We start from the raw sequence: 56,260 nt of genomic DNA on the forward strand, positions 1-56,260 counted from the left end.
GAAGAAAACGGTAAAATATACGGCCGCGGTTCAACGGATATGAAGGGAGGCAATACAGCCCTTCTTTTTGCTTTAGAAGCCCTGCACGCCTGCGATGTCAAACTGAAGGGAGATGTATTGTTTCAGAGTGTTGTAGATGAAGAGTGCGGCGGCGCCGGTACACTGTCCGCCATCATGAGAGGCTATCGTGCTGACGGGGCACTGATTCCTGAACCGACGAATATGAAACTATTTATTAAGCAGCAGGGTTCGATGTGGTTTCGGATCACTGTGAAGGGATTATCCGCACATGGGGGCACACGCTATGAAGGGGTAAGCGCGATTGAAAAAAGCATGCACGTTATCACAGCGTTACAAGAGCTGGAGAAAGTCCGCAATGCGAGAATTTCAGATCCGCTGTATGACAATATCCCAATACCGGTACCGGTGAATATCGGCACCATCTCAGGCGGTGCCTGGCCATCTTCAGTTGCAGACCGTGTCGTCATAGAAGGGAGATGCGGAATTGCTCCCCATGAGAAAACAGAAGCTGTAAAACTTGAATTGGAAAACTGGCTGAAGGATTTAGAATACCATGACGAATGGTTTAAACGCCATCCCGTACAAGTCGAATGGTTTGGCGCTCAATGGCTGCCGAATGATTTACCTGATGATCATCCTTTAATTTCTGTGCTGCAATCAGCCTATCAAAAAATGAAACAGACAGAGCCGATTATTGAGGCTTCCCCGTGGGGAACGGATGGAGGGCTTTTGTACCATGCAGGAGATACACCAGTAATCGTTTTCGGGCCGGGGGAAACAAAAACGGCTCATCAGGCCAATGAATACATTGAGGTTGAAGCCATGATAGAATCTGCTAAAATTATTGCACTTTTTGTCATGGATTGGTGCGGGCTTCATACAGATGGGGAGGATGCGGATGCTCAAGTCAATAAAGAGTAGCGGTGTCACAGCAGTTTTGGACCATGACGGTTTTAATAAACGAATCAGAGTGGTCCGTTATGACGGAGCCATTGAGAAGGTTCTGCCGGATATCGTGGCAGCGGCAAAAGAAGAGAATGCAGAAAAAATCATCGTCTATGCGAAGCAGCATGATGAGCCAATGCTTGCCAAACAATTATTTGCGCCGGAGGGCTATCTAAAGGGCTATTATCTCGGCCATTCGGCTTGTGTCATGGTACGTTATCTGTCAGAAAGCCGAAGACAAACAGATTCTTATACAGAGGAACAGGAGATCATCGAAGCCATATATCGCACAGCGCCCCGTCTTCGCAACGACAGTAAACCCGTTTTTACGATGAGAAAAGCAGAAACAAACGACATGTACCAGCTATCGATGCTGTATAAAAAAGTATTTCGCACGTACCCAACCCCAGTATTTGACCCCGCTTATATTGAAAAGACGATGAATGCAAATACGGTGTATTATATCATGTTTGATCATGACCGCCTGATCAGCGCAGCAAGCGCAGAAATCAATCCAGAGCTTGGGCATGCAGAAATAACCGATTGCGCTGTGCTGCCGGAATATCGCGGCCATTCGTTAACAAGCTTTTTAATCGAGGCGTTAGAAAAAGAAATGGCTGGAAAGGATATCTTTCATGTGTTTTCTCTCGCCCGTGCTTCGTCTTTTGGGATGAATGCTGTGTTGTACCATTCAGGTTATCAATATGGCGGAAGGCTGATCAATAATTGCTTTATAGCCGAAGGCCTTGAAAACATGAATATTTGGTGCAAGCAACTGTAAGTCAAAATATGCGCGAGGAGGAATTCGTTTGAAAAACAAATGGTATAAACCGAAACGGCATTGGAAGGAGATCGAGTTATGGAAGGACGTTCCGGAAGAGAAATGGAACGATTGGCTTTGGCAGCTGACACATACTGTAAGAACGTTAGATGATTTAAAGAAAGTCATCAATCTGACTGAGGATGAAGAGGAAGGCGTCAGAATTTCTACTAAAACGATCCCCTTAAATATTACACCTTACTATGCTTCTTTAATGGACCCCGACAATCCGAGATGCCCGGTACGCATGCAGTCTGTGCCGCTTTCTGAAGAAATGCACAAAACAAAATACGATCTGGAAGACCCGCTTCATGAGGATGAAGATTCACCGGTACCCGGTCTGACACACCGCTATCCCGACCGTGTGCTGTTTCTTGTCACGAATCAATGTTCTATGTACTGCCGCTACTGCACAAGAAGGCGCTTTTCCGGACAAATCGGAATGGGCGTCCCAAAAAAACAGCTTGATGCTGCAATTGCTTATATCCGGGAAACACCCGAAATCCGCGATTGTTTAATTTCAGGCGGTGATGGGCTGCTCATCAACGACCAAATTTTAGAATATATTTTAAAAGAGCTGCGCAGCATTCCGCATCTGGAAGTCATCAGAATCGGAACAAGAGCGCCCGTTGTCTTTCCGCAGCGCATTACCGATCATCTGTGCGAGATATTGAAAAAATATCATCCGGTCTGGCTGAATACCCATTTTAACACAAGCATCGAAATGACAGAAGAATCCGTTGAGGCATGTGAAAAGCTGGTGAACGCGGGAGTGCCGGTCGGAAATCAGGCTGTCGTATTAGCAGGTATTAATGATTCGGTTCCAATTATGAAAAAGCTCATGCATGACTTGGTAAAAATCAGAGTCCGTCCTTATTATATTTACCAATGTGATCTGTCAGAGGGAATCGGGCATTTCAGAGCTCCTGTTTCCAAAGGTTTGGAGATCATTGAAGGGCTGAGAGGCCATACCTCAGGCTATGCGGTTCCTACCTTTGTCGTTGACGCACCAGGCGGAGGAGGTAAAATCGCCCTGCAGCCAAACTATGTCCTGTCACAAAGTCCTGACAAAGTGACCTTAAGAAATTTTGAAGGTGTGATTACGTCATATCCGGAACCAGAGAATTATATCCCCAATCAGGCAGACGCCTATTTTGAGTCCGTTTTCCCTGAAACCGCTGACAAAAAGGAGCCGATCGGGCTGAGTGCCATTTTTGCTGACAAAGAAGTTTCGTTTACACCTGAAAATGTAGACAGAATCAAAAGGAGAGAGGCATACATCGCAAATCCGGAGCATGAAACATTAAAAGATCGGCGTGAGAAAAGGGATCAGCTCAAAGAAAAGAAATTTTTGGCGCAGCAGAAAAAACAGAAAGAGACTGAATGCGGAGGGGATTCTTCATGAAAACATGCGAATGGTGCGGCGAGCTTGAAGCGGTGCCCGGCAGGAACACGGTGTACTGGGAGCTCCCTGATGGAACGAGGGCTATAGAACTGACAGACACCCCTGCCATGGTATGTTCTTCCTGCGGTATGACCTATCAAGAGGAAAACACGGTTAAGGAGATTGAGGATCAGCTGCTTTTAATTCAAACAAAAAAACTGCCTGAAAGCCTGACATATCAGCAGCTCATGGAGACAGAAAGAATTTTGAAACGCAACTATTTTGACTTCTCCTGAGTCATGTTTCAGTATTCTTTTGTTGTAATTTTACACTTGAACTGTATAATAGAACAACAAAAGACAGACACCAGGAGGGGAAACCCATGAAATCCTTTTATCACTATTTATTGAAATACAGACACCCTAAGCCGAAGGACAGCATCAGTGAATTTGCCAATCAGGCGTATGAGGATCACAGCTTTCCAAAAACATCTACCGATTATCATGAAATCAGTTCATATTTGGAGCTGAATGCTGATTACCTTCACACGATGGCGACGTTTGATGAAGCTTGGGATCAATACGAGTCTGAAGTGCACGGCAGATAATAGCTGTTTCATCCGCAGATCACTGCGGATTTTTTTATGTCTCCCATACCATAATTGGATATTTCCTTTGGTTTTCATGCCCATGCGAATTGGCTTCACCCGGCATACGATAGCGTATGAGAAATGTTGCGGCGAGGGGGAGACACCATGAAGCAAAATAAACCGAAATTCCAAGTAGGGGATATCGTAGTCGTCATTATGTATGGAACAGTCGGCACCATCACAAAAGTACACCAAATTGATAAACACTATCTTTATGAAGTCAATCATAACGAAGTTTTATACTTTGAATCATCTATTCAGCTTTATAAAGATTATGAGGGTGTCATTGTCGACATGGAGAAGCTTGATATTGAGTATGAATTCCTTATTGGGGACGTTGTTTATGTAAAAGATTATGGAAAAGAACTCTTTCGCATTATCGGCCATAGAACAGAAATTTGGAGATATTTAGAAGATGGCTGGGAAGATATCATTTATGAGCTGACCCGTTTAAAGGATGGAGAGTGGCTTGAAACGGAGGAAGAGGATCTCACGCTGGTGCTTAGAAAATATGAAATGGACCAGTTTGTGCATCAGCTGTTGTTTGTCCATTATGTCGGAGAAACTGGCCATGAGATCGGCGAAGATATCGCATCGTCTGCTCTTCTTCAGTTTGAAGGCGATGATGAAGATCAAGATACCCTTCACATCCTTGCTGTGTCAATTGTTGATGAGCTTCTGGATATTTATAATGACTACAAAATTCTGTACGAAATGTTTCATGATGAAGAATATAAAGACATGATGATGTTTGTTTTGGAAAGTTTAAAAGAGCATTTCAGTTAGTTTGTGAACATACGGATCAAGACATATAAAAAATATGGCAGACAGCCCCAAATCATCACACGCGTCATTCCTTTGAGCGTTTTTTCCATTATGATATCAAATCTTTCTCCGTCCAGTGCTTCCATCATTTTAGCAATCATAGCGTCAGCCTCCCATGGCTCGTTTTTTATTCAATATATGACTGAAAGAATTGTTTAGAACACCGGGTATAATTCAGCCTGTTTTTTCATAAAACATAAAAAAGGAGGCGGTACGGAGATGAAAGAAATAGATCTTGTGATTGATACGGAAGAAATCGCTGAATTTTTTTACAGAGAGCTTGCAAGACGGGGCTACATACCGAGTGAGGATGAGCTGTTTGAAATCGCTGATATCACCTTTGATTATTTGATAGAAAAATGTATGATAAATGAAGAGCTGGATGAAGATGAGTGAGGCTTAAAACCGGAGTTGTCAGCTCCGGTTTTATTATTCATGTTCTATGACTTCTGTGAAAATTGAGGTGGTTAAATTGTACAAGCCCGTTAGTTTGTTTCTTTTCTTTCTCATTCTAGCTGCGGCCATTCATACAAATGCTGTTCAATCTGCAGATGAAGCAATAAGCAAGGCAGCTGTTTTGATCCGTCAGCCATGGCTTAATGAAGTCATGACGGGGATCACGCATCTTGGTGCTTCTTCTTTTCTGCTCCCTCTAATTGTCATCATTGGAGCAGGCATGTTTTTCTACAGAAAAACATGGGACGGCCTGTTGATGCTCTTAGTATTCGGCACAGATCGGCTGTTAAACAAAGTCTTAAAAGAATGGATCGAAAGAGTGAGGCCTGATTTTGCACCGCTGGTTCATGAATCATCCTTCAGTTTTCCGAGCGGCCATTCCATGAATGCTGCTTGTGTCTATCCTGTTATTGCCTACTTTTTAGTGAAACACCTCCCGTTTTTGTCCAAGCATAAAAAAATGGTATATATCATAGCCGGTGTAATTGCTGTTTTAGTCGGCATAAGCAGAGTGTATCTGGGGGTTCATTTTGTGACAGATGTGTTAGGCGGCTTTAGCCTCGGCTTGCTTCTGTTTTTCCTAGTAAAAGGTTTTGACGAAAAGATTAAGCGGTTTCGACAAAAATAGAGAGAGGAAAACACAGCAAAAACGCCAATATGTTAAAGAAATAAAAGGGAGGGGATCTTGATGATGTTATCCGTGTTTAAAAAGAAGTCTTGTTCCTATGACGTGACAATATTTCAGACACCCCGGTTTGGCGAAAAAAAGGGCTACAGAGCCGTCTATCGAACTGAACTGAACGGGAGCGATCATCAAGACGTGCTGAAAAGAGCATTCTCTTTGTTTAATGTATTCGACACTGTTCCGAGTGATTATGATGCAAGATTTATGGCCACAGGGGACGTGATCCTGATTGATGAAGGCAGAAAAGGGAAAACATATTATCAACTGCTTCCCGCCGGCTGGAGGAAAATCAATCGTCTGATTGTACAAACGACATAATGAAAAGAAAACTGCGGAAACCCGCAGTTTTCTGCAGTTTTAAGGCTTGCGTTTGGCAGCAGAATATTCTTTCCCGTGTGCTTCTTCAGCTGCAATGATATCTTTTTCAGGTATATGATTGTTCTTTTTTTGGCCGGTGATCCGGTTGCGATGTTTTTTACCCATGTCCCACCCCTCCTTCCTGCGGTTAGGTTTTCAAATTAACACCCCGATTATCCGTTTTTCTGAGGAAGTGCCAAACAGATCCTCGAACATTTCTTTTTTCGACATATTCCTTTATAATCAATGCTGAAGTTTGTTTCATCATGACATTCGTTGTAAAATGGACGGGCTGGATGATAATTTAGATTTACAGGAGGATATGAGATGAGTGTACATATAGGTGCTGAAAAAGGACAAATTGCGGATACAGTGCTTTTGCCGGGAGATCCTCTCAGAGCAAAATTTATTGCAGAAACGTATCTTGAAAATGTAGAATGCTACAATGAAGTCAGAGGCATGTATGGATTTACGGGTACATATAAAGGTAAAAAAATCTCAGTACAAGGCACGGGAATGGGTGTTCCGTCTATTTCAATTTATGTGAATGAATTAATTCAAAGCTTCGATGTGCAAAATCTAATAAGAGTCGGTTCTTGCGGCGCTATTCGTAAAGATGTCAAAGTGCGAGACGTCATTTTGGCGATGACCTCCTCAACTGATTCACAAATGAACAGAGTCGCTTTTGGAAGCATTGATTTTGCGCCTTGCGCAGATTTCGAGCTTTTAAAAAATGCCTATGATGCCGCAAAGGATAAAGGTGTGCCGGTGACTGTAGGAAGCGTATTTACAGCTGACCAGTTCTACAACGACGATTCGCAAATTGAAAAACTTGCAAAATACGGTGTGCTTGGCGTTGAAATGGAAACAACTGCATTGTATACATTAGCAGCGAAGCACGGAAGAAAAGCCCTGTCAATTCTCACCGTGAGTGATCACGTATTAACAGGAGAAGAAACGACAGCGGAAGAGCGTCAAACGACATTTCATGATATGATAGAAGTGGCTTTACATTCCGTATCACAATAAAATATATCAAGAGGCGTGCTGGGTGCCGGCAGCCTCTTCTTTATGAATGCGGAAACGATTGATAAAAGGAAGGTAATGTAATATGAAAAAGTCCGGTAAATGGTTCTCACTGGCTGCCGCTCTGAGTGTAACGGCAATAGTCGGAGCCGGCTGCAGCATGTCGAACGGAGATGCTCAAAAGGATACGAAAACCACAGCAGAAACAAAGCAAACAGAACAAAAAACAGCTGACAGCAAAAAATCAAACACTCAAAACAGTGAGTTTTCATTGGAAAGCCAGTATTTCAATGATATTAAAAAAGTCGATGGTCTGGAAACCATTCAAAATCCAGAAAATATACTCGCGCTTGTCAATAAACAATATGCACTGCCCGGAAACTATGAACCTAGCGATCTTGTCATACCTGATGTAGAGTTTTCTTTTGAAGAAAAGATTCAAAAACGTTACATCAGAAAAGAAGCGGCCGACGCATTAAAAACAATGTTCGATGCTGCCAAAAAGGAAGGCTATGAACTGGCAGCTGTCTCAGGGTACCGTTCGTATGACAGACAGAAAGTCATTTTTGACAATGAAGTAAGCCTAAAAGGGGAAAAGAAGGCAAAGGAAGCGGTCGCTTACCCCGGGGAAAGCGAGCACCAAACAGGCCTTGCGATGGACATTTCGAGCCGGAGCAATGGCTTTGAGCTAAATGAAGCGTTCGGAAGCACGGCAGACGGGAAATGGGTGCAGGACAATGCTTATAAATATGGCTTTATCATTCGCTATCCGAAAAATAAAGAAGATATCACGAAATATGAATATGAGCCATGGCATCTGCGCTATGTAGGCAAAAAAGCCGCAAAGGTCATCCAAGATAATGATTTAACGCTAGAAGAGTACTTTGAAAAAGTGAAGAAAATTTAAAATGAAAAGCCCGCTTACACTAGATAAGCGGGCTTCATTGTGTCTGGTGAATCTAGCATTTGTTCTATGCTTACCAGAAGAATAAACCAGCAAGAGCGACCCCTGTAATTAAACCGAGGGAAATCCCGTAAGCTGCTCCGTATCCCCAATAACCGCCCCAATATCCGTAACCGAAACCTCTTGGCCCTCCGCCGGTCGGAGCTATAAAAACTCTGTCTCTTGTTACACGGGTAATTCTGCCGACGTGAACTCTCCCGCCTCTCTCTGTAATTCTGACGACTTTACCTTGATGGTTTTTGCAAAGATGATAATATCTCTCCAATATTGTTCCCCTCCTATCCTGACTTTCTATCAGCATATGATAGATAGGAAAAAAAGGTTGGACGAAAACAGGGGGCGATACGCCGTTTTACTTGTACGCGATAAAAATACAATGACCCATGTACTCACTATATAACTGCATGAGCTGATAATGTGTTTGAAGCGTATCGTAATAGATGGGATCAATCGTTTGCGATAAATCCATTTCTGTGGTTGGTTCAAATTCCATGTCTTCCGGAAGAAGTGTCATCGCTTCTGTTTTTTGAAAGCCATAGGATCTTAGGAGTTTATGCCATTCGCTTTCTTCATGTAAGCAAGTAAATCCGTAAAAATCCATCATTTGCTTCTTTTCTGCAGGGGGCATCGGTTTTTTTAAAGCAGCTTCGATACCAATCAGCATCCCGCCGGGTTTTAAAACTCTTGAAATTTCTTGAAGAGAGGATGTCAGGCGTGAAAAACTGAGGACCGATTCTGACAGGACACAGGAAAAGGACTCAGAAGAAAACGGGAGATGTTCCAGCTCCGCCTGATATGCAGGGATGGCAAGCCCTTCATTCGCAAATCTTTTTTTCGCTTTCTCAAGCATAATAGGATCTTTATCAACGACTGTTACAGGATACAGCAAATGTCCTAAATAAGCCGCCGTTTGTCCTGTTCCGCATCCGGCATCAAGAATCGGCTGATTCGGAGAGGGTGCAGCCTTTTGCAAGACCGCTTTTGAAAAAGCCAGTCCGCCTGGGTGCGCCCCTGCGACACCGAATAAGGACAGCATTTCTAAATATCGGCTCAATATCGAATCCTCCTTTTTCCTTATCATATGTCGTATAAAGACATAGGTTTATGAAAAGCAAAAGAAGGGCGTTTCTCTTTCATTTCTGCTCCGAGTTGACGAATAAGAATTCGTCCATGATAATAATGTAAGAAGAAAAAGGTGGTGTTTAATTGAAACGGCAATTAAAACTGTTTTTTATTGTGCTGATCACTGCAGTTGTCGCTTCGGCGCTTACTTTATTTATTACGGGCAATTCCAGTATCCTGGGCCAAAAATCAACAAGCACAGGAGACAGCAAGTTCGACAAATTAAATAAAGCGTATGAGCAAATCAAAAGTGATTATTACCAAAAAACAGATGATGACAAATTAGTAGACGGAGCAATTAAAGGAATGATTCAATCACTGGATGATCCGTATTCTACATATATGGATCAAGAGCAAGCGAAATCATTCGACGAGACGATTTCAGCATCTTTTGAAGGAATCGGAGCCCAAGTAGAGGAGAAAGACGGAGAAATCCTTATTGTATCCCCAATTAAAGGTTCACCTGCTGAAAAAGCCGGTATCAAACCGAGGGACCAAATCATTAAGGTAAATGGAAAAAGCGTAAAAGGCATGAATGTAAATGAAGCCGTCGCTTTAATCCGAGGCAAAAAGGGCACAAAGGTGAAGCTGGAACTGAACAGAGCGGGAGTGGGGAATATCGATCTTTCCATTAAGCGCGATACCATTCCTGTAGAGACTGTCTATTCAGAGATGAAAGACAACAACATTGGAGAAATTCAAATCACTTCTTTCTCTGAAACAACAGCTAAAGAGCTGACAGATGCGATTGACGGTTTAGAGAAAAAAGGCGCCAAAGGCTATATTTTAGACTTGAGAGGCAACCCGGGCGGCTTAATGGAACAGGCGATTACGATGAGCAACCTGTTCATTGATAAAGGGAAAAACATCATGCAGGTTGAATACAAAAACGGTTCAAAAGAAGTCATGAAGGCCGAAAAAGAACGGAAAGTGACCAAGCCGACCGTCGTTTTAGTAAATGACGGTACAGCAAGCGCAGCCGAAATTATGGCCGCTGCCCTTCATGAATCGTCAAACGTACCGTTAATCGGCGAGACGACATTCGGAAAAGGTACAGTGCAAACGGCAAAAGAATATGATGATGGCTCTACTGTCAAACTGACAGTTGCCAAATGGCTGACTGCTGACGGCGAATGGATTCACAAAAAAGGCATCAAGCCTCAAGTGAAAGCTGAGCTGCCTGATTACGCGAAGCTGCCGTATTTGGACGCAGATAAAACGTACAAATCAGGTGATACAGGCACAAACGTCAAAGTGGCTCAGAAAATGCTCAAAGCACTTGGTTACAAGGTAAACGTTAACAGTACGTATGACCAGGATTTTGTATCTGTCGTCAAACAGTTCCAGAAAAAAGAGGAGCTGAAAGAAACAGGCATACTGACTGGCGATACAACAACGAAATTAATGATAGAACTTCAAAAGAAGCTGTCTGATAATGATACGCAAATGGAAAAGGCAATTGAAACACTGAAAAAAGAAATGTAAAAAAACCATACGCGGCTGCCGCGTATGGTTTTTTTATGCACCCTTTTGATTTGGATTAGCGTCTTGTTTTTTGCCAAATAAACCTTCAATGACAGGATTGGATCCCGCGTTTTTAACGAACAGCGGATTCAGGATAACCACAGCGATCATGTTGGCGGCCAATCCCCAGAATCCTTCATAAATGCCATGTGCGGATTGAGTGGTATACACAATAAACGTAACCGCAAGGCCGACTAATAATCCAATAACTGTCGCTTCTTTCGTTTGATGCTTCCAGAATAGACTGACAGCAATCGCCGGGAAGATTTGCACCATGCCGGATACACCTAATAGCTGGAGTGTCACTAAGGCAGTCGGGAACAGCATTCCAAACAGCAGCGCGAGACCGATGACAACAAAGACCATTGAACGTGTGACAAGAGTAAGCTTGCTTTGCGACACATTCGGATGAATCAAATCCCGGTATAGGTTGTTGGCGAATAAATTCGATGCGCCGATTGCCATAATGGAACAAGGTATTAATGAAGCAAGAGCGATAGTGGCATATGCAAAACCTTGTGCCACGCCGCCGTAAGATGTTTGAATCAAATGCAGCAGCGCGAGTCTTGGATTTGTATCTTCCGGCAGGATAAGAAAGGCGATAAAGCCAAGAAAAATGACCAAAATTAACACAATATTGTAAAGGGGTAAAAACATGCTGTTTTTTCTTACTGCATCGGCGCTTTTCGCTGTAAAAACTCCTGTAGCGGCGTGTGCCCACATAAAAAGTGCCAGAGCGGAAACAATAGATGCTGTGATAAACCAAGGAATGCCTTTTGGCCCTTCTGCCGGTATCGTCAGCATTTGCGGTGCTTCCTTCACTAACGTGTCAATCATTGGCGTCCAGCCGTTAAAATGAATGAGAGGGAGGGACACCACCATAAACAGCATAATGACCCATACTAAAATGTCCTTAATGATGGCTGTATATGTGGGCCCTTTAATCCCGCTGAAGAATGTGTAAAGAGCAACAAGAATAAATGAAATGATCACAACGAATTTTACGTTAATATAGCCAGTGCCGGCAACCTGAAGCGTGTCTTGAATGCCGCTCAGCTGAAGGCATATGTACGGAATAAGCATGAGTACCCCGACGATGGCAACGAGGCTTGCCAAAAGCTTACTGTTAAAACGTTCCCGGGCATAATCCGCGAGTGTTGTTAGTTTATGAATTTTCGCAACATTCCAAAGTTTTGGCAAGAAGAAGTAGGCGATAAAGTAGGCCAACACAGAATAAGGAATGGCGAAAAATGCAACACTTCCGCCTGTAAAAGCAGTACTGGTCAACCCTAAGAAAGTATAGGCCGTATAAAGGTCAGCGCCTACTAAAAACCAGACGAGAAGACCGCCGAAACGTCTGCCGCCGACAGACCATTCTTCCACAGAAGTGCGTGAGGATTTGTCTCTTCCGGCGAGAAAGCCGATACAGACAACGGTTAAAACAATAATAGCAGTAATGAGAAGTGCAGTCAGATTCCCTTGCATTATTCAAGTCCTCCATCTTTTTTTTGCATCTGATAAATGCCAAACGAGCATAACGGCGTAACAATAATCCACAGCAGCAGCCAAAAGTGGAAAAACGGCAGGCCGAACATAATCGGTTCTATTCGATTCACAAGCGGCAAAAGCGCGAGCTGAACGAATGGCAAAAGAATGAGAATAACAATAAGTGCTTTTTTAACCATTTACTTTCCTCCTGAAACATGATAATGCTCACTATAATAGCAGTTGTAAGAAAAGATCACAAGATAATTATTAGAAAAAAATGATTTTTTCAATTATTTAATCAAAACACATGGTTTGCATCCTTTTCAATAAAGGTTTAAAATAATAAATATCTTGAAATCGAGATAAATAGGAGTGAGAAAATGAAAACAGAAGGATTGCACCATGTCACAGTATTCGCCAGAGATCCGCAAGAAAACTTGCGATTTTATACAGAAGTGCTTGGGCTCAGGCTTGTTAAAAAAACAGTAAACTTTGATGATCCCGGAACGTATCATTTTTACTTTGGGAATCAAAACGGAGATCCCGGTACAATAATGACCTTTTTTCCGTTCCAAGGAAGCGGACAGGGAACGGTAGGAAAAGGCCAAGCGGGCCGGGTGTACTTTTCAGTTCCCTCAGGCTCCCTGTTTTTTGGAAGGAGCGTCTTGAGAAAAGCGGGCTGAGCCTAGAGGAAAAAACGTTGTTTGGTGAAAAAGGTCTTATTTTTGATGATACAGAAGACCTTCCGCTGGCGATCATGGAGGATGCGAAAAGCGGCAAAAGCGAGTGGACGCCTGACGGGATCACAACAAATGAAGCAATTACGGGAATGAAAGGTGTGCTGCTATATTCCTACGACCCGCAGGCGACCATACAATTGTTAACGGAAAGCTTTGGATACACCAAAGTGGCCGAAGAAGACCAGATTGTCAGACTGGCAACCTCAGCGGCCGTCGGCGGTGTCATTGATGTCCATTTACACCCTGAAAAAAGAGGAGTCGGAGGATATGGTACGGTACACCATATAGCGTTTCGGACAAAGAAAAACGAACAGGCGAAATGGCTGCCGATTATTGCTGAAAACCATCTGCCTTCGTCAGAAATTCTCGACAGGGAATACTTTACATCAGTTTATTTCAGGGAGAAAGGCGGTATCTTATTTGAAATTGCCACAGATGAACCGGGCTTTATGACAGATGAAACGTTTTCTGAGCTAGGGACTTCCTTAAAACTGCCTGAATGGCTGGAGAAACATAGACACCAAATTACAGACATTTTACCTGAACTTTAAAAGGGGGAATTTATAATGAAGCATATTTATGAAAAAGGAACATCTGACAACGTACTTTTGCTGTTGCATGGCACGGGCGGTAATGAACACGATCTGCTTTCATTGGGGCGGTTTATAGACCCTAATGCCCATTTGCTTGGTGTCAGAGGATCGGTGCTTGAAAATGGAATGCCGCGATTTTTCAAACGTCTGAGTGAAGGAGTTTTTGATGAAAAAGATCTTGTGGTGCGGACAAGAGAATTGAAAGATTTTATCGACGAGGCTGCAGAAACGCATCAGTTTGATCGCGGCAAAGTGATTGCAGTCGGTTATTCAAACGGCGCAAACATTGCGGCAAGCCTGCTTTTTCATTATAAAGATGTGTTAAAAGGGGCTATTCTGCATCATCCAATGGTTCCGATTCGGGGTATCGAGCTGCCTGATATGGCGGGGCTCCCTGTTTTTATCGGTGCCGGGAAATACGATCCTCTTTGCACGAAGGAAGAATCAGAAGAGCTTTACCGCTATTTACGTGACAGCGGGGCATCAGCCTCCGTTTTCTGGCAGGACGGGGGCCATCAGCTGACTCAGCATGAAGCTGAACAGGCTCGTGAATGGTACAAAGAGGCGATTGTATAAAAAAACCTTAGTCCGGATTTCGGGACTGACCCCCGTTTTTGAGACAGGGATCAAAACACCTTTTAAACAGCCAATTGCCGATAATTTATCGGTGATTGGTTGTTTAGTTTCGTTTGAATACGAATATTGTTATAATAATGAATGTATTCTATGACAGTGCGTTCTACGATGGCGGTCGTGGTTCGATCAATGCTGTTAAGATAGAACGTTTCAGACTTTAGTGAGGAATGAAACGATTCGATGGAGGCATTATCAGCGGGTGTCCCTTTGCGGGACATGCTCATGGTAATGCCTTTTGTTTTAACAGCTTTCTGATACTCGTAAGATGTATACACAGATCCTTGGTCACTATGTAACACGCAGTTCTCAGGCAGTGTTGGCAGTTGATCAAGTGTGTGTAAGACAAAGTCTGTGTCCTGCTTATCTCCAATCGTAAAAGCAATCACTTCTCCATTATATACATCCAATATACTGGAAAGGTACAATTGTTTCTGTCCATAAGGCAAATACGTGATGTCTGTTACTAGTTTTTCAAGAGGATGATCAGACTGAAAGTTCCTATCTAATATATTGTCGACCACGGCATATGGCTGCCCATTCTTCTTGCGCTTTTTCACCTTAACCCGGCACTGCCACTGATTTTTCTGCATAATACGCTGAACCGTTTTATGGTTAATACACATTCTCTTTTTTAATATAGCTGTGATTTTTCGATATCCATATCGATACTGGTGCTCTCGGCACAACGTGCCGATTTGTTTTTCTAAATGGCGCTTGGGATGATCTTTCTTCAGATTCTTCTTCCAACGATAATAAGACGAGCGAGAGATACCTAAATGAATACAGATATCCTGCACGGTCATTGTGCTGTGCAATTCTTCTACAAGTTCGACTGACGTTTGGCTATCAACTTCCTTTCCAATTCGTTGTACTTTTTTAACACTTCATTCTGTTGTCTCAGATATCGATTCTCTGCCTGCAGTTTCTCTAATTCGGAAGAATACTCCGGACCTTTTCCATAAGTGTATTGCTTACCAACAGGCTGTTCAAATCGATGTGTATCACCAGCCTTATACCATCTGACCCATGTCTTAATCTGCGTATTATTTTTGATATTCAACTCCTGCATGATCTCTTTCATAGGTACGCCTGCCAATCTCATTTCTACAGCCTTCTGTTTCACTTCAACCGGATAACTCACTCTTGTCCCCATAGAAAAAACACCTCCAAGTCTAATTTCGGATAACAATCATCCGTATTCAAACTTGAAGGTGTTTTTATTTGTCTCATCTTATGGGGTCAGTCCCTTTCGGACTAAGGTTTTTCATATCCTTACAGCCAAGTTGATACTTTTGAAAGCGGCAGACGGTTGCTTTGATGCGCAGGCTTCACTGCTTTGCCGATTGAAATTAGCATAACCGGAACATAGCGCTCACTGATATCAAATTGCTTTTGGAACTGCTCTTTGTTAAATCCGCCAATTGCGCAAGTGTCATAACCTTTTGCTTTTGCGGCAATCATAAGCTGCATAGCAGCTAAAGAAGCATTTAAGAAAGCGGAATCACGTGCGAATTGCTCGCTTTGGTAAGCACCGTTGATTTGGCCGAGCAATGTTTGTTTGATTTCATCCGTAATATAGCCTTGGCTTGCTAATTCGGCATAAACTTCTTCACCGTTTTCATTTGCCTTTAAATCGCCTAAAATGGCAACAACAGCAGAAGACTCAACGATTTGTTTTTGATTATACGCTACAGGAAGAAGCTCCGCTTTTGATTCATCGCTGTGGAATACTGTAAAATGCCAATGCTGAAGGTTCCAAGCAGAAGGCGCTTTAGCGGCAAAGTCTAATAGCTCAGTCAGCTCCTCCTTAGAGATCGGGGCATTTGTATCATATTCCTTTACAGATGCACGTGCTTTTAAAACATCCAGAGTATTCGTCATAGTGTTTCCTCCTTCGGATAAACGTGGTATGATAATAGAAAAGTTAGAAGCTTACTAAATGTAACTTGAAAGATTATTGTAATGGATCATTGAATACATGTCAATCAATAGATGAAGGGATGAAGACTTGTGGGAAATACGATGTGCCCTAAAATGGAATCCGCATTCTCATTGCTGGGAAAACGATGGAACGGTCTGATCATCCATGTGCTAATGGATGGGCCGAAACGGTTTAAAGAGATAACGGAAACAATACCGATGATCAGCCAAAAAATGTTGGCAGAGCGCTTGAAGGAGCTTGAACAAAACGAGATTGTCGAACGGCAGGTTCTCCCTGAAACGCCGGTCAAAGTCATCTACACGCTGACTGAAAAAGGAACAGCGCTTCAAGCTGTATTTCAAGAGATGCAGGCATGGGCCGATCAATTTTGCGAGCCTGGTGACACAGTGTGTGAAGAAGAGAAATAAGGAAAGCGGCGTCTGAAAAAGCGCTCTTGTTTCCATGGTGAGTCATGTAAGTACGGTTCACACCCGTTTACATGACTTTTTATATTTGTCAGATTGACATTTCCGGATTGGCAAAAGTGTCATGTGCATATGAAGGGGATATATAAAATAGGAAATGATCAATAAGCTATAACATCCAACCTATTGTAAATGGGGATTATGATGTATCTTATTATGCAAATCAGCAAAATTTTATATTTTCGGCCAAAACCCAGTCAGCTTCCAATTGGCATTTAAACCGGATATAAAAGGAAATCCAGGTTTTTCGTATTGCTGGATGCTTCTATACTGATGACTTCCGCATTTATGAAAAAAGAGAGAGCTTCATTGGAGCTCTCTCTTCTTTTTTTTGTGGGGAGACGAAATCTTATAGTTTTCCATTCAAAAATTGCGCCTCACCGAGACCAAAACTCCAGTCTGCGTCACCATTCTCAGTAATAGATACCATGAGGTCTTCAGGGGAAATTCCGCATTTTTCTTCTAGCCTTTCAGCAAGCAGAGCATACAATTTTTCCTTTTGGCTTTCGGTTCTTGCTTTGCTTGTCATGCTAATGATGACCATATCCTTGGTTCTCTGAAACCCTAATCCCGTATCCTGGATTATAAGCTCGTTTGCGGGATGCTGATGGACAATTTGATAACGGTCTCTTTCCGGAACACCAAACGCTTCAACCATCGCTTGGTGAGCAGTATCTAATAACAATTGCAGCGATTTTTCGTCATGGCCTTCAATTACATCAAAACGCAATAATGGCATGTGTACTCCTCCTCTTGTGAAGTTGTTATCCGTCTGTTCTCATATTGTCTCGTTTGCTTTCAGACAATGGAGAGATATAATGATTGGCAGTCAACTTTAAAAAACATAACATATAACCAAAAGTTAATCAACATATAACTAACGAATCATTAGGTTAGGCGGTAGATAATCGAGACAAGCTCATAAAAACGATTGACAGTCATTGATTAGGAGATTAGTATGAACATATTAGTTGATCAAAAGATAACAATCATATAACCAAGACGTTGTTATTTATAAATGAAAGCGTTTTCTATTCATCTAGGCATGAAAAGCGCCGAAACAATGTCGCGAGAATCATATAAAACACTTTTGGAGGGGTTTCCATGCCGATTTTAATTGTAGCTGTCGGAGTGCTGATTCTGTTATTTCTCATTATTAAAGTAAAATTAAATACCTTTGTCTCACTGATTGTCGTTTCATTTTTAGTAGCCATCGGACTTGGAATGGATATCAATAAAATTGTTCTTTCAATTGAGACTGGAATTGGCGGGCAGCTGGGGCATTTAGCTTTAGTGTTTGGACTTGGCGCGATGCTTGGGAGGCTTGTCTCTGATGCTGGGGGCGGCTACCGGATTGCCATTACGCTGATTGACAAATTCGGGAGGAAACGAATACAGGCGGCGGTTGTAGTTGCCTCTTTTATCATCGGTATTGCGCTGTTTTTTGAAGTGGGTCTTGTTCTGTTGATACCGATTGTTTACGCGATTGCTAAAGAATTAAAAATGCCTTTTCTGTATCTGGGAATCCCGATGGCCGCCGCCTTAAATGTTACTCACGGATTTTTGCCCCCGCATCCTGCTCCAACTGCTATCTCAGTTGCATACGGTGCTCATATTGGCAGGTGCTGCTTTTTGGAATCATCATCGCTGTTCCGACAACTGTGATTGCCGGGCCTTTATTTAATAAATTTGCGATGAAACGTTTTCCTGGTGCGTATCAAAAGCATGGAAACTTATCGGGGTTAGGACCAAGGAAAGAATTTCAGCTGGATGAAACACCGGGCTTTGCGATCAGTGCTGTCACGTCTTTATTCCCGGTTATCTTTATGGCAATGGCAACAGTTTTTTCTTTATTATTGAATGAACATTCAAAAGGAAAAGACATTATAGAATTTATCGGCACTCCGGGAACGGCAATGCTCATTTCGCTGTTGCTTGCACTCTATACGATGGGATATGCCCGTAAAATACCTATGCAGGAAATCAGCAGATCTATTTCAGAATCAATTTCGCAAATTGCGATGATGCTGCTCATCATAGGAGGGGGAGGAGCATTTAAACAGGTGCTGATTGACGGCGGGGTCGGCGATTATGTCGCTGATTTTTTCCGTCAAACAAACATGTCGCCGCTATTCGTTGCATGGACCATCGCCGCGGTTCTGCGTCTGTGTCTAGGCTCTGCTCCCGTGGCTGCGCTTACCACAGCGGGAATGGTAGCTCCGCTTATGGAGGCTGGCAGTGTAACCCCCGCGTTAATGGTGCTTGCAACAGGAGCCGGCAGTGTCATTGCGTGTCATGTAAATGATGCAGGATTTTGGATGGTAAAGGAATTTTTCGGCTTGAGCATGAAAGAAACATTTCAAACCTGGACGCTGCTTACAACAGTTCTTTCGGTTACAGGACTCGGCTGTGTGTTATTGGCAGAGCTTGTGATGTAACAATCATAGACAGTCCGTAGCCCAATCGTTTTTCTTCCTTGCTGAATACTTTACGTATAGGCAGACATAAAGGAGGAAAAAATCATGTACCCTCATCATTCGTATTATCGCGGAATCCCAGGTCCAGCCGGATATCCGGCGCGTAGTCCTTTTTTGTTTGGCGCTCCTCTAGTCGGCGGTTTATTAGGCGGTTTTCTCGGGAGTGCGCTGTTTAACTATTCTCGTCCCTATGCCTATCCTCCTGGCCCTTATGGATACGGAGGCGGACCGTACGGTTTTGGTGCCGGCGTGCCATACGGGGGATATCCCGGCTTCTATTAATAAAAAACGGCCTGCATCGATTGCAGGCCGTTTTTTATCGGATGATTTCTACCTCGGACATATTGTAGTCTTGCTGCTTTTGAAACATGACTTCCAGAAGGCCATCCTTATAGACGGCTTTTGTTCCTTTGCGTTTGACTAAACAAGGAAGGTTTACTTTTTTCGGATGATCTGCTCTTGGGAGGTTTTCCAACCATAATTCGTGAGATGTGTGTTTGATTCTCACTTGTTCCAGCCATTCTTCGCTGATTGGCACCTTTACAAACACATGGTCTGCTGTTTCGAATATATCAATATCAGGTTTGACATCAGGTTTTGCATCAGGTTTGGCGGGATGTTCTTTTTGGGGGAGAGGATCGCGGAAAGGAAATTGAGCCGCATAATCACTGCCGAACACACTTTCCATCACACGATTGACATACGTTTCAACTTCTTTCGGATCAGCTTTTTTTAATGCTTCTTTAGAAAATTGATTGTGGAAAGGAAAGTACTTGTTCCACTCAAACATTGTCTTCACATCCTTTCTTCACGGACAAAATAGTATATGCCCGCCAGATCTTTCACGTGATATAATATAAGATGCTCTAAAGAAAGGCAGGGATATAAATGCAATATTCAGAAACAAAAAAAGGCGTTATTTACACAGCCGTTTCCTTTATCATGTGGGGCCTGTTTCCGCTCTATTGGAAGCTTCTCGAACAGCTGCCGGCTCTTGATATTTTGGCTCATCGTATTATATGGTCTTTTGTTTTTATGTGTATCGTACTTTTTTTCTTGCGGCAATGGAAAATAGGATGGCAGGAGCTGCGCTCTCTGAAAAAGAACGGAGGGATCCTCTCTTTATTTCTTGCTTCTATCCTGATTTCGATCAACTGGTTTGTATACATATGGGCTGTAAACCATGGCTTTTTGCTTGAGGCTAGTCTTGGCTATTACATTAATCCGCTTGTATCAGTGCTCCTTGGGATTTTATTTTTAAAGGAAAAACTGAATCGCCTGCAATTAGTGGCCGTTTCGATTGCGGCAGCCGGTGTCATCATCTCGGCGTTCCAATACGGCTCCATTCCTTATGTTGCGCTTCTCCTCGCATTCAGCTTTGGGCTGTACGGGTTAAGCAAAAAAAGAACAAGCCTGCCGAGCGCCATCGGTTTAACGCTGGAAACATTCATGATTATGCCGATTGCATTAGGGTATTTGCTGTTCAGCGGACATGTTCAGCCAGCGGGTGCAGAAAGCGGAGGGACGTGGCTGCTTCTCTTTTTGGCCGGTGTGTTTACGGCTTTGCCGCTCTTATTGTTTGCGGAAGGAGCGAAACGGCTGCCACTGTATCAAGTCGGTATCTTACAATATATTGCGCCGACCATTACCCTTCTGATCGGGCTGTTTGTTTACCATGAGCCATTTTCAAGCTCGAAGGCTTTTACATTCAGCTGTATATGGGCTGCGCTGATCTTGTTTACGTTTTCACAAGTGAAGTGGAAACGGGCGTCAAAAAGCCATTGAGGCCTTTGGCTTTTCAGCTGATGCATATATTATGTATAATCATTTCATGTATGTAAGACATAAAGGAGCAAGACGATGGACAATGATAAAGAGATAGTGAAAGCCTATGCTTCACTTTGGAATAACCGATCTCTCGCACATGATGACGCAGAAGCGGTAGCAGAGGCGATTGATCTTGAGCTGTTGGATAAACGAACACATCCAAGACTCCGAAAACCGATGCTGGAAAAATATTTTGCCGCGATTCAGCGCATTGTGAATTCACAGCTCGAACCGGCTGTGAAATATCAGCTGGTCAAATTACATACAGAACGTGCAGAGTATTTAAAAGAAGAAAGAGGGGAGCAATCATGAAAGCGATCATAAAAGAAGATGTGCAAGCATCTTTAGAACGATATGCGGACCGCCCTGTATATATCCATTTAGAAACCACCACAGGTTCTTATTCAGCGCACTTAAATGAAAAGAACATGACGGTTGTTGCGTATATTCGCAATGCAAAAGTTACTTATCATCAGGCAAAAATCAAAGGCAACGGGCCTTACCGCGTTGGCTTGAAAACAGAAGAAGGCTGGATTTATGCTGAAGGCTTGACTGAATACACGGTAGATGAAGAAAACCGTTTATTAATGGCGGGACATCTGCCGGGCGGTAAACTGGCTATTTCTCTGCAAATCAGCGAAAAACCATTCACAGTTTAAAAGAAAAGGGTGAATAATAATGAAAGAACATGTACTAGTAATCCTGCCTCACCCTGATGATGAATCATATGGAGTGGCAGGCCTCATTGCCTTAAACAGAAAAAAAGACATTCCCGTTACGTATGCCTGCGCCACTTTAGGTGAAATGGGCAGAAATATGGGCGATCCATTTTTCGCGAATCGGGAAACGTTGCCGCTGCTAAGAAAACAAGAGCTCATCAATGCTTGCAAAGAAATGGATATCAATGACCTTCGTATGCTTGGACTCCGTGACAAAACGCTCGAATTTGAAGACGATGAGTATTTAGCTGATATCATGGAAGAGATCATAGATGATGTAAAACCAAGTTTAATTGTCACATTTTATCCCGGACACGGTGTGCACCCTGACCATGATGCATGCGGGGAAGCGGTTATCCGTGCATTATATCGCAAAAAGAAAGAAGACCGTCCGCGTACAATCTGCATGGCCATTACCCGCAACAGAGAAGAGGTTCTCGGCGAAGCTGATGTCGTGCTTGATATCAAAGAAGTAGCTGATATTAAAATGAATGCGTTAAGAGCTCACCGCACACAAACAGAAGGCATGCTCAGAGAGCTTGAAGAGAAATTGAAAAATAATGAACCTGTTATGGCAACATGGTTTGAAGAAGAAATATATTGGACGTATCAATGGAATGATTAATCAAAAAGGTATAAGGCCTTAAGCCTTATACCTTTTTTAATTTTAAGTCCGATGCAATTGCTGAAGCGAGAGTGGATCTCAAGGAAATACCTTCGAAAGACAAACCTAGCTGAACCGCTGTTTGCGCGATTTCCGGACGGATTCCAGACAAAGTTGAAGAAACACCGATTAAACGAAGCGCCTCAATCAGACTGAACAGCTGATGGGCAACCATCGTATCAATCACAGCTACTCCTGACAAATCAATATACAGTTGTGTCACCTTTTTTTTCGCACATTGATGCAGTGTGTTTTCCATAATCAGCTTGGCGCGGACTGTATCAATATCTCCGATTAAAGGCAGCAGTCCGACGCTGTGAAACAGCACGATGACCGGAGCGCTCAATTCAGTAATCATATCTTTTTGGGCCTGAAGCTGAAGGCTTGTGTTTTTGTACATTTCTTCTATAAAAATATGAATCACAAGATCAAACGCTTTTATAAGGGCGTGATACAGGTCTTCGGCTTCTTCGCTTTTCACAGTATCCTGATTGAGATGGACAAATTCTTTCACATAGGAAACATATAAATCTCTCACTCTGACAAACTCCCGAATAATATAGTGGATAGGAGTTTTTAAATGCTCTTGATCCTGTGTGACTTCAAAAGCCCATTCTTTCAGTATAGGCAAGTATACGTCCTCATCATCTATAAAAATACGGTTTATTTTATAGTTAAAGGCAAGATTCTGGCTCTTTAAATTGTGAATGACAACAGGGTCTGTTGAGGCATAAATGGAATTGGGATCAGTCTCCTCGATTGTTTCATACCATGTTGAACTGATGGTTTCCGCATGCTGGGAAAGATACTCGAATAATTTTTTGTTTTTTGCCATGATTGATCACCTCTTTTAAATGTGTTGTTTTTGCGAATAACGTTTTTGCAGTTTTGCCAGCCTGAAAAACAGCCCAACTGCTCCGGCGGCGAGTCCCGCTATTAATCCAATCCAATAGCCGAATGCACCGAGGCTTGTAAACGTACCGACCATATAACCGACCGGAAGGCCAATGACCCAGTAAGAGACAAAAGCGGCCGCAAGCGTATAGTTCACATCTTTGTACCCTCTGAGTGCTCCCTGGATCGGTGCGGCAACAGCATCGGAAAGCTGAAAAAATAGCGCATAAATTAAAAAGTGCTGTGTCAGCCGGAGCACATCGGGGTCAGAAGTGTACATGCCCGCAATTTGCTCTCTGAATAAAAGGATACAGGCGGCAGTGAACAAAGAAAAGCCGATCGCCATCATGATGCCGATTAAGCTATATGAGCGTGCATCCTTAAAACGGGCTGCACCCGCTTCAAATCCGACAACAATTGTTAGAGCCATGGACACGCTAAGCGGCAGCATATATAAAAGAGACGCAAAATTCATGGCTGCCTGGTGGGACGCGATGGTCACTGTATGAAAATGGCTCATTAGAAGCGTGACAGCTGCGAAAATGCTCGTTTCAAAAAACACGGCGAACCCAATAGGCAGCCCGATTTTGAGCAAATTTTTGCATGCTTTCCAAGAGAACTTATACATGGTAAGAAAAATCCCGTATTCAGAAAACGGTGCGTTTTTATGAATAATGAAAAAACTGATGATGCAGATACACCAGTAAGTTAACGCGGATGCCAGCCCCGCGCCTACACCTCCAAGTGCCGGCATTCCGAACTTCCCGAAGATAAATACATAATTCAATACAAAATTGATTGGAAGAGAACTGAGTGTAATCATCATGGTGACTCTCGTTTTTCCTAATGAGTCGATGAATGATCTCAACACGGTGTAAACAAATAAAGGGAAAATTCCCAGTGATAAAAAGCCTAAAAAGTGTTTAGCAATCTGATGCACGTGAATATCAAGGTTCAATCGGCCAAGAATAAGGTCAACTGCAGCATATCCAATCACTAAAACGGCGATGCTAAGAAGCGCGGCCACGTATACAGCTTGTAAAACAGTAAAGGGAATCTTCTGTTTTTTCTCTGCGCCTAGTAACTGAGCGACAATCGGGGTGACCGCCATTAATATACCTGCAAGTCCTGTGTAAACAGGGGTCCAAAGGCTTGAGCCAATGGCGACACCAGCTAAATCAGCGGGGCTGACTTTCCCTGACATCACAGTATCTAGAAAAGTGATCAGAGAAAGCCCCGCTTGGGTAATGAATATCGGTATTAAAATGTGCAAGAGCTGTTTGATTTTTTCCCGGGCGTTTTGAGTTTCTTTCATACATTGATCTCCGTTTCTTTTTCATAACGAGAGAAATTATAACATTTTATGTATAAAAAGCAATGAACGCCGGGCCTATTCTTTTTTTGTCGGTTTCGTTTTTCTAAACATTTGGGCATAAATAAAAGAAAGCGAAATCACGCCTAAAAAGGTGCAAATATACTGAATGATTCTTTCGATTTCCATTCTTTACATCCCTCCTTTACCAATAGAATGTGCATCAATAAGATAAGCATTCGTGAAAAGTTGGAAATTTGAACAGGAGATGAAGGCTATGCGCTATGAGCAGATATCAGAAAATGCGTTCAAGGGGAAAATACAGGTGTACCTAGAGCAAATATTAGGTGATGCATCTCTAATCTTGAAAACGCTTCACGAAAAAGACCAGTGTCTCCTTTGTGAATTAGATGATTTGGGGCACGTTTTTCAGGACATGCAGGGGATTGCATCCTCCTTTTATTTGCAATCATACATTGAGGAATTTACGCCGGCATTTATTGAGCTGGCCAAGGCGATTAAAGCCTTATCGGAACATAAGCATGGAGCTTTAATTGTGATTGAAAGAGCAGACCCGGTTGAACGTTTTATTCAAAAAGGCACCTCCCTACACGCCGAGATCAGCTCTTCATTAATTGAAAGCATCTTTTTTCCCGGAAACCCTCTTCATGACGGCGCTTTATTAGTGAGGGAAAACAAACTCGTGTCAGCAGCCAATGTGCTCCCGCTGACGACGAAGGAAGTGGATATCCATTTGGGAACCCGGCACCGGGCGGCTCTCGGTATGTCGGGCTATACGGATGCACTGGTGCTCGTGGTTTCAGAGGAAACAGGTAAGATGTCGTTTGCCAAAGACGGTGTATTATATCCGTTAATTTCACCAAGAACGTAAAAATAATAAAAAGGGCCTGATTAAGAATCCTATCATGAGACAAAATGACTGAATTCGTATCTTTATTAAAGCATTCGCTTCAAGCTGAATGCTTTTTGTCTTGAAGACAGGGAATATAAACTGGTAGAAAAGTTATATGTGATGAATATTAATAAAGTGAAATACTTTACCTGTTTATGTATTTATAGTACCGTATAAAATATTATATAAATTTTCAAAGGAAGGGTGCTGCCGCATGGCAAATGTATTAATGATCGGTTTCCCCGGTGAAGGGCATATTAATCCCTCTATCGGTGTGATGAAGGAGCTGAAATCTCGGGGAGAAAACATTACGTACTACGCAGTGAAGGAATATAAAGAAAAAATCACAGCTCTTGATATAGAGTTTCGTGAGTATCATGATTTCAGGGGAGATTACTTCGGGAAAAACGCAACCGGTGATGAAGAAAGAGACTTTACTGAAATGATCTGCGCTTTTTTGAAAAGCTGTAAAGATATTGCGACTCATATTTATGAGGAAGTCAAACATGAATCGTATGATTATGTCATATATGATCACCATCTTCTCGCGGGTAAAGTCATCGCCAACCTGCTGAAGCTGCCAAGATTTTCATTGTGTACAACCTTTGCGATGAATGAGGAATTTGCGAAGGAAATGATGGGAGCGTACATGAAAGGATCACTTGAAGATTCGCCTCATTATGAATCATACCAGCAGCTTGCAGAAACTTTAAATGCTGATTTTCAAGCAGAGATCAAGAAGCCATTTGATGTTTTTTTAGCTGATGGTGACTTGACAATTGTCTTTACATCAAGGGGATTTCAGCCACTGGCTGAGCAATTTGGCGAGCGATATGTATTTGTCGGTCCTTCCATTACAGAAAGAGCCGGAAACAATGATTTCCCATTTGATCAGATTGACAATGAAAACGTGCTGTTTATTTCAATGGGAACCATTTTTAATAATCAAAAGCAGTTTTTTAATCAATGCCTTGAAGTGTGTAAGGATTTTGACGGTAAAGTTGTGCTTTCCATCGGCAAGCATATTAAAACAAGTGAGTTAAACGACATTCCGGAGAATTTCATTGTACGCCCGTATGTCCCTCAGCTTGAGATCTTGAAAAGAGCCAGCTTATTTGTGACACACGGCGGAATGAACAGCACAAGTGAAGGTTTGTATTTTGAAACCCCGCTCGTTGTCATTCCGATGGGAGGCGACCAATTTGTTGTCGCAGATCAGGTGGAAAAAGTCGGTGCAGGAAAAGTGTTAAAAAAAGAAGAATTATCTGAAAGCCTGCTGAAAGAGACGATACAAGAAGTAATGAATAATCGTTCGTATGCTGAAAAGGCAAAAGAAATTGGACAATCACTGAAAGCGGCAGGCGGCTCTAAAAAAGCGGCCGATAGCATTCTTGAAGCTGTAAAACAAAAAACTCAATCAGCAAATGCATAGTGTAAAAGCCTGTTCTTATCGAAAGAACAGGCTTTTTGCCATTTCATAAGAGGGATTTGATACGCCGATAGAGAATTGATTAGAAAAATAGACAAGAAAGGAGGAGAAACTGCTTCGTTCATCAATAGAAAACCATCATTTTTACCCTCACTTAAATAGTTCCTTAGACTTTCGAAAAACATATCGTGCTTATGTAAAATGTTAGATGTTTATTTGAAGGTTTAAAGGTCGAACGATGCTGAAAATGCTGCGCCAAATGTTTGAAAAGGGTTTAACTTGCTGAAAAATTGACGATAAAACAGTTGTGTGCCATTTTTGGAAACAAAATACTAGCTGTTTTTACAAAAAAACAGTTTAGGAGGTTGAATGAATGAAAAAGAAGATTGTAGCCGGCTTGGCTGTTTCTGCAGTTGTTGGGTCGTCGATGGCCGCAGCACCCGCGGAAGCAAAAACGATAAAAGTAAAAAGCGGTGACTCTCTTTGGAAACTTTCCCGCCAGTATGATACGACAATATCAGCTCTGAAATCCGAAAACAAATTGAAATCAACGGTGCTTTATGTCGGACAAAGTCTTAAGGTTCCTGAAAGCAGCAAAAAAAGCACGACATCCCCATCTAATTCAAGCAAAACGTCAACATACACAGTTGCATATGGTGATTCCCTATGGATGATTGCTAAAAATCATAAAATGAGTGTTTCTGAGCTTAAAAGCTTAAACAGCCTGAGCAGTGACCTGATTCGTCCGGGGCAAAAGCTTAAGATCAAAGGGACAAGCAGTTCAAGCGGATCAAATGGATCAAAGAAAAACAGCGGTTCCAATTCTTCAGGTTCTTCAAAAAGTACATATACGGTCAAGCTTGGTGACTCACTGTGGAAAATCGCAAACAGCTTAAATATGACTGTAGCCGAATTAAAAACTTTAAATGGCTTAACATCAGATACACTTTATCCTAAACAGGTGCTCAAAATAAAAGGAAGCAGTTCGCCTAAGAACGGAAACAGCGGTTCCAAAAAGCCGTCAAACTCCAATCCCTCAAAAAGAACGACGTACAAGGTAAAAGCAGGCGATTCGCTGTGGAAAATTGCAAATCGGCTCGGAGTCACTGTCCAAAGCATCCGTGATAAAAACAATTTATCATCGGATGTGCTGCAAATCGGGCAGGTTCTGACTATTTCTGGAGCATCAAAATCTAATCCTTCAAATCCGACAAAGCCAACAAAGCCAAAAGATAACTCAGGGTCAAACATTCAAATAGGCTCGAAGATTGACAGAATGATCACGGAAGCGAAAAAATATGTCGGAGTGCCTTACCGATGGGGCGGAAACACGCCTGCCGGTTTTGATTGCAGCGGCTTCATTTATTACCTCATTAATAATGTATCATCTATATCAAGATTGAGTACGGCAGGATATTGGAATGTCATGCAGAAAGTCAGCCAGCCGTCAGTAGGAGACTTTGTCTTCTTTACCACATATAAATCCGGCCCGTCTCATATGGGGATTTATCTAGGCGGCGGTGATTTTATTCATGCAAGCTCATCGGGCGTCGACATTTCCAATCTCAGCAATTCGTATTGGAAACAGCGGTACTTGGGCGCAAGAAGTTATTTTTAAAAATGAGTATGACAAAAAGCCTTTTATAGGCTTTTTTGTTTATACCAGACAATGATTGACCACACTGTTAGAAAAAACAAGGGGGAGACAGTATGCACCGTCTCTTGCTGTTGATGATGCTGACGGCACTGGGAGTTGCCGGATGCGGACAAAAAAAACCTCCAGACCCTCCTAACCGGGTGCCGGAAAAAAAAGTGGTTGAAACGTCAGCGTTTGGTCATCATGTCCAGCTGGTCAATCGTGAAGGGAAAGCAGTCGGTTTTATAGAGATCAAAGAATCAGATGATGAAGGCCTCGATATTCATATTTCCGCAAACAGCCTGCGTCCAGGTGCTTCTCTCGGTTTTCATATTTATGAGAAAGGTTCTTGTGTCAGGCCGGATTTTGAATCAGCGGGCGGTCCCTTTAATCCACTGAACAAAGAACACGGCTTCAATAATCCGATGGGGCATCATGCCGGAGATCTGCCGAACCTTGAAGTCGGTGCTGATGGAAAGGTAGATGTCATAATGAATGCGCCTGACACTTCACTGAAAAAAGGAAGTAAACTAAATATTCTCGACGAGGACGGAAGTGCATTTATTATTCATGAACAAGCGGACGATTATCTGACAAACCCAAGCGGCAATTCCGGTGCGCGTATTGTCTGCGGAGCCCTTTTGGGAAATAACGAGAAGCAGTAATATCATCCAAGCCCTTTTGTATTGAGCATACAGGGGCTTTTTTAGTATACTCGTTAATGGAATATGAATAGGAAAGGGAATCTGTCTATGACAACTCAACTACAGCACTTAACATTGCCGGAAGATATACAACAAAAGCTTTTATCATATAAAGAGCAGCCTATTTCCCCGGAGTTTCAATCGCTTATAGGAACATCAGGCTATGAGGCGGAGGATGAAGCCATTTTATTTGACGCCATTATTGCATTAGCCATGGGGAAAAATGTCCTGCTGAAAGGGCCTACAGGTTCAGGAAAAACAAAGTTGGCAGAAACATTGTCCAGCTATTTTAATAAACCGATGCACAGCGTCAACTGTTCAGTCGACTTGGACGCTGAGGCATTGGTCGGTTATAAAACGATTGAAAATCAATCTGGCCAGGCGACAATCGAGTTTGTTTCAGGACCTGTTACAAAGGCAATGAAGGAAGGCCATTTTCTTTATATAGATGAAATCAATATGGCGAAGCCGGAAACACTGCCTATTTTAAACGGTGTATTAGATTACAGAAAAATGATGACAAATCCGTTTACAGGCGAGGTCATACGGGCTAAAAGCGGTTTCGGAGTCATTGCAGCCATCAATGAAGGTTATGTCGGAACTGTTCCTCTGAATGAAGCGTTGAAAAACCGTTTTGTCATCATTGATGTGCCTTATATTAAAGGCGAGCTGCTGAAACAAGTGCTCATGTCTCAGTCAGCCCTGAAAGACGAGAAATTGATTGACAGATTTATCACGCTTTCCTCTGACTTGATCGTTCAGGCCCATAACGGACAGGTGTCTGAAGAAGCGGCGTCCATCAGAGCTTTAATCGATACATGTGATTTAGCTGCTTATATTCCGCCGCGTCGTGCCATTGAGCGAGGAATTGTAGAAAAGCTTGATGATGATCGGGAAAAAGCGGCCGTCCGAAATATTGCAGAAACTCTGTTTGAATGAGGGGGCTGCGATGAAATTTATCAAATTTAACGACAGCACGATTGATTCATTTTTATTTATGATGCTGACTGATTTGGCCAAAACACTCACCAAGAGTGAAGCGGTAGAAGTGGAGTATGGCGTTCAGTCCTATTACAATCCATTTGAAAAGAAAATCTATATGAGCCACTTTTGGAAAGACAGGGCAGCTGAGGACATGGAAGCGGGTCTGAAAAGCGACGTCTACCTGCGTTCAGTCGGAACAAGATATAGCTCGCTGCATGAGTTTGCGAACTTTTTGAATGATATCCATCGTCATCTCACCTTTAAAAGTTTTGCCAAGCAGCTCTTTATGCTGCTTGAAGACATTAGGATCGAAGAATGCATCAAACGTGAGCGTCCGGGTACGAAACATGTATTTGCGAAGCGAAAAGACATGTACAGAAAACATTTCTCAACCCAGCTGACCTTAAATTTGGAACGAAGCATTTTTACCGATGCGCTCTTTTGCGCGATCTATGTCAAGCTCACAGCGGAATCGCCGCTCGAGACCCTTCCATCCATGCGTGAAGATATCGATCTGATGCGCCCGTTTATTGAGCAGCAGCTCTTGCGTGTGTATGAAGCAGATTCGACACGGCAGGTTCTGAAAATTGTTGAGGACCTCATGGACGGACTTGAAGAGGTACTCGATAAAGACATGTTGAACACCTACTTCTTTTTGCCTGAGCTTGATTACGCAAAAGCTGCAGAACAGCCGTTATTTGAAGAAGAGAAAAAAGCGCCGAAGCTGAGTGATGACATCACGCTTCCAAAACAATCAGACGGTGATGAGGATATCCATGAAGAAGAAATGCCGACATGGCACCGGGAAACAGAAGCACCGTCTAAAAGCTTCCTTCAATTTGATATTGAACACGGCGCAAAATCAGATTTAGGAAAAGATGCTTCAAGGGAAGGCGACGATGGAGATCAGGCCCTTGGCTCTGTTCAAGGATCAGCCAGACAAACGAAACGGAAAGACTATTCCAAGCTGGAAGCGCTGGAGTCTCAAAAAGACCAGCCGAACGGAGCGGGTATGGCTGACGGCAAAGAAAATAAATATGCATTTCCAATTTATAAAGAACCGCAGCCGGCAACCAGTGAAGAGGAGCTTTCTTATAAACAGCAGGCAAAAACGATTGAATCGTATCAAAAGCGTTTGAAACAAATGATTCAAAAAACGCTTGAACATAAAAAAACATTGCCGAGAACAGATCTTCATGCCGGGAGACTGAATAATAAGCTTCTTCGTTACTTCACTGAGCGAAATCCGCGCCTGTTCTACAAAAAGCAAGAACCGTCTACAGAAATCGACGCAGTTTTTACATTGCTGGTCGATTGTTCCGCCAGCATGTTCGACAAAATGGACGAAACAAAACGAGGAATCGTGTTGTTTCACGAAGCGCTGAAATCGGTAGCGGTTCCGCATCAGATTGTCGGTTTTTGGGAGGACACAAATGATGCAACCGAAACAAGCCAGCCAAACTATTTCAATACGGTTATTCCCTTCCAATCATCATTAAGACAAGATTCTGGACCGGCCATTATGCAGCTTGAGCCAGAAGAAGATAACCGTGACGGGTACGCAATTAGGCAGATGACGAAAAAAATGCTGCATCGCAGCGAGGCGCAAAAGTTCTTAATTGTTTTCTCAGATGGAGAGCCGGCCGCATTTGGCTACGAACAAAATGGGATCGTTGATACAAGTGAGGCGGTTATCGAAGCCCGAAAAAGAGGAATAGAAGTGATAAATGTTTTTCTCTCCAACTCAGAAATAGAAGAATCGCAAATGAAGACGATCCAGGATATGTACGGAAAATTCAGTATATTTGTCCCGGATGTTGATCAGCTACCGGATGTTTTGTATCCGCTGCTGAAAAAACTGCTTCATAAAAGCATAGGATAGCCCTTAATCCTATGCTTTTTGGCGTTTGTTTTTTCGAATGATTAAATTTTTTGTTTTTTATAAAGGTTTTTTACTATTTTGTGAACAATCAAGGTAGAATCAAATTGCAAACAGTGGTAAAATATCGTTGGAAGCGTTTTTATTACATAATTTTGGACACAGCGTTCGAAAGTTATTTCAAGATAGTGAATCAATCACTTGATTATTTAAGTTGGGGGTAATATTCAAATGTTTCAAAATAGTATGAAACAACGAATGAATTGGGAAGATTTTTACGGTCCGAACCTCGGCTATGCGCTGGAGCTTTACGATCAGTATACCCAGGATCCGAACAGCATTGACCCGGATTTGAAGGAAATGTTCGACGAGCTCGGTGCTCCGCCAAGCGATATAAAAGAGGCCTCGGGAACAAAAGAAAAGGGACGTGTTACAGCCGATCTGATTCAAAAGATCGCATCCGCAGTCAGACTTGCAGAAGATATCCGAACCTATGGCCATTTGAACGCTTCCGTCAATCCGCTCAGAAAGGATGAGAAAAAGAGCGAACTTTTTCCATTATCCGATTACGGGCTAACAGAAGAGGAAATAAAAGCAATACCTGCGTCTGTCATCTGCAAAGACGCTCCTAAAAACATTACGAACGGTTTAGAAGCCATTCAGTATTTACGAAATACGTATAAAAGAACCATCTCTTTTGAATTTGACCATGTGCATGACTTCAAAGAGCGCGAGTGGCTGACAAGAAAGATTGAATCTGGCGAGCTGTTCCAGAAGAACTCAGCTGAAAAGCTGTCAGCTGTGCTGGAAAGATTGACAGAAGTAGAGGGCTTTGAGCAGTTTTTGCACCGCACATTCGTCGGGCAGAAGCGCTTTTCCATTGAGGGTCTGGACGCTCTTGTTCCAGTGCTTGATGACATTATTGCACAATCTGTCAAATCAGGCACGACAAGCGTCAACATCGGGATGGCGCACAGGGGACGCCTGAATGTCTTGGCACATGTGCTCGGCAAACCGTATGAAATCATCTTCTCTGAATTCCAGCATGCGCCGAATAAAGATCTTGTCCCGTCTGAGGGATCAATTGGAATCAGCTACGGATGGACAGGGGATGTCAAATACCATTTGGGGGCGAATCGGGAGCTTCAAGACGCTGAAACAAAATCAGCGCGCATTACGTTAGCGAACAATCCGAGCCACTTGGAATTTATCAATCCGATTGTTGAAGGCAGCACAAGAGCAGCACAGGAAACGCGAACACAAAGCGGATACCCGGTACAAGATGAAACAAAATCGCTTGCCATTTTAATCCATGGAGACGCTGCATTTCCTGGGGAAGGAATTGTAGCTGAAACATTGAATTTAAGCTCTTTAAAAGGGTATCAAGTAGGCGGTGCGATTCATATTATCGCCAATAACATGATCGGATTTACAACAGAAAGCGCTGAATCCAGATCGACAAAATATGCCAGCGACCTGGCCAAGGGTTATGAAATTCCGATTGTTCACGTGAATGCGGACGATCCTGAAGCTTGTCTTTCAGCTGTTAAGTTTGCGGTCGAATACCGAAAAACATTCAACAAGGATTTTCTGATTGATTTGATCGGGTACAGACGCTATGGACACAACGAAATGGATGAACCGTCAACCACTCAGCCAATGCTGTATGATGCTGTCAGAAAGCATCCGACCGTCAAACAAATTTTCGCTGAAAAGCTGGTAAAAGAAGGCGTGCTTACCGAGGAAGTCGTTCAAAACATCGAAAAATCGGTAACGAAGCGCATTGAGGATGCATATCAGAAAGTTCCGTCTAAAAAGGAACACACTGCTTGTGAAATTGAACTTCCAGAGCCTGTATCAAACGGTTTCCCAGATGTGGACACTTCGATTGATTTTGATGTGCTCCGCAAGTTGAATGGCGAATTGATCAACTGGCCGGAGTCATTTAATGTTTTCGGCAAGCTAAAGCGCATTTTAGAAAGACGCGCCAAGGCGTTCGATGATGACAGAAAAGTGGAATGGTCTTTGGCAGAATCACTCGCGTTTGCTTCAATTATGAAAGACGGAACACCGATTCGTTTAACAGGACAGGATTCCGAGCGCGGAACGTTCGCCCAAAGAAACCTTGTGCTTCATGACAGTGAGACGGGCAAAGAATTTGTGCCGCTTCATCACTTATCTGACTGCAGCACATCATTTGCTGTTCATAACAGCCCGCTGTCTGAAGGATCGGTTCTCGGTTTTGAATACGGCTATAACGTGCATTCACCGGAAACGCTTGTTTTGTGGGAAGCACAGTACGGAGATTTTGCCAACGCTGCTCAAGTGTATTTTGACCAATTTATTTCTGCCGGACGCGCGAAATGGGGCCAAAAATCCGGATTAGTCATGTTGCTCCCGCACGGTTACGAGGGACAGGGGCCTGAGCACTCAAGCGGAAGAATCGAGCGATTCCTGCAGCTTGCAGCGGAAAACAACTGGACGGTTGCCAACCTGACAAGCGCGGCACAGTATTTCCATATTTTAAGAAGACAGGCTAAAATGCTGCTTCGTGAAGAAATCAGACCGCTCGTCATTATGACGCCGAAGAGCCTTCTTCGCAACCCAAATACGGTGTCGGAAGTGCAGGAGCTCAGCGAAAGCCGCTTCCAGCCTGTTTATGAACAGTCGGGACTTTCTCATGACTATGAAAAAGTAACCAGACTTGTATTATCCAGCGGTAAAGTGTCTATAGACATTAGCGATCATTTTAATAAGTTAGAAGACGGTAAAGAGTGGCTTCACATTGCGAGAATCGAACAGCTGTATCCATTCCCGGCAAAAGGAGTCAAAGAATTATTTGCAAAACTTCCGAACCTGAAAGAAATCGTTTGGGTGCAGGAAGAGCCGCAGAACATGGGGGCTTGGGGTTATATCAGCCCGTATTTGACAGAGATTGCACCAGAGGGAGTAAGCGTTCAATATATTGGACGAAGAAGACGATCCAGCCCTGCAGAGGGAGATCCGACAGTTCATAAAAAAGAACAGGAACGTATTGTATCTGATAGCTTGACTCGCAAAAACTAAGGGGGAAATGAAAAATGGCGGAAATTAAGGTACCTGAATTAGCAGAATCAATCTCAGAAGGAACAATAGCCCAATGGTTAAAGCAGCCTGGTGACTATGTAGAACAGGGTGAATATCTGCTTGAACTAGAAACGGATAAAGTGAATGTTGAATTGACAGCAGAAGAATCGGGTGTACTTCAAGAGGTATTGAAAGATTCGGGTGATACCGTCCAGGTCGGAGAAATTATCGGTACGATTTCAGAAGGCGCGGGTGAAAGTTCTGCCCCTGCTCCTACAGAGAAAGCAGAAAGCAAGGAAAGCGTAAAAGAAGAGAAACAGGCTGAACCAGCTGCACAAGAGGTGAGCGAGGAAGCACAATCTGAAGCAAAATCAAGAACGATCGCTTCTCCGTCGGCCCGTAAGCTGGCGAGAGAAAAAGGAATTGACCTGTCTCAAGTTCCAACTGGAGATCCGCTTGGAAGAGTGCGCAAGCAGGATGTCGAAGCGTACGAAAAACCGGCATCAAAACCGGCTCCTCAGCAAAAGCAGCAGCCTCAGGCTCAAAAAGCACAGCAAAGCTTTGAAAAACCTGTTGAAGTGCAAAAAATGTCACGCCGCAGACAAACGATTGCAAAACGCCTTGTAGAGGTACAGCAAACATCAGCGATGCTGACCACATTTAATGAAGTGGACATGACGGCTGTCATGAATCTCAGAAAACGCCGCAAAGATCAATTCTTTGAGCAAAATGAAGTGAAGCTCGGCTTTATGTCTTTCTTCACGAAAGCGGTCGTGGCTGCATTGAAAAAATATCCGCTGTTGAATGCAGAAATTCAAGGCGATGAGTTGATCGTTAAAAAATTCTACGATATCGGAATCGCTGTTGCTGCTGATGAAGGCCTTGTCGTTCCGGTTGTGCGGGATGCGGATCGCCTGACATTTGCAGGAATCGAAAAAGAGATCGGCGAGCTTGCGAAAAAAGCAAGAAACAATAAATTAACCCTTAGCGAGCTTCAGGGAGGCTCTTTCACGATTACAAACGGAGGGACTTTCGGTTCATTGATGTCAACTCCAATTTTAAACAGCCCGCAAGTCGGTATACTGGGCATGCATAAGATTCAGCTGCGCCCTGTAGCCATTGATGAAGAGCGTTTCGAAAACCGTCCGATGATGTATATCGCTTTATCTTATGATCACCGAATTGTAGACGGTAAAGAAGCGGTTGGTTTCCTCGTGACAATCAAAAATTTACTGGAAGATCCTGAACAGCTTTTATTAGAAGGATAATAAAAAAGGGTACATCACGATAAAGTGATGTACCTTTTTTGATGCATATTTAAAGTGATAGATTGCTGCTTTCGGATCCAGCTTGTATCTTTTTCACTTTTTTGGACCAATATGTTGCAAGCATAGAACCTGAAAGGTTATGCCACACACTGAATATTGCGCTTGGTACGGCAGATAGCGGTGAGAAATGAGCCGTGGCAAGTGCAGCCCCAAGCCCGGAGTTTTGCATGCCGACTTCGATTGCAATCGCTTTTTGAGACGGGTAATCCATTTTTAAAAGCTTTGCACAAAGAAACCCAAGTAAATAACCGATACCATTATGCAGGATAACAACTGAAAAAATGAGCAACCCCGATTGAAGCAGATTTTCCCGATTGCCGCTGACGACAGCTGAGACAATCGCAACGATGCCAATGACAGAAACAAGCGGAAGGGCATGTACGGCTTTTGCCACTTGTTTTCTGAAAAACATTTTGACAATCAGACCTGCAATGATCGGAAATAAAACCGCCTGTAAGATTGAGATAAACAAAGACCCCGGCGAGACAGGAAGCCATTCTTTGGCAAACAGCATAATCAACAACGGTGTTACAACAGGTGCCAATAAGGTAGAAATTGTCGTAACCGCAACAGAAAGGGCAGTATTTCCTTTTGCTAAGAATGTCATAACATTAGATGCAGTTCCCCCGGGACAGCAGCCGACAAGAATAACACCAACTGCGATTTCAGCTGGAAGATGAAGCCCAAATGCGAGGCCGAAAGCAACGAGCGGCATGATCGTATACTGAGCTATTACTCCAATAATAACTTGCCAAGGCTTTCTGACCAGCTCTTTGAAATCATCGGCTTGCAGTGTAAGGCCCATCCCAAACATGATAATGCCAAGAAAAATCGTAATATAAGAACTGATCCACGTAAATAAAGATGGGAAAGAAAATCCCAGCACTGCAAAAACAATGACCCATATGCCAAAGGTTTGTCCTGCAAAATGACTTATTTTTCTAATGATGTCCATAAAAACACTCCTAACACACTTATCAAGAACTTCAGCAGAAATTCTTACAAATTTCATAACATTCTCTTATTATAAATAATTTTCTGAATAATTCAATATTAGTTTTTGGCAGATGTCTATAGATATATGATGTAAACTAATTAAAATGTTCTTGACTATATAGGAAGATATTCTTACAATGAACCTTTATAATGGTTAGATCAAATAGGAGTGATACGGTGAAGGAAGCAAATCAATGGTCTTCGAAGCTCGGCTTTATTTTAGCCGCGGCAGGATCAGCTATCGGGCTTGGTGCGATATGGAAATTCCCATATGTTGCCGGAACCAGCGGAGGAGGCGCATTTTTACTTATTTTTATTTTATTTACGGTTTTAATCGGACTGCCTTTATTGTTAGGTGAATTCATCATAGGCAGAAGAACACAGAAAGATGCCGTTCAGTCCTATAAAACACTTGCTCCAGGAACGAAGTGGCATTGGATCGGTTATTTAGGCATGGTGACGTGCTTTATTCTTCTATCTTTCTACAGTGTCGTAGGCGGATGGATTTTAATTTATATTATAAAAGGCTTCACTGGCGGTTTATCGCAAACATCTGGTTTTGATACGATATTTGCAAGTACCATTTCAAATCCTTATTTGGCTGTAGGAGGCCAGCTGCTCTTTATGGTGGTAACAATTTTAGTTGTTGCAAAAGGGGTAAGCAGCGGAATTGAAAAAGCAAGCCAAGTATTAATGCCGGCGCTTTTTCTATTATTCATCATTTTAATGGTGCGTTCGGTTACACTTGATGGCGCGATGGAAGGAATCAAATTTTTCCTCATGCCTGATTTAACTGCAATTGATGCCAATACCATTTTATATGCAATGGGACAATCCTTTTTCTTATTAAGTGTCGGTGTATCTGTCATGGTAACGTATAGCGCTTATTTAGAGAAACAGGAAAATCTGGTACAGTCCGCTGTATCTGTAACTGTTATGAACATGCTTGTTGCTGTAATGGCCGGAATTGCGATTTTTCCAGCTGTATTTTCATTCGGCCTCAAGCCAGACCAAGGCCCGGTTCTGTTATTTAACGTTCTGCCGACTGTGTTTAATCAAATGCCGTTCGGAATTATCTTTTTATTAGCATTTTTACTTCTATTTTTATTTGCTGCATTGACATCTGCTTTTTCAATGCTGGAAATTTTGGTCGCAGTACTGTCGAAAGGCGATGTCAATAAGAGAAAACGATTCGCTTGGTTAGGCGGAATTGCTATTTTTATTGTCGGTGTGCCGTCTGCATTGTCATACGGTGTCTTAAGTGACGTCTCTATATTTCATCTGTCTATTTTTGATGCGGCCGACTATCTTGTGAGCAATATTTTAATGCCGTTAGGTGCGTTACTGATTTCGATTTTTGTCCCGCTAAAAATACCGAAACAGGATTTGTTTGACGAGCTGAAAAGCGGTTCCAATCTCAAACGAAAGTGGTTTGCGGTTTGGCTGCTGCTTATTCGATATTTATCTCCTGTTGCCATTATCATCGTGTTTTTGCATGTGGTAGGGATTTTTTAACACACGAAGCCCCCGAGGAAAGGGGGCTTTTTTTAATAGAGCTTCCAAACGACTTCTTTTGCCTGCTCAAAACGTTTTTCAGCCTCGCGCCAATCCACGACATTCCACCAGTGATCGACATAGCTGGCCCGGTCATTTTTGTATTGCAAATAGTAGGCATGCTCCCATACGTCAAGCGGTAAAAGGGGGATCACATCCCATTGCTGGTGTTTTTCTGCCGTTAAAATCTCCAGCCGTCCTGATCGAGGTGCCCAGACCAGAATGGCCCAGCCGACGCCTTCCACTTTTTTAGCGGCCTGGGTAAAATGTTCTTTAAAAGCGGAATAGCTTCCAAATGAAAGGTCTATCATTTGGAACAATGCCCCTGTAGGACGCCGTTTTCCGTTTGGATGCATAGAAAACCAAAAAATACTGTGCAAATAATGGCCTGCTCCATGGAACGCAAGCTCTCTTTCCCAATGAGTGATTAAGTCATAATTCTTTGTTGCTCTCGCTTTTTTAAGCTCTGATTCTGCTTTGTTCAGGCCATCGACATAGCTTTGATGATGTTTTGTATGATGAAGGACCATAATATCGCGTGAAATATAAGGTTCTAAGGCGGAGTATTTGTAAGGAAGCTTTGGCAGCACGTGTTTCCCTATAGGGACATATGCGCGTCTTTCACTTGTATCATCTGATTCTGTAATATCCCGGTAAAGGGCAGCGGCCTGTTTATACCAATCTTCTTCTGTTGTTTGGTCATCTTCCAGAGCCTCAATCATCTTGTCGATTTGATCTTCAAACTGGTCAAGCTGTCCTCGCTTTTGAATCTGATCTTTCAGGGCTTCACACCAATTGAACATCTCCGTTTGATAAGATTCACGTTTCATTTGCTGTCTCCTTTTCAATAGAATCTAAATATTTCCCGACAGCCAGCAAAGAGAATACATATGGATAACTGTGATAGCGAATATAAAATTGCTTCGGCAATCCGATCCCTGCTGGATACGCGAGGCTATCGGCGCTATGCGAACTGCTGTCGGTAAGGTATTGCATGCCTTTCACAACAGACGGATGTTCGGAATTTTCATATGTGAGCAAAGCGTCTAAAGCCCAGGCCGTTTGTACAATGGTTCCTCTATGAAGCGGTACATATGTTTTGATTTCGGCGCTTTTGCAGGATTCTCCCCAGCTTCCGTCATCATTTTGTATGGATTTGAGCCAACGCAGAGCCTTTTGTATACCGGGATGCTTTCGGTCAACCCCGCATGCATGCATACCAGTAAGAGCAGCCCAAGTGCCGTAAATGTAGCAAACACCCCATCTGCCGTACCAAGACCCATTTTGTTCCTGATGTTCGAATAGCCACTTCACTGCGCGTTGAATATGTTGTTGTTTTTCTGTGAAGCCAACTTTCTCGCCTAAAAAGTGCAGTACTCGTCCGGTGAGGTCGGCGGTTGAAGGGTCAACTGCAGCGTCCTCGGCGGATTCAAGCGGCAGAAGGCGGATCAGTGGATGGTTCACGTTTTTTTCAAAAGCAGAAAATCCGCCGTCATTGTTTTGCATCGATAAAAGCCAAGATACCCCCCGCTCCCATGCTGCAGGAGAATGATTGCGGGGAATCGCCTTTAAAACGGCTGCAGTGTCGTCACAGTCAGGGTTATTTGTATTAATGTTTGAAAACCCCCAGCCGCCAGGAACTGAATTTGGATTTTTGACAGACCAATCTGCTGTTTTGGTATGCTGGCGTTCTAGCAAAAAGTCGGCTGCTTTTGTAACAGAGCCATCCGTTTCGGTCACACCATTTTTTTGAAGGGCATAGCTGATTAGAGCTGTATCCCAAACAGTTGAAGTAGAGTTTTCCAGATAAGGAATCCCGTTGCATTTAGTCACCAGTGATTTAATGCCGGTAATCGCTCTCCTGATAATAGGAGAATAGCGTGACACACCAAGTGACAGAAGGCTGTAAACCATATATATGGTTGCGCTCGCATAGCTGTATAATGTTCCATCTTTTTCAATCCGGTCCAGCATATACGTTTTAGCTGTCTGTAGGCCCAGCTGCTGAAAAGCAAATGGTGCATGAAAAACGCGTTTCCAATGTGACAAAATAGACGTGAGATCTCTTTCATCGAAAGCATCAGACCGAAGCCAAGTGAAAGGATTTTTTGTCATGTGCGGATCGAGATGGCGAAGAGATGAAATATTGCGGTTAATAAGGACAAATCGCTGATTGAGTGTTACAGCCATAGGAGCAAAATGAATACGGGCATATGAGCTGAACTGATAGAAATGAATCGGCAATGTTGGGGGGAGCGCCATGAGTGATAATGGTAAATACAAAGCAGGCCAAGGGTAAAGCCCGTTCGCGGCAAGCATCCATTTTGTCATAAAATGAACATGTCTCAAACCGCCATATGAGATGATAAATTGTTCAGCTTTCTTCATGTGCGGCTCAGATCTGTGAAAACATCCTGAAGCCAGCATCCCGACATATCCTTGGACGGTAGCCGTTAGATTTCCGCACGTTTCGTCGGGATAGTTGATAAATGTGCCGTCTGGCTGCTGTTTTGCATGAATGCCGGCTGCAAGGGATGATATCAGTTCTTTTTCATTTTCGCCTTCATCTAGTGAGGTAAGGAGCAAAATAAAAAAGGAATTTGTCATGATTGGTCCTTCAAAGCAAAATGTCCATGAACCATCAGCATTTTGCCTGTCTCTTAACTCGGTAATGGTTTTCTTTTGAAAACGCCTCACTTTCTCCTGAAGTGTGCCCATCACGCTCAACTCCTTCAGAAGCATATATATTCAGCGTCTTTTACTGCCATTACAGAAAGAAAAAAACTGCTGGCAGGCAGCAGTTTTTTAAACATACATGTTAGTCTTCAAGGTTTACCCATACACTTTTGACTTCTGTGTAATTATCCAAGGCATATGATCCCATTTCTCGTCCGAGTCCTGACTGTTTATAACCGCCAAATGGAGACGCCGCGTCAAACACATTATAGCAGTTGACCCAAACGGTTCCGGCTTGAAGTCGGTCCGCGATATAGTGAGCCTGCTTGACGTTCTCTGTCCATAGTCCGGCTGCAAGCCCATATTCTGAATGGTTTGCCCGTTCAATAACTTCATCGACTGTTTCGTACGGAATTGCAGTCAGCACGGGTCCGAAAATTTCTTCTTTTGCGATGGTCATTTCGTCTTCAACATTCGCAAACACAGTCGGTGCGACAAAATATCCTGCTTCAAAAGGACAGCTTCCGCCGGTCACTGCTTTTGCTCCTTCATCTTTTCCTTTTTGAATATAGGAAAGAACGCGCTCATGCTGTTCCTTGCTTACGAGAGGCCCGATTTGAGTATCTTTATGAAGTCCCGCTCCTTGGCGGAGTGACTCAGCATAGGACGCCATTTCATCAACAACTTCATCATATTGGTCTTTATGAATGAAGACACGTGAGCCCGCACAGCAGACTTGGCCCTGGTTAAACATCACACCGTTTAAAGCGCCCGGGATGGCTTTTTTCAAATTCGCATCCGGCAGAAGAATATTAGGTGATTTTCCGCCCAGCTCCAATGTAACACGCTTAATGCTTTTCGCTGCGGTGGACATGATTTTCTTTCCGATTTCAGTGGAACCGGTAAAGGCAATTTTATCAACCGCTTCGTGGTTCGTCAGCGCTTCTCCCGCATCTTCACCGAATCCCGGGATGATGTTGATTACACCGGCAGGGAAACCGGCTTGGTCAATTAATTCTGCCAAATAAAGAGCTGAAAGCGGTGTTTGTTCAGCCGGTTTGAGGACGATTGTACAGCCTGTTGCAAGTGCCGCGCCCATTTTCCACATCGCCATCAGGAGCGGGAAATTCCATGGAATGATCTGGCCGACGACACCGACAGGCTCATGACGCGTATAATTAAAATAAGCGCCGGAAACCGGAATCGTCTGTCCTGTTATTTTTGTACACCAGCCGGCGTAATAGCGCATATGCTCAATAGCCAGCGGAATATCTCCATTAGTCGTTTCATTGATCGGTTTCCCATTATCAAGTGTTTCAAGCTGAGCAAGCTCAGTTTTATGCTCTTCCATTAAGTCCGCCAGCTTATACATCAGTCTGCTTCTCGAAGCTGGAGACATTGTTCTCCATTCACCTTGGTCAAAGGCTTTCCGGGCAGCTTTAACCGCTTTGTCCACATCCGCAGCCTGGGCTTCATACAGCGTCATCAAGGTTTCGCCGGTCGCCGGGTTTGGAGTGTCAAAGGTTGCCCCTGAGGCACTCGGAACAAACTTACCGTCAATATAAAGCTTCTTTGTTCCCTGTAAAAATGTCTCCAGCCTTTTCGTCACTTGCATCGTTAAAGAACTCATCCGTAACAAACCTCCAGTCATTTTTTATGGTCTGTTCTGAGATTCTTGGTGATAGCACATTGATTCCTGGATTGAATAGCAGAAATAAGCTGTGATAGTTGCTTCAAACGTAAGCGTATACAAACATTCTATAATAGAAATCAAGGCAAAATCAATGAATAACCGATATTGCAATTTACAAAAGAAAAAAGCTACAATAAGCTTATAGATAAGAAAAGGAGATTTCATCATGATTCATAAAAATTGGCTTGAAAAAGAAACAATTAAAAAAGTAAAGTGTGTGCAGACAAACGCAAAAAAATATATCGTAAACCGCGTTTTAACGCCGGGAAAAGAATATGAAGTAAAAAATGAAACAGAGGAGTTTCTCTTTGTGGTCGACAATACGAATAAAGTCGGCGGCTATTATAAAGAATACTTCGAAGAGATGTAATGCTTCCTTGAATAATCAGGAATATTTTGTTAAAAGTGGTCAATCCACAAAACCGCAGCTCAGCTGCGGTTTTTTTGTGGTTAAAACAGGAAATATAAAACAAGAATAAAAAATCATTAAAAACCACTTTTTTATAAAAACATTGCTGAATATTGAAACTTTTTTCTCTGTATGTGCGTATTACTTGATGACAACAGCTTAAAAGCCAAAAAACAAATCAAAAATTTGAAAAATGTAATCTGTTCGTAATGGTTTAAATGTCTTCTATGTCGTATTCTTATATAGGGATAAAGGACTTATTTTTATGTAGTGAATGATAAAACAAATAGATAAATGCAGAAAGAGGGGTTCTTCATTGGGTATTTTTTCTGTTAGCAGATCAACGGACGCAAAGAAGCTTGAGGCTTTGCTCGTTGAAGGGGAAAGAATAGAATCGATTTATAAGCTCCGAGTGGACCAAATTTGCTTTACAAATAAGCGGATCATTTTCTTTGACAATAAAATGTTTTCTAAAAAGAAGGTTCGTGTATTTCTTCCATATAAAACAATTGAAAGCTTTGCCATTCAAGAAGCGGGAATGTTTGATCCGGACACTGGGCTTTTATTGATGACAAGAAGCAAAACGTTCGAATTAGAATTTGCGAAAGACACCGATTTAAGCGAGGTTCAGGCGGTGCTGACAAAGCATTTGTGCAGCTGAATATTTGATGAGCCAGCCGTTCAAAAAATGGTTAGGCTTTTTTTTATATATAAAAACAAGAACAGGGCATGTGCGCCCTGTTCTTATTACTTATTACACCACACTGTTTTTCGCTGAGTTCGAATCAACAAGATCTGCATCTAATACATTTGAAATCGGTACGACAAGAGGAGTAAAGTCGCCATTTTCTTCTCCAAACCCTTGATTTATTTTAGCTGATAAAAAGTAATCGACCTGCTGATACGGACCGAGTGTTAAAGAGGAACCACGGTCCATTGTATTGATTTTAAATCCGCCGACATTCACGACGGAGGGAGAAAAGAACATCTCATCACTTCCTTTTGATTGAGGAGTTAACCGCTTCACTTTCAAAAGAGGCCGGAGAATCAATTTGGTCTCTGTCATCCACATGGCTTCTCGTGCCCATAAATCCGCTCGCATCTCCAAAATTCTGTCCGTAGCCTTGATTTTTTTTATCAGAATTTTGCCATTCTGCCAATAAATTTTGTCCTACGTTAACCGCTGAAGCATTTTCAAAGGAATTAATTTTCAGCATGAAAATATTAATATTGATATACGGAGTTGGTTGAACCACAGGCAAACCTCCTTTCTATATTTGTATGCTGGCGGTTATAAAGTATGTTAAGACAGGGGGCTTCAAATGGATTTCGAAAAGATGAAGCAGTGGATGGAATTCGCACAGCAGATGTACGGCGGTGACTTTTGGAAACAGGTATTTGATGAAGACCAAAAAACCCCTTTTATGACAAATGGCCAATCTCCGTTTCCGTTTGCGCAGCAAGATCAGCGAGGGAAAGGAGATGCTTCATTTCCGAGCATGGATATTGTAGATACCGTTACGGAAGTACAATTTTTAATTTATCTTCCAGGCTACCGTAAACAAGACGTTCACATATTATCGTACGGAGATTATTTAGTGGTGAAGGGGCAGCGCTTTTCCTATTTTAATGAACAGGACTTTCGCCAAAAAGAAGGGAGATACGGAAGTTTTGAAAAGAAAATTCCGCTTTCCGATCATCTTCATGGAAAGATGAATGCCATTTTTAAAGACGGAATCCTATACATCACTATTCAAAAAGACGAAGGTCAAGCGAAAACCATTGTTATTGATGATTGATTTTCATACTGAGTGCATCTGCCCCATCACGGTCATCAATTGATTCAATCGGAATGACCATGACAATAACATCTGCATTTTGTTCCCCAAAACCGTTATTTCTTTTGATAGCAGAGCGCCTGTTCCTTAACTCCGCAGAACCAAAGGTAAGGGATGAGCCGGTGCCTATCGAGTTAGTCTTGAGATGAGAAATATTGATGTTAGTCGGAAGCATGAAAACCTCTCCTTTCTATGGGATATACCTCATTATATATGTAGACGAAAGAGGAGTATGCAAAGGGTCGTGATGTCATGAAAAAAATGTTCCGGTCGCTGATCAGGCATTGCTTGAAACCAGAACTTGACAAACTGCGTGAATGTGAAGAAAGACTCTCAGTGATTGAGAAACAAAAACAAAGCAGCAAACAGGAGTCTGAAGAAACCTATATACATATTGAAACGCTGAATGTCGAAAAAATTGACTATCATCTTGAATTCGGCGAGCTGACCATTGATGAACTGAGCGGCAGATTAAATATAGGCGCAACCTATTATATACCGCCAGAAGAGAAGGACAAAAAGTGCCAACGAAAACCCGAAGCACCATCGACGCCAGCGGTCACGATCCGTTCAAAAAGGCAGTAGCTCATCTTTCCATCGATGTTCCCATGTTTGACAGAAGGCAAAACGGGAAACAGGATAGAAAGGAGAGGATATACATGGCACTGACAAAAGAACAAACACAGCATCTCTATCATAAATTGCTCGATATGCAAAAAGAATTGTCTGGCGAGAAAAAGGAAACAGAATCAATGACGGAAGAAGTGGGGGAGCTTTCCAATGGGGTTGACAACCATATGGCAGACCACGGGACGCTCGTCACAGACCGGATGACAGACCAAACAGTGAGAGAGATTGACCGGGAGCTGTTAGAGGAGGTCAACCGTGCATTACAAAAGATGAAAGACGGAACTTACGGCGTGTGTGAAAAAACCGGCCAAGAGATTCCTTACGAAAGACTTGAAGCTGTTCCTTATGCAAGAATGACAGTTGAGGCCCAAGCTGATGTGGAGGATGATCTGGAGACAGATGCTCCTTCTTATGAAAGAGAGTTTCATGAACAGGTAAAAGACTTATCCAACAAAGAAACAATTGATCAAAAAAGCTCGCAGACGTATGAAATCTTGGATCGTGAACAAGATTCGAAGTAAAAATGCCAAGCAAGTACACCGATATTAGATGTACTTGCTTTTTTTTTTGAAAAAAAATCTCATATTCAAAATAAAGTGATTGACTTTGCGTAAAAAAGAAAGTAACATACTATTTGTAAGTAAATATAAAAAGTTTACCGGGAGGAATACAGATGTCTACAGTTTTATTTGTAAAATCAAGCGACCGTACAGCTGAAGAAGGCGTTTCAACTAAACTTTACGAAGCTTTCTTAGCTGCTTATAAAGAAAACAACCCTAATGATGAAGTGGTTGAATTAGATCTTCATAAGGAAAACCTTCCTTACCTTGGCAGAGATATGATTAACGGAACATTTAAAGCAGGTCAAGGAATGGAAATGACAGAAGATGAGAAAAAACAAGCAGCAATTGCTGACAAATATCTGAACCAGTTTGTAAAAGCTGACAAAGTTGTTTTCGCATTCCCGCTTTGGAACTTCACAGTGCCAGCAGTGCTTCATACTTATGTTGATTATCTGTCTCGCGCAGGCGTTACATTCAAATACACACAAGAAGGACCAGTCGGTTTAATGGGCGGCAAAAAAGTTGCGCTTCTTAACGCTCGCGGCGGTGTCTACTCAGAAGGACCAATGGCTGCACTTGAAATGTCATTAAACTTCATGAAAACAGTTCTTGGTTTCTGGGGTGTTCAAGACTTGCACACAGTTGTCATCGAAGGACATAACGCAGCACCTGATCAAGCGCAAGAAATCGTTGAAAAAGGTTTACAAGAAGCAAAAGATCTTGCTGCAAAATTCTAATAAAGCCAAGACTCCTATCGTTACAAATAGGAGTCTTTTTGTATATACACATTAATATAGAAGAAAATAATCATTCGCTTTTAGCGAAAAAGGCTGTTTTTTTTTATTGTAATATATTTTTTGTTTGTCGAATTGTCAGGTATTTTGGAGAAAAAGCAGTCTTATTCACTGGAAAAAGTTTTTCTAAACAATTGTTCAGACCTCTTGATTAAAACCGCCTGATGGTGTACTATATTAAAGAAGCTACTTTGTGCGTATTGTTAATTAAGTTTTAACCTTTAAGCTGTAATAGGGAGTTTTATATCGAAGCCGGAATGTCATGCCTCCATTGCAGAGGACGACAGGAACGTTTCTGCAAACACCCACTTTGAGGAGTGGTGGTTTAAAACTTTCTTACTTGCATACGGCAAGACGTAGCGAAAGCCATTTCCTTTTCGGAAATGGCTTTTTATTTTATCTAAAAAGGTTTGGTATAGTGAATATTCCATTTTTGTGTGAAAGAAATGAAGGCCGCTTTTTTATGATATGATGGGAGAAATTCAAGGAAAAGCGAGGTTTACATGTTATGTTACATAGAGCCCAATCCCTTCTGGCTCATTATTTTGGTTATGAGAAGTTTCGGAGCGGCCAAGATGAAGCGATCCGCTTGGTGACGGAAGCGAGGCAAAATACGGCCTGCATTATGCCGACGGGAGGCGGCAAATCGATTTGCTATCAAATTCCGGCATTAATGTTTGAAGGGACGACGATCGTCATATCACCGTTGATTTCCTTGATGAAGGATCAAGTTGATGCGTTAGAAGAAGCGGGGATTAACGCCGCCTACATTAACAGCACACAATCCAATCAGGAAATATATGAGAGGCTGAACGGACTCAAAGAAGGGGCTTATAAGCTTTTTTACATTACACCAGAGCGACTAACGTCCACAGAGTTTATCCGGATTTTGCAGGGCATAGATGTTCCTTTGGTCGCAATAGACGAGGCGCACTGTATTTCTCAATGGGGCCATGATTTCAGGCCAAGCTACAGGAATATTGAAATCTTGTTCCGTGAATTACACGACAAGCCTGTTATCATGGCGTTAACAGCAACAGCCACACCCGAGGTTCATGATGATATTTGCAAACAGCTGCATATTCAAAAAGAAAACACGGTATATACAGGATTTTCACGAGAGAATTTAACCTTTAAAGTAGTAAAAGGAGAAAATAAAGATCGGTTTATAGACGAATATGTGCAAAACAACAGGCATGAAGCAGGAATTGTCTATACAGCGACCAGAAAAGAAGCTGATCGGATATATGAGAGATTGAAACGAAATCAAGTCAGGGCAGGCCGGTATCATGGAGGTATGGCTGATGATGAGAGAAAAGAGCAGCAGGAAAGGTTTCTTAATGATGAGCTTCAAGTGATGGTGGCAACCTCTGCTTTTGGAATGGGTATTGATAAATCAAATATCAGATTTGTTCTGCATGCACAAATCCCGAAAGATATGGAAAGCTATTATCAAGAGGCAGGACGAGCTGGACGGGACGGTCTTGCCAGTGAATGTGTTCTCCTGTTTTCACCGCAGGATATTATGGTGCAGCGTTTCTTAATTGAGCAATCAGAACATGAAGAGAAACAAAAGCAGGATTTAAAAAAGCTGAGACAAATGGTCGACTACTGTCATACGGAAGATTGTCTGCAGCGTTTTATCCTTATGTATTTCGGAGAAAAGGAGCCTAATGCGTGCGGACAGTGCGGAAACTGTACCGATACAAGAGCGGCCCATGACGTGACGCGGGAGGCGCAAATGGTCTTATCTTGTATCATTCGCATGAAAGAACGGTTTGGCAAGACGATGGTTGCCCAGGTGCTTGCCGGCTCCAAAAATAAAAAAGTTCTTGAAAACGGCTTTTCAGACCTCTCAACATACGGGATATTAAAACACCAATCCGTTGGCGAAATCAGCGATTTTATCGAATTTCTTATTTCTGACGACTTCATCAGGATGTCAGACGGAACGTTTCCGACTCTTTTTGTCAGTAGTAAAGGAAGGAATGTGCTGAAAGGAGAATTATCAGTAGCGAGAAAAGAAGCGTTAAAAGCGGCAGCGATTACTGAAAATGACGAGCTATTTGAACGATTGCGCATGGTTCGGAAAGAAATTGCGGCTGATCAGGGTGTTCCGCCATTTGTTGTTTTCTCTGACCAAACGTTAAAAGAAATGTCAGGAAAACAGCCCGTAAATGATGATGAACTTTTGTCTATAAAAGGAGTCGGAGAACAAAAAAGAGCAAAATACGGCCGGCTTTTTTTACAAGAAATACAAGCTTATGCAAGGATGACAGACTAAAAAAACAGAAAAACAATCTTTTTTTCTATAAAAAACACATTTTATTTTCTCTGTTTCGCCTCAAAATAAAAAGACCTGCGAAGCCTATTATATCAAGGGTTCAGCAAGTCTTTCCATCAGAGAGAAATCCTTCATGTAAAGGAACTGTAATCTAAATCATATCTTTTTGTTATTGATTTGACATTTACGTGTGTTACGATATCACCTGTTAGCCGCCAATAAAAAGCTAACAAGGGAGGATTTACTTATGAAGAAGACGATTATGTCCTTTGTGGCAGTTGCTGCACTTTCAACAACTGCATTCGGAGCTCACGCTTCTGCAAAAGAAATTACGGTGCAAAAGGGTGATACGCTCTGGGGAATCTCTCAGAAAAATGGAGTGAACCTAAAGGACTTAAAAGAATGGAACAAGTTAACTTCTGATAAAATCATTGCAGGAGAAAAACTGACCATTTCTTCAGAAGAAACAACCACGACTGGGCAATATACAATTAAAGCGGGAGATACGCTTTCTAAGATTGCTCAAAAATTCGGCACGACAGTCAACAACCTGAAAGTTTGGAATAACTTAAGCTCTGACATGATCTATGCTGGATCAACTCTTTCAGTAAAAGGTCAGGCAACAGCAGCAAACACAGCTACTGAGAATGCGCAAACAAACGCACCTCAAGCTGCGCCAAAACAAGAGGCTGTGCAAAAAGAGCAACCTAAACAAGAAGCTGTACAACAGCAACCTAAACAAGAAACAAAAGCTGAGGCAGAAACTTCTGTTAACACAGAAGAGAAGGCTGTTCAATCAAATACAAATAATCAAGAAGCTTCAAAAGAACTAACAGTTACTGCTACTGCTTACACTGCTAACGACGGCGGCATTTCCGGCGTTACAGCTACAGGCATTGACTTAAATAAGAACCCGAACGCGAAAGTTATTGCGGTTGATCCTAATGTAATTCCGCTAGGTTCTAAAGTTTATGTTGAAGGCTACGGGGAAGCAACAGCAGGAGACACTGGCGGCGCTATTAAAGGAAATAAAATCGACGTATTTGTACCAAGTAAAAGTGATGCATCTAATTGGGGCGTCAAAACTGTAAATGTTAAAATCTTAAACTAATAATATAGATTGTAGTAAAAGACATGAGCTTTTGGCTTGTGTCTTTTTTTCGTTCTGCTTAGAGCTGTTTATATCATATGCTGATAAAAGAAAGTGGTCCCGTTTTTCTCTTTATGTGCGATTCAGGGGCTCTCGGGTTAAAAGATTGATTCCACATTACAGAGACATTCGGCATCATGACATTTATAGCTGGTTGTTACTATCTTTGATCAGCGAAACGAGCTGGTGTTGTATCTTTTTTGGCAGATAATAAGCAGTTGGATGTAGCAGATGCCATTGACGGATTCGGATTGATTTCAGACGGTTCTTTATTGTGTTATTAGGCTCTTGCAGTTGGGCATGGCAGCTTCGGGAGCGAAGTGGCACAACTTTGTCATACTGAAAATACAATATAATCAATATCAGAAATTCTGCTGATGTGCAATGGCCGACCATTTTAACAGGGATATCATTCAATCCAGTCTTTTATTGGGCTGTTAACCAAGCAATCGTTCAGCGGGCATAGGAGCGAGGATATGGATCAGTTTAATTCTTCTGGTTGCGGCGAGGTTCTCAAACGGGAATTTCAGGTTAAAAAAAGGATCCTGGCAGATGCCAAGATCCTTTTTTATTTAAACCAGCCTTTTTCCTTTGACCGGGTAATGGCTTCAATTCGATTTTTCACTTCAAGCTTTTCTAGAATCATTGAGATATAATTCCGCACCGTCCCGCTTTTGATGCTGAGTTCCTGAGCGATTTCTTTTGTGTTTTTACCGTCAGCCACAAGTTCAAGCACTTCTTTTTCTCTATCTGTAAGAGGGTTAGCTTCGCTGTATAAGTCCTCCATCAGCTCAGGTGCATAGATTCGTTTTCCGTTCATGACGCTACGGATGGCGTTGGCCAGCTCTTCACTCGGACTGTCTTTTAACAAATAGCCTTTAACACCAGCTTTAATAGCTCTCTGAAAGTAACCGGGTCTGGCGAAGGTGGTTAAGATGATAATTTTGCAGCCTGTATCTTTTAGCTCCTCAGCAGCTTCAAGCCCTGTTTTTCCGGGCATTTCAATGTCCATAATACATACATCAGGCTGGCGTTTTTTGACAAAATCAACAGCATCTTGGCCGGTTGTACCTTTGCCTACGACTTCCATATCGTCTTCGAGGTTTAGAAGTGATCCTAAAGCGCCCAGCAGCATTTGCTGATCTTCTGCAATAAATATACTAATCATATAAGCCATCCTTTATGTTTATTTTGAATTATTAGGAATTGCCATGGTAAGCTTGGTTCCGTTTTCGGTATTGATGTGAAGGCTTCCATTTGCAAACTCAAGCCGTTCTCTCATCCCGAGTAAGCCATGTCCTTTTGAAAAGGAATTTTCTTCTCCTTTGAATGTTCCATCGTCAGACACTGTTATCACAACTTCCTTCCAGAGCTGCTGAATGTCAACTCGGCAAGTTTTAGCCTGGCTGTGTTTGACGACATTTGTGACAGCTTCCTTTAAGCACATACTCAAAATGTTTTCATTCAGCAATGAGATATTTTCGGGCCATTTCTCTTCTTCATAGATAAACATAATGTCAGCTGCTTCGAGAATTTGTTTGATGTTGATCAATTCATCCTTGAGCCGTATGCCCTTCATAGAGGAAACGATTTTTCTTACTTCATTTAAAGAAGTTCGCGCTGTTTGCTGAACACTTTTCAGTTCACGAGCTGCTTGTTCGGGATCTTTGTATATCAATTTTCTTGCTAAGTCGCTTTTTAAACCGATAAGAGAAAGCTTTTGCCCAAGCGTATCATGGAGATCGCGGGCAATTCGCTGACGTTCTTCTAATTTTACCAGTTCTGCAATCCGTTCATTTGCATCCTCGAGCTTTTCTTCAAGCCGTTCGCGCTCCTTGCGGCTTCTTATACTAAAGGGCAATAAAATTGCGCTGATGAGGGTAATGACGACAAAAGGAATTTGTGTCAGAAAGAATTCCTTTTTTAATACGAGACTGAAATTGGCTGCGACGGCTGCGCTTATTAAATGGACATAATATAAAATATGAAAAGGGACGCGTTCCTTAATGTTTCCAATAAAATACGCGATAAAAAAAGCAAAATAAATATAACTGAACAGGGTAATGGAGGCGGTTGAAATGCCAATTAATAAAAATCCCCACAAATAAATGGTCCAGCCTTTTGAGACAAAAGCAAATCGATATACCGAAAAAAATAAAAGCGTCAAAATGATGCCGACAATAATAACAAATGTAGATGATGATTTCCATATAAAGTAGAAGGGGAGGATGAAAAATATCGTCCATATATAGGGCGTAATCCCGTTTAGTTTTTGAAATGTAAAATGATTTTTAATCATGATCTTACCTCATTTTCAGCTTTTCATCTTACTTGTAACTTTATCATTGTGAAAGCCAGAATGCACCCTCCAACAATAAAAAGGAAGCCTTCTAGTATATTAGAAGACCTCCTTTATCATCAGGCATTCTTCCGCAGCTTCTGTTTTTCTGGTGAATCAGGCGGAAGGCTTACAGGTATATGTTTTATAGCCCGAAATGACACAAACTGTTTGTTATCTTCATCCCAAAGACGGAACGCGAGTGATTGCAGGCTTGTTTTTAAGGTGATTGTCGGTACGTTTTTTAATGGTTCGTGATGTTCATGAGCAACTTCAAGCTTATAGTTAGGCACCTTTGGACTCAAATGATGAACGTGGTGGTAACCAATATTGCCTGTTAGCCATTGAAGCAGTTTCGGGAGTTTATAAAATGAACTGCCTTCAACAGCAGCCTGAACGTAGCTCCAGTTTTCATCCGCTTCAAAATAAGAATCTTCAAAGGTATGCTGCACATAAAAGAGCCAAACACCGATTGAACCTGAAATCAGAAATATCGGGCCTTGCACCAGTAAAAACGATTGCCAGCCAAAGATCAGACAGCAAGCGGCAGCCAACGCGACAATTGCCAGATTCGTAAGGTATGTGTTTACACGTTCCTTGCGTCTTGCGCCTTTTTTGTTAAAACGGTTCGTGATCAGAAAAACATAAATCGGTCCGAGAATAAACATGATAAACGGGTTTCTATAAAGTCTGTATGCAAGCTTTGTTCGTCTGGATGCAGCTTTATATTCGTTTACTGTTAACATCCAGATGTCTCCTGTTCCGCGTTTATCCAGATTGCTGCTAGTCGCATGATGAATCGAATGGCTGTGCTGCCATTGAAGATACGGGAATAAAGTCAGGACACCTGTCAGAAAACCGAGAATGTGGTTATAGCGTTTTTGTTTGAAAAAAGATTGATGGCAGCAGTCATGGAAGATGATAAAAATTCTTGTCAGAAAACCTGCGGCAATCACCGTTAATGCTAACGTAAGAAGATAGGAGACATCGAGGCTGAGATAAGCAAGAAACCATAGGCCGAAGAATGGGATAAACGTGTTTAAAAGCTGAATCAGGCTGTTTTTTGTTTCAGGCTGAGCAAATGCAGCGACTTGCTTTGTCAGCTGTTTTTGTTTATGTGCAATGGTTTGTTCAGTCATAGTAAGTATCCTCTCATTGTGTGTCTCGGTTCAGTATACGCTAATGAGAGAAGTCTTTTGTAGTAGCACACATCATGCCTCCTATATGACATTTGTCATGTCTCGTGCGGCATGCATAACCGATTGCGCTAAAAAAGCTTGTAAAAAAATTTACAAGCTGATTAATGTTTATCAATCCATATTCGTGATGTACCCGAAATAGCTTCAATCCTGCATGTTCCTCCTATAGGGAACGTGGCAATTGGCGAGGTATGTCCGGCATTTATATTTGCGATGACCGGGATGCCGGATAATTCTTTTTTTGTTTCGATCATGGCTTTTACAAGATCCATTGATACGTTTGATGCCTTCTGAAATCTGCCGATCAAAATCGCCTTTACATGTGAAAAAGCTGGGAGGTGGATGAGTGATTGCAGATCGCGGTCAAACATGTGGATGTCTGACATATAATCATCTTCAATCAATAAAATAGTATGTTCTGTTTCAGGAAAATACTCCGTTCCCTGCAGCAAATTAAGCGTGCATAAGTTTCCGCCAATTAAAGTACCTTCCGCATAACCTTCTTGGATTACAACAGGGCCGTTATTAGGATAAAAACGCCTGTTTTCTTGATCCAAAAACCAGCGGTCATCGCTCCACTCACTTGAAGGAAGAATTTCAAACGGGTCGTCCGAAGCGCAGCAAGAAAGAAAATACTCTTGTGTATAATCAAGCCCTTTTTTCATTGCAAATGTTGAAAAGAAGGGGCCTGAATACGTAACAAGACCCGTTTTTTGATAAATAGCGTTGCAAAGAGCGGTTATATCGGAATAGCCGCACAGAATTTTTGGATGTCGTTTGATTTTCTCGTAATCAAGATAACGCAGCAGCTGATTTGAATTAAACCCTCCGAGTGTCGTTAAAATCGCTTTGACGCCTGGATCAAAAAAGGCAGCGTGCAGATCTTGGACTCTTGACTCGATAGAGGATGAATCAAATTCGTTACATTCATTTGCGTGTTCAGCGATGGTTACCCGATAACCTAAGCGTTCTAACGCCGTTTTTGCTTGAATTTTTGCTTCATTTGATAATATAGACATGCTGGTCGCGGGAGACACGATCCGGATTTCGTCTCCCTTTTTCAGTTTTGAGGCGTACATAGAACCCTCCATCAATGTTTTTATACCATTACAGCATATCTTGGCTCTTTCTTCCAGACTTTTTTACAAATCAACCCACTTAATGCTGCCGGATTGGGTATCATGATCGATACATACTTTGAATTGATGTTTTTCATAAAAGTGAATCAGCCGGTCTACATGATTCCAATCCCGTTTGGCGATGTCTCCGGTGACTTTCGGTATATTGTGGTCTCTTGCTATATCTTTTAAATATTTCATGCAAATGGAACCAAACCCGTGATTCGGAGGGCCTTTTATATCCCCTATATGAATGGCATCGTCCTTGTAAGACGCTACAAGTGAAAAACAGCCTTTTCCTCGGTAAGCCGTTTTACAATCAGTTAGCATAATTTTGCATGTTTGGCCATCATCAATCGAGGAAACAATCATCCACTCATCATGTTTCGATTGATCAATACCAAGCACTTTGGCATCTTTAGACAAATCCTTCATATTCTCCTGCATGCGATAAATTTGAAATTCTAAATCATTTAGTTCTTCTTCAAGCTCTTGACGATTTTTTTCTTTAATAGTAAACAAGATCAAACTCCTTTCAAAAATCA

General features: G+C 42.3%; 60 protein-coding genes, 1 other RNA gene and 2 pseudogenes (1 of these 63 cut by a window edge). 39 read left to right on the plus strand and 24 right to left on the minus strand.

Annotation, left to right across the window (positions count from 1 at the left end; translation table 11 throughout):
- The 6 genes from PUN35_RS03820 to PUN35_RS03845 all read left to right on the plus strand — a co-directional run.
- Positions 1-942, plus strand: the 3' portion of a protein-coding gene (locus tag PUN35_RS03820) for a peptidase (RefSeq protein WP_072592546.1). Its footprint begins 369 nt before the window's first position; 942 of the gene's 1,311 nt are visible here — the last part of the coding sequence; the start codon falls outside the window, past its left edge; it ends in the stop codon at positions 940-942.
- Complete coding sequence (gene ablB, locus PUN35_RS03825) at positions 920-1,747, plus strand: putative beta-lysine N-acetyltransferase (RefSeq protein ID WP_014480052.1); 828 nt, start codon at positions 920-922, stop codon at positions 1,745-1,747. Before PUN35_RS03820 ends, ablB begins: the two co-directional genes overlap by 23 nt.
- Before the next feature lie 28 nt (positions 1,748-1,775).
- Complete coding sequence (ablA, locus tag PUN35_RS03830; protein ID WP_014480051.1) at positions 1,776-3,191, plus strand: lysine 2,3-aminomutase; 1,416 nt, start codon at positions 1,776-1,778, stop codon at positions 3,189-3,191.
- Entirely contained in the window at positions 3,188-3,466 is a 279-nt protein-coding gene (locus tag PUN35_RS03835; RefSeq protein ID WP_004399539.1) for a YokU family protein, read from the plus strand. Before ablA ends, PUN35_RS03835 begins: the two co-directional genes overlap by 4 nt.
- A gap of 86 nt (positions 3,467-3,552) precedes the next feature.
- Positions 3,553-3,777, plus strand: coding sequence for a YozE family protein (locus tag PUN35_RS03840; RefSeq protein WP_003231160.1), 225 nt, complete (start codon positions 3,553-3,555; stop codon positions 3,775-3,777).
- Positions 3,778-3,924: 147 nt separating this feature from the next.
- Entirely contained in the window at positions 3,925-4,605 is a 681-nt protein-coding gene (locus PUN35_RS03845; protein ID WP_014480050.1) for a hypothetical protein, read from the plus strand.
- On the opposite strand, the gene PUN35_RS03850 is transcribed toward PUN35_RS03845, so the two are convergent.
- Complete coding sequence (locus PUN35_RS03850) at positions 4,602-4,745, minus strand: hypothetical protein (RefSeq protein ID WP_003231164.1); 144 nt, start codon at positions 4,743-4,745, stop codon at positions 4,602-4,604. The two genes, PUN35_RS03845 and PUN35_RS03850, sit on opposite strands and share 4 nt — an antisense overlap.
- A 118-nt stretch (positions 4,746-4,863) precedes the next feature.
- Here PUN35_RS03850 and PUN35_RS03855 point away from each other — a divergent pair, with 118 nt between their 5' ends.
- The 3 genes from PUN35_RS03855 to yodL all read left to right on the plus strand — a co-directional run bounded on the left by PUN35_RS03855 (position 4,864) and on the right by yodL (position 6,103).
- Positions 4,864-5,040: a YozD family protein gene (locus tag PUN35_RS03855; RefSeq protein WP_014480049.1), complete on the plus strand. Its 177-nt coding sequence runs from the start codon at positions 4,864-4,866 to the stop codon at positions 5,038-5,040.
- Between the two features lie 76 nt (positions 5,041-5,116).
- Positions 5,117-5,728 (plus strand): phosphatidylglycerophosphatase PgpB, encoded by a 612-nt coding sequence (gene pgpB, locus PUN35_RS03860; RefSeq protein WP_004399336.1) that lies wholly within the window; start codon positions 5,117-5,119, stop codon positions 5,726-5,728.
- A 60-nt stretch (positions 5,729-5,788) separates the two neighbouring features.
- Positions 5,789-6,103 carry a shape determination protein YodL gene (yodL, locus tag PUN35_RS03865; protein ID WP_004399431.1) on the plus strand — a complete coding sequence of 105 codons (315 nt, stop codon included), beginning with the start codon at positions 5,789-5,791 and terminating at the stop codon, positions 6,101-6,103.
- Between the two features lie 39 nt (positions 6,104-6,142).
- Here yodL and PUN35_RS03870 read toward each other — a convergent pair whose 3' ends face one another.
- Positions 6,143-6,268: a hypothetical protein gene (locus PUN35_RS03870; RefSeq protein WP_003231174.1), complete on the minus strand. Its 126-nt coding sequence runs from the start codon at positions 6,266-6,268 to the stop codon at positions 6,143-6,145.
- 201 nt (positions 6,269-6,469) lie between these two features.
- Between PUN35_RS03870 and deoD the strand changes: the two genes are divergently transcribed.
- Positions 6,470-7,171 carry a purine-nucleoside phosphorylase gene (deoD, locus tag PUN35_RS03875; protein WP_014480047.1) on the plus strand — a complete coding sequence of 234 codons (702 nt, stop codon included), beginning with the start codon at positions 6,470-6,472 and terminating at the stop codon, positions 7,169-7,171.
- An 82-nt stretch (positions 7,172-7,253) separates the two neighbouring features.
- On the plus strand, positions 7,254-8,075 hold the full coding sequence (ldcB, locus tag PUN35_RS03880) for an LD-carboxypeptidase LdcB (protein ID WP_014480046.1): 822 nt from the start codon (positions 7,254-7,256) through the stop codon (positions 8,073-8,075).
- Positions 8,076-8,145: 70 nt separating this feature from the next.
- Here ldcB and PUN35_RS03885 read toward each other — a convergent pair whose 3' ends face one another.
- Entirely contained in the window at positions 8,146-8,397 is a 252-nt protein-coding gene (locus tag PUN35_RS03885; RefSeq protein ID WP_014477099.1) for a hypothetical protein, read from the minus strand.
- 87 nt (positions 8,398-8,484) lie between these two features.
- Positions 8,485-9,186 (minus strand): class I SAM-dependent methyltransferase, encoded by a 702-nt coding sequence (locus PUN35_RS03890; protein ID WP_014480045.1) that lies wholly within the window; start codon positions 9,184-9,186, stop codon positions 8,485-8,487.
- A 152-nt stretch (positions 9,187-9,338) separates the two neighbouring features.
- Here PUN35_RS03890 and ctpA point away from each other — a divergent pair, with 152 nt between their 5' ends.
- Entirely contained in the window at positions 9,339-10,739 is a 1,401-nt protein-coding gene (gene ctpA, locus PUN35_RS03895) for a carboxy-terminal processing protease CtpA (protein ID WP_014480043.1), read from the plus strand.
- Between the two features lie 33 nt (positions 10,740-10,772).
- Here the strand turns inward: ctpA and PUN35_RS03900 are convergent, their stop codons facing one another.
- Complete coding sequence (locus PUN35_RS03900; RefSeq protein ID WP_014480042.1) at positions 10,773-12,263, minus strand: sodium:solute symporter family protein; 1,491 nt, start codon at positions 12,261-12,263, stop codon at positions 10,773-10,775.
- On the minus strand, positions 12,263-12,463 hold the full coding sequence (locus PUN35_RS03905; RefSeq protein WP_003231189.1) for a DUF3311 domain-containing protein: 201 nt from the start codon (positions 12,461-12,463) through the stop codon (positions 12,263-12,265). The genes PUN35_RS03900 and PUN35_RS03905 overlap by 1 nt, the downstream gene beginning before the upstream one ends.
- A gap of 183 nt (positions 12,464-12,646) precedes the next feature.
- Here PUN35_RS03905 and PUN35_RS03910 point away from each other — a divergent pair.
- Together PUN35_RS03910 and PUN35_RS03915 are read left to right on the plus strand one after the other, a co-directional pair.
- Positions 12,647-13,557: pseudogene (locus tag PUN35_RS03910) on the plus strand (ring-cleaving dioxygenase).
- Between the two features lie 15 nt (positions 13,558-13,572).
- Positions 13,573-14,175 (plus strand): alpha/beta hydrolase, encoded by a 603-nt coding sequence (locus PUN35_RS03915; RefSeq protein WP_014480039.1) that lies wholly within the window; start codon positions 13,573-13,575, stop codon positions 14,173-14,175.
- A 62-nt stretch (positions 14,176-14,237) separates the two neighbouring features.
- Here the strand turns inward: PUN35_RS03915 and PUN35_RS03920 are convergent.
- Positions 14,238-15,388, minus strand: a protein-coding gene (locus PUN35_RS03920) for an IS3 family transposase (protein ID WP_087614160.1) whose coding sequence is annotated in 2 segments (ribosomal slippage) — positions 14,238-15,115 and positions 15,115-15,388 — 1,152 coding nt in all. Because the reading frame shifts where the segments join, the coding sequence is not laid out codon by codon here.
- Positions 15,389-15,507: 119 nt separating this feature from the next.
- Entirely contained in the window at positions 15,508-16,116 is a 609-nt protein-coding gene (locus tag PUN35_RS03925) for a nitroreductase family protein (RefSeq protein WP_014480038.1), read from the minus strand.
- A gap of 129 nt (positions 16,117-16,245) precedes the next feature.
- Here PUN35_RS03925 and yodB point away from each other — a divergent pair, with 129 nt between their 5' ends.
- The gene (gene yodB / locus PUN35_RS03930; protein WP_004399427.1) at positions 16,246-16,584 is read left to right on the plus strand and encodes a transcriptional regulator YodB; all 339 of its coding nucleotides are present in this window, start codon (positions 16,246-16,248) and stop codon (positions 16,582-16,584) included.
- Between the two features lie 406 nt (positions 16,585-16,990).
- Here yodB and PUN35_RS03935 read toward each other — a convergent pair whose 3' ends face one another.
- Entirely contained in the window at positions 16,991-17,380 is a 390-nt protein-coding gene (locus PUN35_RS03935; RefSeq protein ID WP_014480037.1) for a tautomerase family protein, read from the minus strand.
- 365 nt (positions 17,381-17,745) lie between these two features.
- On the opposite strand from PUN35_RS03935, the pseudogene PUN35_RS03940 reads away from it, so the two are divergent.
- Both PUN35_RS03940 and PUN35_RS03945 read left to right on the plus strand, forming a co-directional pair.
- Positions 17,746-19,079, plus strand: a pseudogene (locus PUN35_RS03940) (gluconate:H+ symporter).
- Positions 19,080-19,163: 84 nt separating this feature from the next.
- On the plus strand, positions 19,164-19,400 hold the full coding sequence (locus PUN35_RS03945) for a hypothetical protein (protein ID WP_014480034.1): 237 nt from the start codon (positions 19,164-19,166) through the stop codon (positions 19,398-19,400).
- 34 nt (positions 19,401-19,434) lie between these two features.
- Here PUN35_RS03945 and gerT read toward each other — a convergent pair whose 3' ends face one another.
- Positions 19,435-19,908 carry an Hsp20/alpha crystallin family protein gene (gene gerT, locus PUN35_RS03950; protein WP_003231207.1) on the minus strand — a complete coding sequence of 158 codons (474 nt, stop codon included), beginning with the start codon at positions 19,906-19,908 and terminating at the stop codon, positions 19,435-19,437.
- Between the two features lie 98 nt (positions 19,909-20,006).
- On the opposite strand from gerT, the gene rarD reads away from it, so the two are divergent.
- The 4 genes from rarD to bshB2 all read left to right on the plus strand — a co-directional run bounded on the left by rarD (position 20,007) and on the right by bshB2 (position 22,289).
- A complete protein-coding gene (rarD, locus tag PUN35_RS03955; RefSeq protein WP_014480033.1) occupies positions 20,007-20,903 on the plus strand; it encodes an EamA family transporter RarD in 897 nt (298 codons plus the stop codon).
- A 75-nt stretch (positions 20,904-20,978) separates the two neighbouring features.
- Positions 20,979-21,257, plus strand: a complete 279-nt coding sequence (locus PUN35_RS03960) for a hypothetical protein (RefSeq protein WP_003231211.1) — start codon at positions 20,979-20,981, stop codon at positions 21,255-21,257.
- Complete coding sequence (locus PUN35_RS03965) at positions 21,254-21,604, plus strand: YojF family protein (protein ID WP_003231213.1); 351 nt, start codon at positions 21,254-21,256, stop codon at positions 21,602-21,604. Before PUN35_RS03960 ends, PUN35_RS03965 begins: the two co-directional genes overlap by 4 nt.
- A 19-nt stretch (positions 21,605-21,623) precedes the next feature.
- Complete coding sequence (gene bshB2 / locus PUN35_RS03970) at positions 21,624-22,289, plus strand: bacillithiol biosynthesis deacetylase BshB2 (RefSeq protein WP_003231215.1); 666 nt, start codon at positions 21,624-21,626, stop codon at positions 22,287-22,289.
- A gap of 25 nt (positions 22,290-22,314) precedes the next feature.
- On the opposite strand, the gene rsbRC is transcribed toward bshB2, so the two are convergent.
- Both rsbRC and PUN35_RS03980 read right to left on the minus strand, forming a co-directional pair.
- The gene (gene rsbRC / locus PUN35_RS03975; RefSeq protein ID WP_014480032.1) at positions 22,315-23,163 is read right to left on the minus strand and encodes an RsbT co-antagonist RsbRC; all 849 of its coding nucleotides are present in this window, start codon (positions 23,161-23,163) and stop codon (positions 22,315-22,317) included.
- A 15-nt stretch (positions 23,164-23,178) separates the two neighbouring features.
- Entirely contained in the window at positions 23,179-24,537 is a 1,359-nt protein-coding gene (locus tag PUN35_RS03980; protein ID WP_003231218.1) for an MATE family efflux transporter, read from the minus strand.
- A gap of 265 nt (positions 24,538-24,802) precedes the next feature.
- On the opposite strand from PUN35_RS03980, the gene cdaS reads away from it, so the two are divergent.
- From cdaS to odhB, 8 genes are all read left to right on the plus strand, one after another.
- Positions 24,803-25,426: a cyclic di-AMP synthase CdaS gene (gene cdaS / locus PUN35_RS03985; RefSeq protein ID WP_010886531.1), complete on the plus strand. Its 624-nt coding sequence runs from the start codon at positions 24,803-24,805 to the stop codon at positions 25,424-25,426.
- 235 nt (positions 25,427-25,661) lie between these two features.
- Positions 25,662-26,879 (plus strand): macrolide family glycosyltransferase, encoded by a 1,218-nt coding sequence (locus PUN35_RS03990; protein ID WP_014480031.1) that lies wholly within the window; start codon positions 25,662-25,664, stop codon positions 26,877-26,879.
- 370 nt (positions 26,880-27,249) lie between these two features.
- Complete coding sequence (cwlS, locus tag PUN35_RS03995) at positions 27,250-28,494, plus strand: D-gamma-glutamyl-meso-diaminopimelic acid endopeptidase CwlS (RefSeq protein ID WP_014480030.1); 1,245 nt, start codon at positions 27,250-27,252, stop codon at positions 28,492-28,494.
- A gap of 92 nt (positions 28,495-28,586) precedes the next feature.
- A complete protein-coding gene (locus tag PUN35_RS04000) occupies positions 28,587-29,177 on the plus strand; it encodes a superoxide dismutase family protein (RefSeq protein ID WP_004399243.1) in 591 nt (196 codons plus the stop codon).
- 63 nt (positions 29,178-29,240) lie between these two features.
- On the plus strand, positions 29,241-30,155 hold the full coding sequence (locus PUN35_RS04005) for an AAA family ATPase (RefSeq protein WP_072592545.1): 915 nt from the start codon (positions 29,241-29,243) through the stop codon (positions 30,153-30,155).
- A gap of 10 nt (positions 30,156-30,165) precedes the next feature.
- Complete coding sequence (locus tag PUN35_RS04010) at positions 30,166-32,082, plus strand: nitric oxide reductase activation protein NorD (protein WP_014480028.1); 1,917 nt, start codon at positions 30,166-30,168, stop codon at positions 32,080-32,082.
- A 228-nt stretch (positions 32,083-32,310) separates the two neighbouring features.
- Positions 32,311-35,145 carry a 2-oxoglutarate dehydrogenase E1 component gene (gene sucA / locus PUN35_RS04015; RefSeq protein ID WP_014480027.1) on the plus strand — a complete coding sequence of 945 codons (2,835 nt, stop codon included), beginning with the start codon at positions 32,311-32,313 and terminating at the stop codon, positions 35,143-35,145.
- Between the two features lie 14 nt (positions 35,146-35,159).
- Positions 35,160-36,413: a 2-oxoglutarate dehydrogenase complex dihydrolipoyllysine-residue succinyltransferase gene (gene odhB / locus PUN35_RS04020; protein WP_014480026.1), complete on the plus strand. Its 1,254-nt coding sequence runs from the start codon at positions 35,160-35,162 to the stop codon at positions 36,411-36,413.
- A 49-nt stretch (positions 36,414-36,462) separates the two neighbouring features.
- Here the strand turns inward: odhB and PUN35_RS04025 are convergent, their stop codons facing one another.
- Positions 36,463-37,428, minus strand: coding sequence for a bile acid:sodium symporter family transporter (locus tag PUN35_RS04025; RefSeq protein WP_014480025.1), 966 nt, complete (start codon positions 37,426-37,428; stop codon positions 36,463-36,465).
- A 218-nt stretch (positions 37,429-37,646) separates the two neighbouring features.
- Between PUN35_RS04025 and PUN35_RS04030 the strand changes: the two genes are divergently transcribed.
- Positions 37,647-38,984: a sodium-dependent transporter gene (locus PUN35_RS04030; protein WP_014480024.1), complete on the plus strand. Its 1,338-nt coding sequence runs from the start codon at positions 37,647-37,649 to the stop codon at positions 38,982-38,984.
- Between the two features lie 32 nt (positions 38,985-39,016).
- On the opposite strand, the gene PUN35_RS04035 is transcribed toward PUN35_RS04030, so the two are convergent.
- From PUN35_RS04035 to dhaS, 3 genes are all read right to left on the minus strand, one after another.
- Positions 39,017-39,853: a superoxide dismutase gene (locus tag PUN35_RS04035; RefSeq protein ID WP_014480023.1), complete on the minus strand. Its 837-nt coding sequence runs from the start codon at positions 39,851-39,853 to the stop codon at positions 39,017-39,019.
- Positions 39,843-41,741, minus strand: coding sequence for a sporulenol synthase (sqhC, locus tag PUN35_RS04040; RefSeq protein ID WP_014480022.1), 1,899 nt, complete (start codon positions 41,739-41,741; stop codon positions 39,843-39,845). Before sqhC ends, PUN35_RS04035 begins: the two co-directional genes overlap by 11 nt.
- A gap of 100 nt (positions 41,742-41,841) precedes the next feature.
- Positions 41,842-43,329 carry an aldehyde dehydrogenase DhaS gene (gene dhaS / locus PUN35_RS04045; RefSeq protein WP_004399332.1) on the minus strand — a complete coding sequence of 496 codons (1,488 nt, stop codon included), beginning with the start codon at positions 43,327-43,329 and terminating at the stop codon, positions 41,842-41,844.
- 229 nt (positions 43,330-43,558) lie between these two features.
- Here dhaS and PUN35_RS04050 point away from each other — a divergent pair, with 229 nt between their 5' ends.
- Both PUN35_RS04050 and PUN35_RS04055 read left to right on the plus strand, forming a co-directional pair.
- On the plus strand, positions 43,559-43,762 hold the full coding sequence (locus PUN35_RS04050) for a DUF6501 family protein (protein WP_003231245.1): 204 nt from the start codon (positions 43,559-43,561) through the stop codon (positions 43,760-43,762).
- Between the two features lie 355 nt (positions 43,763-44,117).
- A complete protein-coding gene (locus tag PUN35_RS04055; protein ID WP_003220141.1) occupies positions 44,118-44,462 on the plus strand; it encodes a PH domain-containing protein in 345 nt (114 codons plus the stop codon).
- Between the two features lie 93 nt (positions 44,463-44,555).
- Here PUN35_RS04055 and PUN35_RS04060 read toward each other — a convergent pair whose 3' ends face one another.
- Positions 44,556-44,789, minus strand: a complete 234-nt coding sequence (locus tag PUN35_RS04060) for a hypothetical protein (RefSeq protein WP_003231251.1) — start codon at positions 44,787-44,789, stop codon at positions 44,556-44,558.
- Positions 44,790-44,793: 4 nt separating this feature from the next.
- A complete protein-coding gene (locus PUN35_RS04065) occupies positions 44,794-45,057 on the minus strand; it encodes a hypothetical protein (protein WP_004399338.1) in 264 nt (87 codons plus the stop codon).
- A 66-nt stretch (positions 45,058-45,123) separates the two neighbouring features.
- On the opposite strand from PUN35_RS04065, the gene yocM reads away from it, so the two are divergent.
- A complete protein-coding gene (gene yocM, locus PUN35_RS04070) occupies positions 45,124-45,600 on the plus strand; it encodes a salt stress-responsive protein YocM (protein ID WP_014477071.1) in 477 nt (158 codons plus the stop codon).
- On the opposite strand, the gene PUN35_RS04075 is transcribed toward yocM, so the two are convergent.
- Positions 45,587-45,814: a hypothetical protein gene (locus PUN35_RS04075; RefSeq protein WP_014480021.1), complete on the minus strand. Its 228-nt coding sequence runs from the start codon at positions 45,812-45,814 to the stop codon at positions 45,587-45,589. The two genes, yocM and PUN35_RS04075, sit on opposite strands and share 14 nt — an antisense overlap.
- Before the next feature lie 77 nt (positions 45,815-45,891).
- On the opposite strand from PUN35_RS04075, the gene PUN35_RS04080 reads away from it, so the two are divergent.
- The 6 genes from PUN35_RS04080 (at position 45,892) to PUN35_RS04105 (ending at position 51,021) form a co-directional block, all read left to right on the plus strand.
- Positions 45,892-46,224 (plus strand): hypothetical protein, encoded by a 333-nt coding sequence (locus tag PUN35_RS04080; protein ID WP_014480020.1) that lies wholly within the window; start codon positions 45,892-45,894, stop codon positions 46,222-46,224.
- Between the two features lie 74 nt (positions 46,225-46,298).
- Positions 46,299-46,790, plus strand: coding sequence for a TraR/DksA family transcriptional regulator (locus tag PUN35_RS04085; protein WP_014477068.1), 492 nt, complete (start codon positions 46,299-46,301; stop codon positions 46,788-46,790).
- Positions 46,791-46,942: 152 nt separating this feature from the next.
- Entirely contained in the window at positions 46,943-47,569 is a 627-nt protein-coding gene (gene azoJ / locus PUN35_RS04090) for an FMN-dependent NADH-azoreductase AzoJ (protein ID WP_003231260.1), read from the plus strand.
- Positions 47,570-47,806: 237 nt separating this feature from the next.
- A non-coding RNA gene (gene ssrS, locus PUN35_RS04095) (6S RNA) lies at positions 47,807-47,993 on the plus strand.
- A gap of 141 nt (positions 47,994-48,134) precedes the next feature.
- Entirely contained in the window at positions 48,135-49,910 is a 1,776-nt protein-coding gene (recQ, locus tag PUN35_RS04100) for a DNA helicase RecQ (RefSeq protein ID WP_014480018.1), read from the plus strand.
- A gap of 247 nt (positions 49,911-50,157) precedes the next feature.
- On the plus strand, positions 50,158-51,021 hold the full coding sequence (locus tag PUN35_RS04105; RefSeq protein WP_014480017.1) for a LysM peptidoglycan-binding and 3D domain-containing protein: 864 nt from the start codon (positions 50,158-50,160) through the stop codon (positions 51,019-51,021).
- A 607-nt stretch (positions 51,022-51,628) separates the two neighbouring features.
- Here PUN35_RS04105 and desR read toward each other — a convergent pair.
- The 5 genes from desR to PUN35_RS04130 all read right to left on the minus strand — a co-directional run bounded on the left by desR (position 51,629) and on the right by PUN35_RS04130 (position 56,237).
- Positions 51,629-52,228, minus strand: coding sequence for a two-component system response regulator DesR (gene desR / locus PUN35_RS04110; protein WP_004399356.1), 600 nt, complete (start codon positions 52,226-52,228; stop codon positions 51,629-51,631).
- Positions 52,229-52,246: 18 nt separating this feature from the next.
- Complete coding sequence (gene desK / locus PUN35_RS04115; protein WP_014480016.1) at positions 52,247-53,359, minus strand: two-component sensor histidine kinase DesK; 1,113 nt, start codon at positions 53,357-53,359, stop codon at positions 52,247-52,249.
- A gap of 119 nt (positions 53,360-53,478) precedes the next feature.
- Complete coding sequence (desE, locus tag PUN35_RS04120) at positions 53,479-54,537, minus strand: Delta(5) desaturase DesA (protein WP_004399588.1); 1,059 nt, start codon at positions 54,535-54,537, stop codon at positions 53,479-53,481.
- Positions 54,538-54,698: 161 nt separating this feature from the next.
- On the minus strand, positions 54,699-55,676 hold the full coding sequence (locus PUN35_RS04125) for a S66 family peptidase (protein ID WP_014480014.1): 978 nt from the start codon (positions 55,674-55,676) through the stop codon (positions 54,699-54,701).
- Between the two features lie 63 nt (positions 55,677-55,739).
- Positions 55,740-56,237 carry an N-acetyltransferase gene (locus PUN35_RS04130; protein WP_014477061.1) on the minus strand — a complete coding sequence of 166 codons (498 nt, stop codon included), beginning with the start codon at positions 56,235-56,237 and terminating at the stop codon, positions 55,740-55,742.
- Positions 56,238-56,260 lie beyond the last annotated feature (23 nt).

This window comes from Bacillus sp. N3378-2at, assembly GCF_033412715.1.
In the GTDB taxonomy this organism is placed as follows: Bacteria; Bacillota; Bacilli; order Bacillales; family Bacillaceae; genus Bacillus; species Bacillus subtilis.

What these genes read in the sequence shown, in the direction of transcription:
- PUN35_RS04105 (WP_014480017.1), top strand. Translation starts at nt 50,158, where the DNA reads ATGAAGAAGACGATTATGTCCTTTGTGGCAGTTGCTGCACTTTCAACA.
- gerT (WP_003231207.1), bottom strand. Translation starts at nt 19,908, where the DNA reads ATGTTTGAGTGGAACAAGTACTTTCCTTTCCACAATCAATTTTCTAAA.
- PUN35_RS04075 (WP_014480021.1), bottom strand. Translation starts at nt 45,814, where the DNA reads ATGCTTCCGACTAACATCAATATTTCTCATCTCAAGACTAACTCGATA.
- recQ (WP_014480018.1), top strand. Translation starts at nt 48,135, where the DNA reads ATGTTACATAGAGCCCAATCCCTTCTGGCTCATTATTTTGGTTATGAG.
- azoJ (WP_003231260.1), top strand. Translation starts at nt 46,943, where the DNA reads ATGTCTACAGTTTTATTTGTAAAATCAAGCGACCGTACAGCTGAAGAA.
- PUN35_RS04085 (WP_014477068.1), top strand. Translation starts at nt 46,299, where the DNA reads ATGGCACTGACAAAAGAACAAACACAGCATCTCTATCATAAATTGCTC.
- PUN35_RS03980 (WP_003231218.1), bottom strand. Translation starts at nt 24,537, where the DNA reads ATGAAAGAAACTCAAAACGCCCGGGAAAAAATCAAACAGCTCTTGCAC.
- yocM (WP_014477071.1), top strand. Translation starts at nt 45,124, where the DNA reads ATGGATTTCGAAAAGATGAAGCAGTGGATGGAATTCGCACAGCAGATG.
- PUN35_RS03870 (WP_003231174.1), bottom strand. Translation starts at nt 6,268, where the DNA reads ATGGGTAAAAAACATCGCAACCGGATCACCGGCCAAAAAAAGAACAAT.
- PUN35_RS04005 (WP_072592545.1), top strand. Translation starts at nt 29,241, where the DNA reads ATGAATAGGAAAGGGAATCTGTCTATGACAACTCAACTACAGCACTTA.
- PUN35_RS04050 (WP_003231245.1), top strand. Translation starts at nt 43,559, where the DNA reads ATGATTCATAAAAATTGGCTTGAAAAAGAAACAATTAAAAAAGTAAAG.
- ldcB (WP_014480046.1), top strand. Translation starts at nt 7,254, where the DNA reads ATGAAAAAGTCCGGTAAATGGTTCTCACTGGCTGCCGCTCTGAGTGTA.
- PUN35_RS03905 (WP_003231189.1), bottom strand. Translation starts at nt 12,463, where the DNA reads ATGGTTAAAAAAGCACTTATTGTTATTCTCATTCTTTTGCCATTCGTT.
- PUN35_RS03915 (WP_014480039.1), top strand. Translation starts at nt 13,573, where the DNA reads ATGAAGCATATTTATGAAAAAGGAACATCTGACAACGTACTTTTGCTG.
- PUN35_RS04080 (WP_014480020.1), top strand. Translation starts at nt 45,892, where the DNA reads ATGAAAAAAATGTTCCGGTCGCTGATCAGGCATTGCTTGAAACCAGAA.
- yodL (WP_004399431.1), top strand. Translation starts at nt 5,789, where the DNA reads ATGATGTTATCCGTGTTTAAAAAGAAGTCTTGTTCCTATGACGTGACA.
- sqhC (WP_014480022.1), bottom strand. Translation starts at nt 41,741, where the DNA reads ATGGGCACACTTCAGGAGAAAGTGAGGCGTTTTCAAAAGAAAACCATT.
- PUN35_RS04000 (WP_004399243.1), top strand. Translation starts at nt 28,587, where the DNA reads ATGCACCGTCTCTTGCTGTTGATGATGCTGACGGCACTGGGAGTTGCC.
- rsbRC (WP_014480032.1), bottom strand. Translation starts at nt 23,163, where the DNA reads ATGGCAAAAAACAAAAAATTATTCGAGTATCTTTCCCAGCATGCGGAA.
- sucA (WP_014480027.1), top strand. Translation starts at nt 32,311, where the DNA reads ATGTTTCAAAATAGTATGAAACAACGAATGAATTGGGAAGATTTTTAC.
- cwlS (WP_014480030.1), top strand. Translation starts at nt 27,250, where the DNA reads ATGAAAAAGAAGATTGTAGCCGGCTTGGCTGTTTCTGCAGTTGTTGGG.
- odhB (WP_014480026.1), top strand. Translation starts at nt 35,160, where the DNA reads ATGGCGGAAATTAAGGTACCTGAATTAGCAGAATCAATCTCAGAAGGA.
- PUN35_RS04010 (WP_014480028.1), top strand. Translation starts at nt 30,166, where the DNA reads ATGAAATTTATCAAATTTAACGACAGCACGATTGATTCATTTTTATTT.
- deoD (WP_014480047.1), top strand. Translation starts at nt 6,470, where the DNA reads ATGAGTGTACATATAGGTGCTGAAAAAGGACAAATTGCGGATACAGTG.
- desR (WP_004399356.1), bottom strand. Translation starts at nt 52,228, where the DNA reads ATGATTAGTATATTTATTGCAGAAGATCAGCAAATGCTGCTGGGCGCT.
- PUN35_RS03855 (WP_014480049.1), top strand. Translation starts at nt 4,864, where the DNA reads ATGAAAGAAATAGATCTTGTGATTGATACGGAAGAAATCGCTGAATTT.
- PUN35_RS03990 (WP_014480031.1), top strand. Translation starts at nt 25,662, where the DNA reads ATGGCAAATGTATTAATGATCGGTTTCCCCGGTGAAGGGCATATTAAT.
- PUN35_RS03850 (WP_003231164.1), bottom strand. Translation starts at nt 4,745, where the DNA reads ATGATTGCTAAAATGATGGAAGCACTGGACGGAGAAAGATTTGATATC.
- bshB2 (WP_003231215.1), top strand. Translation starts at nt 21,624, where the DNA reads ATGAAAGAACATGTACTAGTAATCCTGCCTCACCCTGATGATGAATCA.
- PUN35_RS03960 (WP_003231211.1), top strand. Translation starts at nt 20,979, where the DNA reads ATGGACAATGATAAAGAGATAGTGAAAGCCTATGCTTCACTTTGGAAT.
- desE (WP_004399588.1), bottom strand. Translation starts at nt 54,537, where the DNA reads ATGACTGAACAAACCATTGCACATAAACAAAAACAGCTGACAAAGCAA.
- PUN35_RS03840 (WP_003231160.1), top strand. Translation starts at nt 3,553, where the DNA reads ATGAAATCCTTTTATCACTATTTATTGAAATACAGACACCCTAAGCCG.
- PUN35_RS04125 (WP_014480014.1), bottom strand. Translation starts at nt 55,676, where the DNA reads ATGTACGCCTCAAAACTGAAAAAGGGAGACGAAATCCGGATCGTGTCT.
- ablB (WP_014480052.1), top strand. Translation starts at nt 920, where the DNA reads ATGCTCAAGTCAATAAAGAGTAGCGGTGTCACAGCAGTTTTGGACCAT.
- cdaS (WP_010886531.1), top strand. Translation starts at nt 24,803, where the DNA reads ATGAAGGCTATGCGCTATGAGCAGATATCAGAAAATGCGTTCAAGGGG.
- desK (WP_014480016.1), bottom strand. Translation starts at nt 53,359, where the DNA reads ATGATTAAAAATCATTTTACATTTCAAAAACTAAACGGGATTACGCCC.
- PUN35_RS03935 (WP_014480037.1), bottom strand. Translation starts at nt 17,380, where the DNA reads ATGCCATTATTGCGTTTTGATGTAATTGAAGGCCATGACGAAAAATCG.
- PUN35_RS03925 (WP_014480038.1), bottom strand. Translation starts at nt 16,116, where the DNA reads ATGACGAATACTCTGGATGTTTTAAAAGCACGTGCATCTGTAAAGGAA.
- rarD (WP_014480033.1), top strand. Translation starts at nt 20,007, where the DNA reads ATGCAATATTCAGAAACAAAAAAAGGCGTTATTTACACAGCCGTTTCC.
- dhaS (WP_004399332.1), bottom strand. Translation starts at nt 43,329, where the DNA reads ATGAGTTCTTTAACGATGCAAGTGACGAAAAGGCTGGAGACATTTTTA.
- PUN35_RS03945 (WP_014480034.1), top strand. Translation starts at nt 19,164, where the DNA reads ATGTACCCTCATCATTCGTATTATCGCGGAATCCCAGGTCCAGCCGGA.
- PUN35_RS04035 (WP_014480023.1), bottom strand. Translation starts at nt 39,853, where the DNA reads ATGAAACGTGAATCTTATCAAACGGAGATGTTCAATTGGTGTGAAGCC.
- PUN35_RS04060 (WP_003231251.1), bottom strand. Translation starts at nt 44,789, where the DNA reads ATGTTCTTTTCTCCCTCCGTCGTGAATGTCGGCGGATTTAAAATCAAT.
- PUN35_RS03900 (WP_014480042.1), bottom strand. Translation starts at nt 12,263, where the DNA reads ATGCAAGGGAATCTGACTGCACTTCTCATTACTGCTATTATTGTTTTA.
- PUN35_RS04025 (WP_014480025.1), bottom strand. Translation starts at nt 37,428, where the DNA reads ATGGACATCATTAGAAAAATAAGTCATTTTGCAGGACAAACCTTTGGC.
- PUN35_RS03845 (WP_014480050.1), top strand. Translation starts at nt 3,925, where the DNA reads ATGAAGCAAAATAAACCGAAATTCCAAGTAGGGGATATCGTAGTCGTC.
- PUN35_RS03965 (WP_003231213.1), top strand. Translation starts at nt 21,254, where the DNA reads ATGAAAGCGATCATAAAAGAAGATGTGCAAGCATCTTTAGAACGATAT.
- PUN35_RS03835 (WP_004399539.1), top strand. Translation starts at nt 3,188, where the DNA reads ATGAAAACATGCGAATGGTGCGGCGAGCTTGAAGCGGTGCCCGGCAGG.